This window comes from Afipia massiliensis, from assembly GCF_014203115.1.
Taxonomy (GTDB): Bacteria; Pseudomonadota; Alphaproteobacteria; order Rhizobiales; family Xanthobacteraceae; genus Afipia; species Afipia massiliensis.
Genome location: NZ_JACHIJ010000005.1, coordinates 172295 through 229406, shown reverse-complemented (window position 1 = coordinate 229406; position 57112 = coordinate 172295). Strand labels below are relative to the sequence as shown.

The following is a 57112-nucleotide window of genomic DNA, read 5'->3' as shown; positions in this document are numbered from 1 at the left end:
CTTCTTCAGGATACCGTCGGCCTTGATCCCGATCAGGTTGACGGTCATCGTATTCAGGTCATGTGCTTCGCGTGGATACGAGCCGGCGGCCTTGCGCGACAGGGCCATCACTTCCTGGGTGCCCTTCCGGTAGCTGTCCCACACCTGAACCCACTCGTTGTACAGCGCGCGTTCCTCCGGCGAGGTGATCATCTTCTCGTAGGCCTGACGGAGCTTGGTGTTGCTCTCGACAACCAGCTCCAGCGTCTTTTCCTGCGCAAGCTTCTCTTCGATCAGCTCCGACAGCATGTGTTCGCGGATCACGTTGCGATAGGTGATGACACCTGCGCGCAGTTCACCGAGCACGCGAACGCTGGGCAGCCAGCTGTTCTGGATTTCGGAGGCGCTGGTGTAGATTCCCTGCATCTGACGGACGGCGAGCAGTCCCATGACCGACATGGCCACAAGCAGGAATGCGATAACGGCAGTGAGCTTGGCGCGAATGGACATCCTGGAGAGCATGGTGGGATCCTGAGTCTTTCTGACCAGTTTGATCGATGGATGAGTCGGCAGAGTGGGCGGTGTGCCGGAACGGCGATGGCTGATCGAATACCGGCCCGCTTTCAGCGGCTCGGATTCGCTCATTCTCAATTTCGTTGCGTGAAGTGAAATGTTCGTAAAGGTGTTTCGCCGCCGGCGGCGGAAAGCGCGTTTCGCTTGCGGCGTTTGCGCCGATGCCGGATGCGCTGAGCGCATGAGTCGCTGCTCGCGTCCATCATGCAAAAAGCCGGCGGTGCTTTCGCGCCGCCGGCCTCAGAATGTTCGCCAGGCGAATCGCGTCAGGCGGCGCGGATCGTCGAGAGGAAGTTGCGGACTTCCATTTGCAGGTGGTTGCTTTCCTTCGACAGCGACTGTGCGGCGGAAAGCACCTGCGCCGAAGCTGCACCGGTCTCGCCGTTGCTGCGGTCCACGTCGGTGATGTTGGTCGCGACGCGCATGCTGAGTTCGGCGGCCTGCTGCACATTGCGCGCGATTTCCTGCGTCGCGGCACCCTGTTCTTCCACCGCAGCGGCGATGGTCGAGGAGATTTCCGACATCAGGTTGATGGTGCTGCTGATCTCCTTGATCGTGACCACGGAATCGCCGGTGGCGATCTGCATGTCGGAGATCTGCGCGGTGATCTCGTCGGTCGCCTTCGCGGTCTGCGCGGCGAGCGCCTTGACCTCGGAGGCGACCACGGCGAAGCCACGGCCGGCTTCGCCGGCGCGTGCGGCCTCGATGGTGGCATTGAGCGCGAGCAGGTTGGTCTGGTCGGCGATGGCGGTGATGAGCTTCACCACGTCGCCGATGCGGTTGGCGGCCTGCGACAGTGCTGCGATGCTGGTGTCGGTCTTCTCGGCCTGCTGGACGGCAACCTGGGCAACGCGGCTGGATTCGAGCACCTGACGGCCGATTTCCTGAACCGAAGAGGTGATCTCCTCGGTGGCGGTGGCGGTGGACTGGATGCTTTCCGACACGTCGTGCGACGCGTTCGCAGCCGCGCTGGAGAGCTGCCGGGTGTTGTCGGCGGCGCTGGTCAGCGTGCTGGCGGTGGCTTCCATTTCGGTGGAGGCCGACGACAGTGAACTGATCAGTTCGCCGATCATGCCCTCGAAGCTGCCGGTGGCCTTGTCCAGCATTTCGGCGCGGCGCATCTTGATGGCGGCCTCAGCCGCGGCGGCCTCGTCGGCAGCCTTCTTGGCGATCATGGCGTCCTTGAACACCTGGACAGTGTCGGCGATCTGGCCGATCTCGGTGCTCTCGCCCTGATGAGGAACCTGCGTGGTGAGATCGCCGGTGGCCAATGCGCGCATCGGGGTCAGGACCGAGCCGATGCCGCGGGCGACATCGCGCACGATCAGGACAGCGGCGCAAAGCCCCGCCAGCACCATGGCGATCAGGGCCGCCAGCACGATGCGGAACGCCATCTCGTAGTCGTTTTCAGCCTTCAAGCCGGAGGCCGCAGCACCATTGTCGTTCAACTCGACAAGCTTTGTCAGCACCGCGTCCATGCTGCGGCCAGCGACGGTGGCGCGCTGCGCATTGACGGCCCGTGCCTGCGCTGTCTCGCGCTTGCGGGCATGGGCGATGACTTCGTCGGCGGCTTCGCGGAAGGTCTTCCAGGTCGCTGACAGTTCCTTGTATAGGGCGGCTTCCTGCGGCGAGGAAATCATCGGCTCATAAGCCTTGTTCGCGGTGTCGTAATCCTTGGCGCGGGCATCGAGATTGCGCTGGATATCCGCCATGAACTTCTCGTCCGGCTCGGTGAGATAGTCGCGCAGCACTGCCCGGTAGCGCGCAGACTGGGTGCGCAATTCGCCGACCAGGCGGACGCTCGGCAGCCAGCTTGTCTTGATGACCTGCGCGGAGGCGTTGATCGCCCGCATTTCCACGATGGCGAAGACACCCATGGCGGTGAGGGCAACGAGCAGGATGGAAACGAGGGCGATGAGCTTGGTTCGAATGGAGAGCCGGGAAAGCATGAATGGTCCTCTTAGGGTCTTTCTGACCCGTTCAAGAAAATACGAATCCAAACGCTGCCGCTTGGCTGTCGAAACAAGTTCGACGCCTGGGAAGGCTTGGCGGTGTTGGCAATTTCCAGTCGGCGGCCCGTCATCAATGAGGGCATCCGCGATCCGAAACGTAAACAAATTCCGTGAAATGTTGGTAAATGCCTCCGGATCGGGCAACCGGCCCGAAAAAGGGCGTGAATGGGGGTTGCTGTGTACAGGAAGGGGGCGGCCCGGGTTTTAGCTTTCCGGTTCGGACGGACCGTGCCACCATCCAGATCTGAACGATGGGAGGTCCGCCATGCGCTGGTGTGTCTCGATCGGAGCGGTGCTTGTTGCGGGAGCTATCGCCGGCGGGGATGTTGCTGGCCTCGCGGCACCGGCTGCGCCGCCTTCGTCCACGCAGGCTACCGACGAAGCCAAGCGGGTCGATGTCGAACTGATCCTGGCGGTCGACGTCTCCTATTCCATGGACATGGATGAACTGGCGCTCCAGCGCGAAGGCTATGCGCTCGCGGTCACCTCGAAAGAGTTTTTGCAGGCGCTGAAGACCGGGCCGACCGGCAAGGTCGCGGTGACCTACTTCGAATGGGCGGCGGCAAGCGACCAGAAGATCGTCGTGCCGTGGCGGGTGATCGACGGCCCGGAATCGGCCGGCGCGCTGGCCGAGGAAATCCTGAAAGCGCCACTGCGCCGCGCCTCGCGGACCTCGATCTCGGGCGCGATCAATTTCGCCATGCCGCTATTCGAGGCCAACAACTATCAGGGGCTGCGCCGGGTGATCGATATTTCGGGCGACGGGCCGAACAACAACGGCGAGCCGGTGACGGTGGCGCGCGACGCCGCGCTGGCCAAGGGCGTCACCATCAACGGCCTGCCGATCATGTCCAAGGAAACCAACTACGCGACGATGGATATCGAGAATCTCGACATTTACTACGAGGACTGCGTGATCGGCGGGGCGGGATCGTTCGTGGTGCCGATCAAGACAAAGGAGAAGTTCAAGGAGGCGATCCGGACCAAGCTGGTGATGGAGGTCGCGCATCGGGTGCCGGAGCCGCGCATCGTGCCGGCCGCGACCCGCGAGCCGCGCATCTCATGCCTGATCGGCGAGAAGATCTGGCAGGAGCGCTGGGGACGATAGCTATCGCTTGAACCGCGCCACCAGTTCCACATGCGGGGTGTGGCGGAACTGATCGACCGGCGTAACGCTGTCGATCTTGAATCCACCGTCGATCAGGATGCGGGCGTCGCGCGCGAACGTCGCGGGATTGCATGACACCGCGACGGCGAGGCCGATCTTGCTCGCGGCCAGTTGCTGCGCCTGCGCCTGCGCGCCCTGACGCGGCGGATCGAACACCACGCCATCGTAGTCGCGCAGCTCCTGCGGCATCAGCGGACGGCGGAACAGGTCGCGCGCCTCGGCCTTGATCGGCTTGAGGCCCTGCGTCAGCTTCACGGCGTTCTGCAGCGCCGCCACCGCGACCGCATCGCTGTCGAACGCCGACACCTTGAATTTCTCCGCAAGGCGAAACGCGAACGGACCGAACCCGCAAAACAGATCGGCGATATGCTTCGCGCCCTTGGCCCGCGCGAAGGCGAGTTCAGCCAACGTTGCTTCGCCCAAAGCGGTCGGCTGCATGAACGAACCCGGCGGCAGCGTGACCTGCGCCTTGCCGACGCGCACCACCGGCGGGTTGCGCATGATGACCAGTTCGCCGTGGCGCGTCAGCCGCGCGAGATTGTGTCTTTCGGCGAGCTTCGACAGCGACGTCAGCAGCGCGGTGCCGAGCGGGCCGGAGCCGCGCACATCGACGTCGAGGCCGTTGTCCGCCGCGGTGACTTGAATATCGAGCGGCTTGCTCACCGGCCTGAGCAACTCCGCGATCTCGTTCGCCGCCTCGATTGCGCCGTCCATTGCGGGATCGAGGATCGGGCAGTGATCGATGGCGATGATCTCGTGGCGTCCGGCGGCGGCGAAGCCGACGCGCAGAATGCCCTGCTGGCTCTGCCGCGCGTGCAGCGTCATGCGGCGGCGGCCCGTGCCGTGCGCGTCGATCAGCTCACCGACCTCGCAGTCGATCCCAGCATGATGCAGCGTGTCGATCACAAGCTGCCGCTTCCATGTCCGATAGGCGTCCGGCTGCCAGTGCTGGATCGCGCAGCCGCCGCAGGTGCCGAAATGCGGACAGAACGGATCGATCCGCTGCGGGCTCGCAGTCACCACATGCGCGAGCACGCGGCGATCCGGATGGCCGGGTGAGGGCAGCACGTCGACGGTTTCGCCGCCGAGTGCATAGGGCACGTAGATGTTTGCGTTGTCAGCAAGCGCGACGCCGTCGCCGAAATGGCCGACATGATCGATGGTGAGGCGTTCAGTCATGATGCCTAGCCGCGCCGCGCGCCGATGAAGAACTCGGCGTTGCCGTCGCCGCCCGTGATCGAGGACGGAAACACCTTGATGTCGGTGCAGCCCAGCGATTCCGCGAAAGCGGCGATATCGTCGCAGACAGCCTTGTGAACGGCTCCGTCGCGGATGATACCCTTCTTGGAGTGTTTCCGCTCGGCCTCGAACTGCGGCTTGATCAGCGCGAGCAGATGGGTCGGCGCAGCCGCAATCGGCAGCACCGCAGGCAAGACAAGCTTCAGCGAAATGAAGCTGACATCGATCACCACGACATCGGGCCGAATCTCGAGGCGTCTGCCGGCGAGCGAGCGGATGTCGGTTTCCTCCATCGAAACGATTTTCGGGTTTCCGTGCAGGCTCGGATGCAACTGCCCGCGACCGACATCGATGGCGTAGACGAGACTCGCTCCGTTGGCGAGCAGGACCTCGGTAAAACCGCCGGTCGATGCACCGACATCGACGCAGACGTGATCCTCGAGGTCGATCGGGTATTGCTCCAGCGCGCCGGTGAGCTTGACGCCGCCGCGCGACACCCAGGGATGCGCGGGCTCGGCCGCGATCTCGGCGTCCGTTGCGATGGTTTCCGACGGTTTCAGAACCAGCTTGCCGTTGGCGATGACGCGGCCCGCCTCGATGGCAGCCTGAGCGCGAGCGCGGCTTTCGCACAGGCCGCGTTCAACCAGCAGAAGGTCCGCGCGCTTGCGTTCGGCCATGTCCTGCCTTTGTCAGACGTGCCTTGCCTGTAATCGTCAGGCCAGCTTCACCGTTTCGGACTTCATATCCTTGCCGAGCGCCTCGAACACCTTGGCGACGATGCCCTTGGCGTCGAGACCGGCCTGCGCATACATCGCCGCCGGCGAGTCATGATCGATGAAGGTATCCGGCAGCACGAGGTTACGCACGCGCACATGGCCGTCGAGCGCGCCATGATCGGCCAGCGTCTGCAGCACATGGGTGCCGAATCCGCCGATCGAGCCTTCCTCGATGGTGATGAGCACGTCATGCTCGCGCGCCAGCTTGAGGATCATGTCGAGATCGAGCGGCTTCATGAAGCGCGCATCGGCGACGGTGGTGGACAAGCCGAGCGTGTCGAGTTCATCGGCAGCCTTGAGACATTCGCCGAGCCGCGCGCCGAACGACAGCAGCGCGACCTTCGAGCCCTTCTTATCGGCTTGGCGCATGATGCGGCCCTTGCCGATCGGCAGTGGCACGCCGACTTCCGGCATATCGACGCCGCGGCCTTCGCCGCGCGGATAGCGCAGGGCGCTCGGCGCGTCATCGATCGCAACCTGCGTGGCGACCATGTGCACCAGATCGGCTTCATCCGCCGCCGCCATGATGACGAAGCCGGGGAGGCAGCCGAGATAGGCGTTGTCGAACGAACCGGCATGGGTCGGGCCGTCGGCGCCGACGAGGCCGGCACGGTCGATGGCGAAGCGCACCGGAAGGTGCTGGATCGCCACGTCATGGACGACCTGATCGTAGCCGCGCTGCAGGAACGTCGAATAGATCGCGCAGAACGGCTTGAAGCCCTCGGTGGCGAGGCCGGCTGCGAACGTCACCGCATGCTGCTCGGCAATGCCGACATCGAAGGTGCGCTTCGGGAAGGCCTTGGCGAACATGTCGACGCCGGTGCCGCCCGGCATCGCCGCGGTGATGGCGACGATCTTGTCGTCCTTCTGAGCTTCCTTGATCAGGCTCTGGCCGAACACGTTGGTGTAGGCCGGTGCATTGGACTTCGCCTTGACCTGCGCGCCGGTGGCGACATCGAACTTCGCGACGGCGTGATACTTGTCGGCGGCGGCTTCTGCCGGCCCGTAGCCTTTGCCTTTTTGAGTCACGACATGAACGAGGATCGGCCCCTTTTCCGCATCGCGCACATTCTGCAGCACAGGAAGCAGGTGATCGAGATTGTGGCCGTCGATCGGGCCGACATAGAAGAAGCCGAGTTCTTCGAACAGCGTGCCGCCGGTCACCATGCCGCGCGCGTATTCTTCGGCGCGCAACGCGCGGTCCTCGAAGAACTTCGGCAGCTTGTGCGCAAGATTCTTCAGCGCTTCGCGGGCGGAGGCGTAGGTCTTTCCCGACAGCAGGCGCGCGAGATAGGCCGACATCGCGCCGACCGGCGGTGCGATCGACATGTCGTTGTCGTTGAGGATGACGATCAGGCGCGAATGCATCGCGCCGGCATTGTTCATCGCTTCATAGGCCATGCCGGCGGACATCGAGCCGTCGCCGATCACGGCGATGACGTTGTTCTTGCCGCCGGTGAGATCGCGCGCCACGGCCATGCCGAGGCCGGCCGAAATCGATGTCGAGGAATGCGCGGCGCCGAACGGATCGTATTCGCTTTCGGCGCGCTTGGTGAAGCCGGACAGGCCGCCTCCGGTGCGCAGCGTGCGGATGCGGTCGCGGCGGCCGGTGAGAATTTTGTGCGGATAGGCCTGATGGCCAACGTCCCAGATGATGCGGTCGGCGGGCGTGTTGAACACATAATGAAGCGCGGTGGTCAGTTCGACAACGCCGAGGCCCGCGCCGAAATGACCGCCGGTCACCGATACTGCGTCGATGGTCTCGATCCGCAGTTCGTCGGCGAACTGGCGCAGTTGCTCGGGCTTGAGCTTGCGCAGCAGGTCGGGCGTCGGCGCCGCGTCGAGGAGAGGAGTCTTGCTCGAATTTGACACTTCAATTTATCCGCAATGATTTTGAGGGCGCCCGGCCCGGCACGCAAAATGCTCAGAAAGGTCCGAAACGGACCCGTGACTTATACCAATTCCAAAACAATGCCAATCCGTTAGGCAGGCGCGAAAAGTCTCACTTTTCGGGCATAAGGGGCCGGGAAATGACTGTTTAGAGCTCGAAATTGAGCTGCCGATGGTTCCCGCTTCGCGGGGGAGAGAGTGAGATTGCGCGAAACAGCGACAGCTTGGTGCTGTGCGAACTTACTGAACGTCGAGCGGTTCGGTGCCGGCAGCCTGACCGGACGCATCGGTGGTGATCTTGTCGACGCGCGCTTCGGCCTGACGCAACAGTTCCTCGCAGCGGCGCTTGAGGCTTTCGCCGCGCTCATAGATCGCGACCGATTCCTCGAGCGGCACCTTGCCGTCCTCGAGGCGCTTCACGATCGTTTCCAATTCCTCGATTGCGCGTTCGAAGCTGAGCTTCTTGACGTCCGCATGGGGAGTGTCGGTCATGATGCGAGTCCTGAATCGGTGATAGCGCTGCGGAATCTAGAAGCGATTTGCGGGCGCAATGTGGCGGCAATCTAGCGCGATTTGCGGCGGTGGGGGAAGAGGGCCGCCTCTCGTCATTGCGAGCCAAGCGAAGCAATCCAGAGCAACAGCAAGACTGGATTGCTTCGTCGCAAGCGCTCCTCGCAATGATGAAATCAATGCTAGTTGTTCATCAGCGCGGCGACGTGAACGGCGACCGAATCCCGCAAGCCCTGCAGGTCGTAGCCGCCTTCCAGCACGGAGACGATCCGCCCCTCGGCCGACTTGTCGGCGATTTCCATCAGCTTGCGCGTGACCCAGGCGAAATCTTCTTCGCGCAATTCGAGACTGCCGAGCGGATCGCGCCAGTGCGCATCGAAGCCCGCCGAAATCACAATCAGTTCGGGCTCGAAGGCTTCCAGTCGGGGGAGAATAGCAAGATCGAAGGCTTCGCGAAATTCGCGGCTGCCGTTGCCGGCGCGCAGCGGCGCGTTGACGATGGTGTCCTGATCGCCGCGCTCCTGCATGCTGCCGGTGCCTGGAAACAGCGGCATCTGATGGGTGGAGGCGTACATCACGGTCGGATCGGCCCAGAAGATTTCCTGGCTGCCGTTGCCGTGATGGACATCGAAGTCGACCACGCAGGCGCGCGTGATGCCGTACTTGCGCTGCGCGTAGCGCGCGGCAATCGCAGCGCTGTCGAAGAAGCAGAAGCCCATCGGCCGCGACGTTTCGGCGTGATGCCCCGGCGGACGGGTGCCGACAAACGCATTGGTGCGCTTGTTCTTCATCACCGCATCGACGGCGGCAACCGCACCGCCGGTGGCGCGCAGTGCGGCTTCCAATGTGCCCGGCGACATCGACGTATCGCCGTCGAGATAAACGATGCCGTCCTTCGGCGCGATGTGGCGCAACTCGTCGATATATTCGTTGCTATGGCAGAGTGCGACCACATCGAGATCCGCTTCCGGCGCGTCCACGCGGACCAGTGTCTTGAAGTGATCCGCCGACAAGCCTTCCTCGATCGCACGCAGCCGATCCGGCCGCTCGGGGTGGCCGGGCGCGGTCACATGGTTCAGGCCTGCTTTGTGGTGATAGTACAGTGTCGGCATGGACCGTTGTCTTTCTTCTGGTGCCGAAGGGATTCCTTGCAAGTGGCCTATATTAACGCGTCATGCCCGGGCTTGTCCCGGGCATCTGCGCCTTGACTTCGATATTAGCTGAGGATGCGGGCGGCCGATAAACCGCGCTCAGGCCTTCTTCTTGCGCGCAAAAAAGGCGCTGAAGGCGTTGCGCGCCTCGTCGGATTTCAGCCGCTCGCCGAAATGGTGCGATTCCTCGTCCATCCTGCGCTGCACATCTTCCCGCGCCGGCTTGAGCAGCTTGCGGGTCAGCGCCACCGCGTCCTTCGGCAGCGAGCCGATTTCACGCGCGACCTTGCGCGCCTCGGCTTCGGTATGCCCGGGCGCGACCACCGCGTTGACGAAACCGGCCTCGCGGGCTTCCTCCGCCGTGACGGTGCGGCCCATCACCAGCATGGAAAAGGCGCGCTGATATCCCATCACGCGCGGCGCGAGCAGGCTGGAGGCGGCTTCGGGAACCAGACCGAGATGGATGAACGGCGTCGAGAATGTCGCGGTGGAGCCCGCGACAACGTAGTCGCAATGAAACAGCATGGTGGTGCCGACGCCGACGGCGATGCCGTCGACCGCGCCGATCAGCGGCTTCTCGTTATCGGCGAGCGCCCTGAGAAACAGGGTCGCCGCCATCGGCCGCGAACTGTCGTCGTTCGACGTATTGGCTTTGGCGAAATCCTCAAGGTCATTGCCCGCGGTGAACACGCCAGCGCCACCGGAGATCACAATGCTGCGGATGTCCGGATCGGACTGCGCGGAATTGATCGCGTCGGCCATCGTTGTGTACATGCCCTGCGTCAACGCGTTCTTCTTGTCGGGCCGCCGCATGGTGATGATGCGCGCGCTATCCTCGTCGGTGACAGTTACGTGGTCGGTCATGGTCGTTCCCCGGAAATTGTGAAGGCGCTGCAGCATGGAGATGGCTGGCGCTGCCAGATTGTTCATCCTACATCATGGCCAGAACGGCAATCTTGGCCAGCCGATTTCCGGCCCAATTTCATAAAGGGACGCTGCCATGCAACTGACCGGCATCCATCATCTGACGGCGATTTCGGCGCACGCCAAGGGCAATGTGGCGTTTTATACCGGCGTGCTGGGCATGCGGTTGGTCAAAAAGACCGTCAATCAGGACGATGTCAGCGCCTACCATCTATTTTATGCGGACGGGAAGGCCAACCCGGGCACCGACCTGACGTTTTTCGACTGGCCTGCGGCGCGGGAACATCGCGGCACCCGCAGCATCTCGCGCACCGGGTTGCGGGTCAACGGCGAAAAGGCGCTGGGCTTCTGGCAGGACCGGCTGATCAAGCTCGGCGCGCATGTCGGCAAGGTCACCGAGGTCGACGGCCGCCTGACGCTGCCGTTCGAGGACCCCGAAGGCCAGCGGCTGGTGCTGGTCGATGACGGCGGCCGCGGCGAAGCGCATCCGTGGGAGAAAAGTCCGGTCCCAGCGGAGCATCAGATCCGCGGTCTCGGCCCGATCGTGCTGAACGTGCCGGATCTCGCGCGCACCGCGCGGGTGCTGAGCGACGTCATGAACATGATACGCGTGCGCGATTACGCCTCGCCCGACGGCGAACATCGCATCGAGGTGTTTTCGATGGGCGAGGGCGGGCCTGCGGCCGAACTGCATGTGCTTGAGCAGAAGGATCTGCCGGCGTCGCGTCAGGGCGCGGGCGGGGTGCATCACGTCGCATTCCGCACGCCGGATGAAGAGCAGTATCACGCCTGGACGGCGCGGCTTTCCGAGTTCGGCGTTCATTCCAGCGGCGAGATCGACCGCTTCTATTTCCGCAGTCTCTATTTCCGCGAGCCCAACGGCATCCTGTTCGAGATCGCGACCGACGGGCCGGGCTTTGCCACCGATGAGCCGATGGAGACTCTCGGCGAGAAACTGGCGCTGCCGCCGTTCCTCGAGTCGCGCCGCAAGGAAATCGAGGCGGGGTTGAAGCCGATCACGTGATCGAGGATGAGGCCCTTTAGGCCGCGCGTGCCCCGCGCCGCTTGTTTGCTCCGCTAATCGCGGTCGTACCCTTGGCGGTGCGCGTTTTCAGCTTGTGCCCAATTGTGACGATTGCGTTGATCGCGGGCACAAGCTCGCGGCCCAGCGGCGTCAGCGCATACTCGACCGACGGCGGCGAGGTCGGCATCACCTTGCGCGTGACGACGCCCTTGGTTTCGAGCTCGCGCAGTCGCGCGGTCAACACCTTTGCCGACACCGGCGGAATATCGGTTCGCAATTCTCCGAACCGCCGCGGCCCGGCGCTCAAATACCAGATGATGTTCGGCGTCCACGCGCCGCCAATAAGCGCCATGCATTCCGTCAGCGGGCAGGACGGCAGGGGCGGCGGAGCCTTGCTCTTTCGGACTTTGAGCGACATGGCGACTTTCTCCGGTTACCAGCGGGATACCTGAGAATCTCGGTAACCACAAGTTACAGGGTTTCCTTTGGTAACTTCCTTGGCTACCTCTGGCGCGAAGTCCTGCGCGCTCGCGCAACGTTTCACGCATGTGGTTTGCAAGGGAGAAAAACATGGACTCGCGTTACGCTGCACTCAGTGCCGTGCTTTCGGACTATTTCGATGGGCTTTATCGAAGCGACGTATCGATGTTGTCGAACGTCTTTCATCCCGAGGCGCGCTATTCGTGTGCGACCGAAGGAGCATTGACTTGCCTCGGCATGGATCAATACCTTCCGATGGTGAAGCAGCGTCAGTCTCCGGCGAGCAGAAACGAGCCGCGATCGGACCGTGTCATTTCGATTGAGTTTGCCGGACCGGTGACCGCTTTCGTTCGTGCGGAGTGTGCCATCGGTCCAAAACACTTTACCGATTTTCTGTCTTTCGTGTTGCTCGATGGCCGCTGGCAGATCATTGCGAAAGTCTTCCATTTCGATCTCCGCAAATAGCATTGCGCAATAAATCAGGAAATCTCCGATGCCTTACGTTAATATCAAGATCACGCGCGAGGGGGTGACCCCGCAGCAGAAGGCCGCCCTGATAAAAGGCGTGACCGATCTCCTCGTGAGCGTTCTCGACAAGAGTCCGGCGACGACCTTCGTGGTGATCGACGAGGTCGCGATGGAAGATTGGGGAATCGGCGGAATGCCCGTTGAGGATTATCGGCGTCAGCAACGCGATTCCGTTTCCAGATAGGATTGCATATGGCTATCGAGACGGAACTGACAAAGAAACTCGGAATTTCCGCGCCGGTGCTGCTGGCGCCGATGGCGGGCGTGAGTGGTGGCAAACTCGCTGCTGCGGTGACCAACGCCGGAGGGCTTGGCTTCATTGGCGGCGGCTACTGCGATCCGGACTGGATCGCGAAAGAGATGAAGGAGGCTGGCAATACACAGGTGGGCGTCGGGTTCATCACCTGGGCGCTGGAGCGAAATCCGGACGTTCTGAACAGGGTGATCGATCAGCAGCCGAAGGCGATCTTTCTGTCATTCGGCGAGCTCGGAGGTTTCGCCGCGCCGGTGAAGCGCGCCAACCTGCCGCTGATCGCGCAGGTGCAGTCGGTCGAGCAGGCGCGCCGCGCCGCCGGCGAGGGCGCCGATGTGATCATTGCGCAGGGAACGGAAGCCGGCGGTCACGGCAGCATGCGCGCGACCATGCCATTGGTCCCGGCAGTGGTCGATGCGGTCGGTGATATTCCTGTCGTCGCGGCCGGCGGGATCGCCGACGGTCGGGGCCTTGCGGCAGCGTTGATGCTGGGCGCGGCGGGCGTGCTTTGCGGTACGGCCTTTGTGGTCGCCGATGAATCGCTGGCGCACCCCAACATCAAGAAGGACGCCGTTGCGGGCAACGGCGACGCCACCACGCGAGGTTCGTTGTTCGATATCGCGCGCGGGATCGATTGGCCCGAGCAATGGACGATCCGCACGCTGACCAACGATTTTACGCGGCAATGGGCCGACGATCTCGATGGGCTTGGCCGCAATCTGACGCAGGAGCAGGCCCGCTACGCCAAGGCGCGCGACGCCGGCGATACCAGTATCTCCGCAGTCATCGTCGGCGAGGGGATCGATCTGGTGCGGGCGCAACAGCCTGCCGACGCAATCATGAATGCGATGATTGCGCAGGCAGAAGACCTGTTGCGGCGCGGACCGGCTTTCTCGACGTCAGGCCGATAGCGCGGATCACGCCACCAGCACGGCATCCGCGCCGGTGATCGCACCGGCGCTGTCCACCACTGTGCGTTCCAGCGCACCGGACTGCACGGTGACATTCTCCGCGAAGAACCGGGCCAGCGTGACGTAACGCTGCGCATCGTTCTGCAGCGCTTCGTCGGTGCGTGCCGCCAGCGCCTCGCTCGCCAGCATGCAGCCGCCAAGCGTGGTGGAGAACATCCGCAGATAGGGTGTCGCGCCCGCCAGCGCTTCCGCAGGCGAGCTTGCGATCTTTTCCAGCAGCCATTTGCTGGTGCGCTCCACCGAAGCGACCGCATCGCGCAACTTTTCGCCGGTGGTCCCGAAGGCCGGATCGTTGGAGGCTTCGACCTTCTTGACGATCGCGGTCAGTTCGCCAAGCAGATCCCATACCGCTTCGCCGCCGGACATCGCGAGCTTGCGCATCACGAGGTCGTTGGCCTGCACGCCATTGGTGCCTTCATAGATGGTGAGGATGCGCGCATCGCGAACGTATTGTGCGGCGCCGGTTTCTTCCATGAAGCCCATGCCGCCGTGCACCTGCACGCCGATAGCGGCAACTTCATTGCCGATGTCGGAGGAGAACGCCTTCGCCATCGGCGTCAGCAGTGCGCCGCGGGCCGCGGCCTTCGCCTTCACCTTCGGATCGGTGGCGCGATGCGACACATCGATGGCCACTGCAGTCGCGTAGCAGATGGTGCGCGCTGCCGCTGTCATGCCGCGCATCAGCATCAGGTTACGCTTCACGTCCGGATACATGATGATCGGGTCGGAGCCGTCGCCCTTGCTGCCCAGCGCCTTGCCCTGCTTGCGCTCCTGCGCATAGGCCAGCGCGCGCTGATAGGCGCGGTCGGCGAGGCCGACGCCCTGCAGGCCGACGCCGAGGCGGGCCTGATTCATCATGGTGAACATCGCGGCCATGCCGCCATTTTCCTTGCCGACGAGCCAGGCGATGGTGCCGCCCTTGTCGCCCATGGTCATGGTGCAGGTCGGCGAAGCATGGATGCCGAGCTTGTGCTCGATGCCGCTGGCGTAAATGTCGTTGCGCGCGCCGAGCGAGCCGTCGGCATTGACGAGATACTTCGGCGCCAGGAACAGCGTGATGCCCTTCGAGCCGGGAGGCGAACCGGGCAGGCGCCCCAGAATGAAATGAACGATGTTGTCGCTCATGTCGTGGTCGCCGTAGGTGATGAAGATTTTCGTGCCGAACAGGCGATACGTGCCGTCGGGCTGTTTTTCCGCGCGGGTGCGAAGCGCGCCGACGTCGGTGCCGGCCTGCGGTTCGGTGAGTTGCATCGAGCCCGGCCATTCGCCGGAGATCAGTTTCGCGAGATAGATTTTCTTCAGCTCTTCCGAGCCGTGCGCATCGAGCGCATCGATTGCGCTCAGTGTCAGCAGCGGGCAAAGGCCGAAAGCGAGATTCGCCGCGCTCCAGATTTCGTTGACGGCGGAATGCACGGCGAGCGGCAGGCCCTGTCCGCCGAATTCCTCCGAGCCGGACACCGCGTTCCAGCCGCCATCGCACCAGCGCTTGTAGGCATCGGGCCAGCCGGTCGCGGTGACGACGCCCTTGTCGGTGAGCTTGATGCCTTCGCGATCACCGGTCTGATTCAGCGGATCGAGTACATCGGTGGCGAACTTGCCAGCTTCCTCGATCACTGCGGCCGAGAACTCCGGATCGTAGCCATTATAATGTCCTGCTTCCACGGCGGCCAAAAGGCCGGCACCGTGATTGAGGGAGAGGAGCATGTCGTTGATCGGCGCGCGGTAGGTCATGGCATGATCTCGCTGTTCGGGCAGGGCCTCGGGCGGCGCTCGTTCCGCGTCATGGCCATTGGCCGGGGCGGGATGAACGCCTGCAACTCGTTGTTAGGTGGTCAGTTTTCCTCGCGCCGGCGGGTCTTGTCCGTCCCGCCTGGCGCCCCCTGTCTTCCCATGAAAACGGCCGGCTCTCAACTGCGGCACAAGCCGATTTTCGCTAGCCCTTGGCGGCTTTCGCCTGGGGAAATGTCGCTCTCTGTCAGACTAGCGGCCGGAGGCTTTACTGTTCGGGCTCGGAGATCGCTACCAGCGGGGCGGCGGCCGGTTGTGGCGAAAAACGGCTGTGTTTGGCTGCATTTTGCCACTGAAAACCGGGTTTCCACTTTGACGGAAAATGCTCTAAGACCTGCGCTGCCACGGTGAATCGGTGCGGCGCATGACTTCCGTCAAGGACATCCGCTCGCCACCTCCGGACACGAACGGCGCGAAACGGCTCAGGCCGGCCTCGCCGTAAACCGTTCAGCGCTATTGGGGCGTCGCCAAGTGGTAAGGCAGGGGATTTTGATTCCCCCATGCGGAGGTTCGAATCCTCCCGCCCCAGCCAACCAGTCCGGCTTTCATAGAAAATTATTTTTTCAGTGCAGAAAGGCCCGCCAATGGCGGGCTTTTTACGCATGCCGAGTCTCCACAGAGACCGGATTCGAACCACTATCTTCCGAAATTGCGGTCCAGTCTCCACTCAACCATTGAAGAATTCCCGTTTTTGGGAGACTCGCCTAAGAGACCGGAGAATAAAACCACTGCTTGGTAGGGGGTGGCAGTGCAAGGATAAATTTAGACGGCTACAGCGCGTAAGCAGAGACCATTTTATACGATTCGTAGCGCCACTATTTCGGACATTTGGAATCGAAAAGATCACGCAGGATCCGCGTGGATTCGTCACTTGCCGCGGTGAAAAATATCAAGCCGAACCAAAGGTATATTTTAAATTCGCGTTCCGTATTCATTACGATGTTTTCGAAGTGCGCTTCTGGTTCGCTTCGATGTTAAGGATGCTCAGCCAGGCCGATCTTGGTTTGGCCTTCGCCGCCGATGCGCAAGCTGGCGGCACAGACCAAGATCACAGTCGTCCAACTTCTTTAAATCAACGCCGTCACCCCGCTGATCTCATTTTGAATGCGGTCGCGATAAGCGTTTCCAGGCGAAGTTCCCCTCAGCCAGCCGTGACTCAATTAGTTGTTTTTCTGACGGGGCAAGATTTGGCGAAGCAAGTGTTTATAATGGCCAATCACTTTTTGATGGCCTCGACTAAGGAAATCATCGACGCGACCAGCCATCGCTTTCCTCGATCAGATCGATGTTACCCATGCATTGTGGGCTCTTGGTCCAAGGTGGAAAGGAAACGTCTCTTCGGTTAGTTCGGTCAGAGCCGTCTCCTCTTCGCACAGCCGCTTTAAGATGAAGTTGCGTTCCAAATCGGTAAGCTCTGTCTTTAGCAAACGCCGATATCGCCTAATATTGCCGGCACGCGCGCGGATTCCGGCGAGCTTTTCGTCAATCGCCATAGTGGACACGATATCCTTCATAGGTTTTTCCTTGTAGAAAACGGAGCCTAGACGAGCGCAGGCTCCGCTTCGACCTAAATGCCAACAGCTGCCGCTGGCTCCTCAAGCATCGGCATACGAAGCGCGGCGCCTCCATGCAGGGGAGGAGGGCCGCTGTCATCACCATCATCAAGCTGACGCAAGGCGGCCAGGATGTCCTTCACAGGCACGGGATTGGCAGAACCTGGAAGTTCGCGAAGCCAAGGATTGTTTCTGACTGCGAACGCGTCTGATGCCCATGCAGCGAGCACGCATCGCTTTTCCATCAGCGAAAGGTTCCTGTTCATCAGCACCTCGGAGGGCTGGCTAAACGTTGCGGCCAAAAGCGAGCTAGCATGAATATCCATGTTCAAGTTGCGATCAACTGAACTCATGGTCGTCTCTCCTTTTTACTCCTTCCTGTTTCGTAATTGACGCACGGCTTCCGCCGACATCTAAGCCGACGGAAGCTATGCGGTCCGCCAGCGCGGCGGTCTTAGGCAGCCTTGCTATCGATACGTTGGACGTTGCTTTGTCCATCAATCGCGATTCGACGAGGCTTCATCGCTTCCGGGATTTCCCTGACCAATTCGATACGCAACAGGCCATTATCAAAGGTCGCGTTCCTTACCTGTACGTAATCGGCGAGGTTGAACTGCCGGCGGAAGTGCCGCTCGGAAATCCCCTGATAGAGATACTCGCGCTTCTCGTCAGTCTTGCGTCCTTCGACCGTCAGCACATTTTGCTCGGCCGTGACGTTGATCTCGTCCGGCCGAAATCCTGCCAGCGCGAGCGATACTTGGTATCGATCTTCTCCCAATTTTTCGATGTTGTAGTGCGGATAATGAGCCTCCGACTGCTGCTGCGCAGCATCCAAGAGGTCAAAGAGACGATCGAACCCGACCGAAGACCGCCAGAGCGGGGTGACGTCAAATGCAGTTCTCATAGCCAAATCCTCCATTGAGCAAGATGGTTACAAGCGGGCCGCCGAACACGATCGGAGCCCGTCTCCGCCGGAACCCAAAGGGCTTCCGGGCCGTATCGGCAGGATAAAAATTAGAAAAGCGGCTGCGGGTTTCAAGCTTCGGTCAAAAAAAATTGGAGTAAACGGGCTGGTTAACGGGAGAAGGTCTGCTCGCATCCACCACCGGCGATCTAGACAGTAACGCCGTCGCGCAGACAGGCGGCGGCACATGCCGCTAAAGCGGGGTGCATAGTTTCGGTTCAGCATCCGCTGGGTGCAAAAGTCTCTGGGCCCAAAACTCGCAAAAAAATGCAAAATTCTCTTGATAAATCAAAGGGGGGTTTGCCATTGGGAATGTGGCAGTTCGAATCCTCCCAGGACAGCCAGCCAGTCTCGTTTTCGGAGAATTTCCTTTTTTGCGTGAGAAAGGCCTGCCAATAGCGGGCTTTTCGTGCATGCTGAGTCTCTACAGAGACGGAAGTCGAACCATCACCTTCCGAAATTGGCCCTTAGTCTCCACCTAACCATTGAAGAATTCCCGTTTTCTGGAGACTCGCCTCAGAGACCGGAGAATAAAACCACTGCGCGGTAGGGATGGCAGTGGATGGAGGCAGAAATGGCTTAGTCATACGGCGTGATTCAGCGCCCTTCGGAGGACGATCTCACTGCAAGTTGCTTTCCGCTCCGTCCTTGCGCCGTGAAGACTGCTCACTTCGCGCGAATTTGAGTGTGGTTGTCGCTATTGCGGCGATCGTTTGCTCTGTTACTTTTCCGCGATAATCTGAACATTTCTTAGGCGGTGTTTTGAACGCCAGTCCGCCACCCCGGTCGTGCATAGGACATGGATTTTTCTTTGCTGTCTGGCACCAGATTTCGGGGGAAACCGATCATTCTCTCAGCACTGAGTACAATGACAGTCTTCGGTAGCCGATAGAGCAATGTATGTTGGACGGAGATCTCATCGATTTGATCTACGAAGCGGCTGTCATTCCACAGGGCTGGCTACGCGTCCTCGAAATACTGACAAAAAAAAGGCGACGCAGCTTTCGCGAGTTTATTGGTCGAAAAGAACGGCGATCTCAGTTGGGTGGGTACTTCAGCAGCGAATGAGCTAATTGGCGCCTATGTGAAGTTAGGGCAACCCAACCTCAACACCCGAATTGAGAGGCGAGCGCGGCTTGCCAACCCCGGCTTTTGCACCGACTCGGACATGTTCACTAGCGAGGAAATGGATCACGACCCATTCTATCGCGATTTTATGCGCCCCCGAGGTTATGGATGGGTTTCTGGTACTTGCGTTCGTCCGCCGAGCGGTGAAACTCTTATCGTGGCTATCGAGCGGAATTACACTCGTGGTCCATTTGAAATGGACATGATCCACCGTCTCGATGTCTTTGGGCCGCATCTGTCCCGCGCAGCGCTTCTGTCGGCCCGACTCGGCCTTGAACGCGCACGGGCGATGGCCGATGCATTGGCCGTCATTGGCTTGCCTGCCGCCGTTCTGAGAGGAAGAGGTCGACTCTACGCCGCAAATTTGTTGCTGGAGCGCATGATTCCGGACATCTTTCAAGACAGTCACGCTCGTCTGAAGCTGTCTAATTCAGCGGCCGATGCGCTCTATGCGACAGCAGTTGAGAATTTAACTGCTGTTGATTTGAATGAGAATATTACACGTTCGATTCCCATTCCTGCAAATAATGGCACTCCTGCGATGATCGTGCATCTTCTTCCTGTGCGGCGCGCGGCTCAGGACGTGTTCTCACGTGGGTCCGGCCTTCTTGTCGTGACACCTGTCGATCGTGGCGTCGTACCAAATGCCGAGGTGTTGTCAGGATTATTTGACCTCACTCCTGCAGAGGCCCGTATTGCTCGAGGCATTGCAAGTGGCGAGACTATCAATACGATAGCTCAAACGCGAATGATATCGCGCGAAACCGTGCGTAATCAACTCAAGGGCATTCTAGCGAAGACTGGTCTCTCGCGGCAAAGTGACTTGGCGGCCTTGCTCAACGGGATTGCAGTGCCACGCTCGCTGCAATCTTGAGCCGCAAAGTTAGTTCCGTGATTTCTTTGTAGTCCGAGATCGCATCGCTCTCTCACTTAGCATTTAAAGACGTCAGAAACTTCGAGGCATGACCCGTCTGGGTCATGCGCTTGGTCGATTTCTCGCTAAGAGTCGGGAATGATGACCTGCGCAGCGTTTATATCGGTCTGATCCTAACCGCCGTAACGCACTGACAACGGAGATGAAAAATGACAAGGTCGATATCGATCTGTACTGTAATGCTTCTTATCGGCATCACGGCCGCAATGGCGGATCAGCCTAAGTTTTCGCCGTGGCAAGAATCTCCAGACCCGCCTCGTCCGTACTTCGGTCTTACGTTAACGAAGATGGCGCAAACCTGTGGACCAACAGGCTGTTGCAGCCAACGGCCTCAGTGCCAATGCGAGTGGGAAGGTGGCAGGGCGTCGCCTTGTGCAACTAGATAATTGCTTTGCCAAGTCATCAAGCTCGCTTTGATACTCCAATTTCTAACTTGCTAGAGACGCCGGCGACATTCCATCCCTTGAGGTTCGTCCGCTGAGAAAGGTCTTATGATGAAGATGTTATGCCACATCGTATTCGCTATGGCTTTTGGTCTTTTGGTTGCGGTGCCTCAGGCTGCATATGCACAAAGGCCACATGAACGTGCAGGTGCTGGGCCGGGACCAAGCGCCTGCAATCAATGCTCAGTTCAATACTCTGCCGCACAGCGCGACTGCTCTTCGCGCAGTACGGCTGATTCACGCGCGGCATGTATTCGTGAGGCCTCTGATGTTTCGCGAAATTGTTATAGAAACTGCAGCAATTGATATTGCGACGAATACAACTGTGATTGCCATTTGCGCTTAGTCATCTCAACAGAAGCGCTATGACGTACACAATTTTGTTCCTCGCATAAACTACGAATCGCCACATGTTGCCTTAGGTGTACGATATGCAATTCCGTAAACTTGTGTCGTGCGCGCTAATTCTTGATAGCTCGGTGATTAAGCAGGCATTTTTCTATTCAGCGATTCTATTTAGCTTCGGTTTTGTTGCGCCACCATCGAAAGCACAAACCGCCTCAGAAGCGGCGGCTTTTCTGACTGATTTTGTTAAATGCAATCCGCCGATCGATGTATTCGACAAACGGCCCCCAAACCCACAGCTTTCTGGTCTTTTGGCAAAAACAAATGCGTTTGTGGGAAATTCGGAAACATGGAGCGTCGTCGAGAAGGTGACTGTCAAATTTCGCAATGTATTCAACGATGTTAAATTTGATAACAGCTACGAGTACAAATCAGAGAGCGCATTTAAAGATCTCGACCCTAATATTGGTATATCGAAAGACTCTGTCAGAGGCTGGACAGAACTGCGACTGCAATGTCGGGTGGGCGCGTGTTTCAAAAGCCAGAAAGACTACAAGGACAAAGATCTAGGACAGAGGAAAAAGAATACAACGCATGAAATCTATGATTTTTGCGACGAGCAAACAGCGCGCCGAATCGCTAATGCAATCTCGTTTCTGATAAAGGAGAATGGCGGAACTTCAGCGCCGTTTTAGTGCATGTTTGATACTCTTGTAAGGTCACAGACACCGGCTTGTTCTGGAATGACCCAAATGGGCTAAAGGCGGGCACAGATAGAAAGCAGTTCTGGTGTCACGTATCTGAGCAGGATTGATCCGGCATCTATTTACCGGAAAGCAGGCGTGAAAGCATTGCCACCAGATCGGATTGCCGATGTGTTCCGGTTTTTGCAAAAATGGATTTTAGCTGGTTTCGAACCGTTTCCCGTGAAAGCTTGAGCCTCTCGGCTTCCGAATTCAGGTCACCACCGGAAACCAAGCCATCGGCCAATCGGGCTTCCGCTGGCGTCAGGCCAAACACAGCCTGCAAGGTCTCCGCGGCGGGGCGGGGCCGAGAATCGGGGTCGGCCAGAACCAGAATGGCGTTGAATCTTGAGAATGGAGTGTCCGTAAGGTCGGCCGTTCGCACTCCGTAAATAACGATGGGGCTGCGACCCACGCGAGGAAAAATAATGGGTCGAACCGACGTCGCCCTTCGTGTCCAAATTAACTGCTTTATTGCATCATCCAGCCGACGATTGGCTTCACGATCCCACGACACCAATTTTCGGTTTACGATCTGAAGGTCGGAAACAGTTAGTTTCTCGGCCGCGACGTTCAGCCGAACAACGTCTCCCTTGCGATCCAGCAACAGAGCTGCGGTACTCGCTATATCGAATGATGATAACGCAGCTTCTCCACGTGCGAATGCCAAGGCTTCAGCCGTTGCTGCAACACTGTCCAAGACAGAAGAGAGACGTTGCAGGCTGCGAAGTTCAGTACTTGAAAACAGGCCTTGCTCAAAAGAGCGTTGTATCGAAATACAGTATACGTTCTTGCCGCTACCGATCTTTATACCGGCGAACCCTTGCAAGCGGAGGGGAGCCAGGAATTCCTGATAATAAGGGTGCTTTTTCATCTCCTGCTCGGACATGAAATCGAAATCGGTATAGATGCCGTTGTGTATCAGCTTGTCGGCACCCCGGTATCGTTCATCTCTGTGAATCCAGCCGGCATCGATGTAAGCCTCGAATGAACGTTCGAGCGATCGGCTGGCCGGAACAAAGGGCAGTGGTCCAACGACTGGAAACATCGCAGCGCCGAAGGATCCGGTGGAAGTCGCTACAGTTTCCATAGCTTCGACCCAGCGCGATGAGTCCAGTGCCGCTGAAGCGAGGGCCGCAGACATCTTTTCCAGATCGAACGCCGGGCGCATCTCAAAACTCCCGCCAGATCAATTAAGTGGCAAGAATCTGAGCCTCCATCAAGCGAAATCGTTGCTCTTTTGCCTCTGAGAGAACGTCAAATGCATCGCTACCCGGGCCCCGAACTCTGCATCCGAAGTGACATGGGCCATATAGATTATTGCCCCGACTTAGCGACTTCGATGAGCCGTTACCCGGGTCAACAATCGAGCTTGCCGAAGATGCAACCAGTCTCGCCTGCAAAGTGGAAATCAAGCAACTATCCAACCTGTGGCAAGCTAACTCAGCACCACGGAAGACAAATCCGCTTTCCTCCCACCCTTCCGAACGTGACTGGTTTCGGCGCGAGTTGGCTGGCATTGTTGAAGATTGAATTGTGGCCGCCCCAGAACTGCGACGGGTTGCGAACGAAGGAATTTGAGCCGCCGAATACCTGACCCGGATTCCTGACGAAGGAGTTATCGCCACCCCAAATCTGGTTGGGGTTGTTAATGGTGGAGTTGGGGCCACCCGCGACCTGACGAAGATTCCTTGCGACCCAGCCGTTTCGGCCTACGAGTTCGTTATTGTCGCCGAAGCATCCCTTACCGCCGATGCCGTCCGACATACACTTCGTCAACTCCCGGATGACGAACCGCGTCGCCATGCAGCCGGCTGCGGCGTAGGGCTGACCGCCCGTTGAAACGACGCATTGGATAGCGATCTGCTGGTCCTGGTTTAGTTGCATGTTGAAAAGGTTGGCGCCGGCGCAAGTCGCAGCGGTGGCATAGTCGCCTCCGGATTCCACCGCGCACCGGATCGCAATCTGCTGTTCCTTGCTGGCTTTCGATCCGAGAAGGCGACCCGCCGCGCAGCCGGCAAAATTGCCCGCGTCTCCGCTGGAGGTCGCTGCGCATTGAAGGACGGCCCGCTGGTCCTGTGACAGGCTTGGCCCAATTAGGGAGGATCCAGCGCAGTTGAGGAAATTCGAACTATTGCCGCCGGACGTGGCGGCGCACTGGACGACCGCGCGCTGTCCATGCGTCAGATTCTTAGTGACCCATGGTGTGGCACACCCGAGGAAGCTTGCCGTGTCGCCTTTAGCGTTTGCAACGCACTGCACGGCCACCTGCTGCTCGGGGGTCAGATTGCTACTTGCCCAAGAGGTTCCGGCGCAGGTCAGAAAGTCCGCTGTGTTGCCTTTCGTGTCTGCCACGCACTGCACGATCGCCCGCTGATCCTCGGACAGGCTTCGGCGCGCCCAGGCCCCGCCGGCACATCGCAAAAACTGCGAGGCATTGCCGCCCGAGTTGGTGGCGCATTGGATCGCCGCCTGCTGATCCTGCGAAAGCTTGCCGCTCCAGGAACTTGCTGCGCACCTTGAGAATGCCGATGTGTCTCCGCCAGACTGCTGGGCGCACGCGGCGACGATACGCTGGTCGTCCGTCAGCTTGATGCCGAAGTTCGGGGCTGCGCACTCGGCAAACTTCGCCGTGGAGTTAGTATTTGTCAGCGCGCAGTCGAGGATCGCCTGCTTGTCGGGCGGCAGGATGACGTTCTGCCCGGCACAACTGGCAAACGCCATTATGTCTACCCCTGCTCTTGCGGCGCACTGGCGCGCGAGATCCTGGGCGTTGAGTCCGGTTGGCACTCCGAAGCTGCTGGCTGGAGGAATTGCTCCTGTCGACTGATCCAACATGTATTGCTGTACGAGGCTGCACGGTGCGGGGCCTTGGGGGCCATTGCAGATGGGACCATACGGGCCGGACGTGTTGAGGACCTGGAACTGGAGAGGCGCAAACGGCGGAGGTTCATCGGCGGCCATGCGCTGTCCGACCGTATAGATATGGATTGACGCGCACGGCGCAGGCCCGAACGGTCCCACGCAGATAGGTCCGACGCCGGGCTGGTTGCTGATCACGTGCGACGTCTGGCCGGATTGCTGTTGCATTAAGATGAAGCGACGAACTGCTTCGCACGGTCCGGGACCGAGCGGGCCGACGCAAATGGGGCCGATACCCTGTTGGAAGCCGATCGGCTGGAGTTGAATTTGCGCCAACTGCTGCTGCGTCTGCATCCACCGCTGAATGACTGCACAGGGGGCGGGACCGCGCGGCCCGTTGCAGATCGGTCCGACGTAGGGAAGATAGGAAGGCTGTGCTGAAGAAGACCGCCCGCCGGCAAACAGAAGCAATGCGATCACGATGGCAAAGACGAAGACCTTTTTCACAGTCGTCCTTCCCGCGAACTTCGTATCAACGTCGCCAGTTTGACAAAGGGGAAGGCGGATCACATGACCCAAACGGGTTAGGCTAGAACATCATCCGGAAGATGACCTAGTGTCCCGAACCAGAAGTTCGCGACATTATTGCCTCCGAGAAGGTCTATACGCGCGGCCAACTTAGCTCGAGTCCTGGCAATCAGGGCGATCGCCCGCCGATTGCTTTTTCAACTGCTTCGAGGAACGCGCCTTTAAGCGGAATGTGATAAGAGGCCCACTTTCCCTCGGCAAAAGCACGACTGGTTGGTACGCCCGTCCTTTCAGCTCGGTTGATCTGAGCAGCCGTTTCCTTGTTGCCGGCAGTAATGGCCATGAGAACGTCATGACGTTTTCGCTCTCTGAGCATGGATCCACCGGACGAGCCTTGAGATGAATCACAGTTTGAAGCGAACATGACTTGAAGTCCGTCTTCAAAGTACGGATATCTTCCCTGACATTCTTCGATCGATTTTGGCGGGGCTCTGCTATCTCTTCCAGCTACCCGATAGAAATCTGTGGAGGTTGCCGCGATCGAAATCACGGGGTCGTCTGGCCATATTTTTTCGTCCGAGTACGGAAGAGCGTATGGCTTGACGCCGATCGGAGTTTGAAGCTTCAGGACGGCCCAATCGTCCTTTCGTCGTCCCCCGGGGCATTTATATCCAATGTCCGCAAGTGAAGCGATCAGCGACGTCAGTTCCTTGCCTCCAACTTTAACCGTGAACGAGCATTTCTTGGGCTCGTTCCGCTTGGCGCATTCTTTCGACTTAAACATATGTGCAACGGTCGTTATTGTGTCATTAGCTCCGGTGATCTGCGCGCTGGTTGAATCATTGTCGCATTTCAGAACCCCCGTCGCGGCGAGCCGGTTCTGCACTTCTTCTACCGGCACGCCTTTCTTCTGCGCGTACTCTTCCTCGGTCATTCGACCGTCGTCGTCGATGACAGCGATCTTGTGGATCGGATGATGCGAAGTGTAGATATCTTCGGAACGGGCGTTTGAATCGAGAGCGTTGGTGCTACAGATTACCGCCACCACCCAAAGTGCGATGTATCGGCGACAAGACATTGTGACTTCCAAGGTTCTCGTATTGCTATGACACGGAGGGCCTATAGCGGCGGCCGTCCGCCGATTGCTGTTTCCAGCAATTGAAGAAATTCTCCACTAAGAGGCACCTGATACGTTGCCCACTTCCCTTCGACGTAAGGTCCATGATTTGGAGTTCCTCGCTTCGCTGCTTGAGCGATTTGAGTATCCGTTTCATTGTTGTTTGCCGTTATTCCCATCAGGACGTCGTATCGCTTTCGCGCCCTCAGGATGGAGCCGCCCGATGATCCAGGGGACGAATCACAATTGGACAAGAAGAGAACTTCGAAGCCATCTTCATAATAGGGCTGCCGCCCTTGGCATTCCTCGATGGACTTCGTAAAAACTTTCTTTCCCGTTCTTGGATCAGCGCGATCAAAATCACGTCCGGATGCCGCAACGGAAATCACATCATCCCGGTCTTTCACGTCCTCGTCGGGATAAGGCAACGTGTATGGCGTTATGCCCCTCATTGGGCTTTTCAGTTTGAGAACAGCCCAGTCGTTTTGTCGCTTTGGCCGGATCGGGCATTTGAATCCCATGCCGACCAGTTCAGAGATTTCGGAGGTTTGCTCTCTATCTCTGAACTTTGCGGTAAAGGAGCAATTGCGAGGTGTATTTTTCGCGTTGCATCCCATTCCCACAAAAATGTGCGCGACAGTGGTGATTGTATTATCTGAGCCCGTTAGTTGTCCGCTTGCCGAATGTTTGGCGCACTTCAGGACACCCGTTGCAGCGAATCGATTCTGCACTTCCGTCAACGGAATACCCTTCTTCCGCGCGTACTCTTCCTCGGTCATTCGTCCGTCTTCATCTATGACGGCAGTTTTTTGAAACTGGCTTTGAGTCTTGGCGTCGTCCTCGGGACGTAAGGCGGAGAATGCATGCGCCTCAGAGCCCGCAGACGCGAGCAACGATAGGGCGGCGAGCAAATGACTACTTCGCGCCGCCACTGATGGCTCTTTCAATTGCCTTCAGGAATTCGCCATCCACTGGCACATGATAGGAGGCGTATTCACCCGCTGAATATTTCTCTCGTCTCACAATACCATTGTCGCGTGCGTTTTCCCTCTCCTTCAGTGTTTCATTGTTTCCCTTGTTGATCCCCAAGAGAACCGTCCCTCGTTCTGACGCTCGCAAGATCGAGCCTCCCGAAGCACCGCCGGAGAAGTCACACGTCGTATCGAAAGTGCTGAATTTTCCCAGCGGATAATAAACCGTTCCAACTTGGCAGTCCTCAATCGACTTTGGAAAAGACTTGCTGCCGGTCGTTGGGTGGCGCCTGTGAAAGTCGATGCTCATACCGGCGACACTTACTATTTTGTCCCCAGTTTTGATATAGAAGTCGCTCAGCGAGGGAAGAAGGTACGGTTCGACCCGTTCGATCGGCCTTTGAAGTTTTAAGACCGCCCAATCATTACCCGTTTTTTGCTTGCCAGGGCATTTGAACCCATTTCCCACAACCTTCGAAATCCTTCGGGTCTGAGTGTCATTTCCCTTCTTGGTCGTGAAGGTGCAGGATTCGGGAGGCGTGCCCGGATCACAATCTCTGGCCCCGGTGAACATATGAGCTGAGGTTGTGATTGTGTCATTGTTGCCAGTTAATTGTGCCGAACCCCGATATTTGCCACACGTGATGATTCCCGTTGCTGCAAATCGGGTCTGGACGTCCGGCACTGACAGCCCGCGTTTGATCGCATACTCGTTCTCGGTGTATCGACCTTCCTCGTCGTATTCATCGACGATCGCGACACTTTCGAAAATATGGGTTGAACGTCTTTCGGAGATATCGCGCCCTAACGGACCGGCGAGAGGAACGTCCATTGAACCGGGATGCATCAGGAGCGCCAGGGCGGAAAGAGAGATGAGTGGAAATCTCATCATGGAAAGTCACCTCCAGACGCACCATCCCTGAGACGGATTCAACCTGCCGATGGCTCAGCGGATACAGGTCGCATATCTGTGCAGGCCAAGCGCGATAGATTGCCAGAGGTCATTACTCTTGGAATGACCCAAACGGGCTATTGACGCTCCTGACATTGCGGAAAAGGCTTTGCTTAAATTGGAGGAGTGATGAACACGCTAATCGTTATCCTGGCAATTGCCGTCTTGCTGGGAAATAGTGCGCTGGCTTTTGACAAATCGTCGGTTCAGCAAATCGCGGTCATCGGTGAAGCGGGTCGCTATACTTTTCAGCAATACGCTGCGCGCAAGGGCTTAAGTGCGTCGGTGATTGCGAATCGTTATGCGTCGACCGGGATCATTGTTTGCGGAAACATGCAGGCATCGGCGCAACTAACCGGAGCGAGCAATATTATCACGACCTCGGCTCATGTTTTTGAAGATGAGAAAACGTGTACGGTCGTGGCGACGCCTTCAGAATGCGTTTTCAAAATTTCTGTAGGCACGAAGTTATTGAACTACAAGGTCGCCGCTCGCGCGGCTACCGGTTTTACGTGCCCGAACAATGCCGAAATTAAAGCCGGTGATGACTGGGCAATTGTTCGCCTCGAAAAAAGCGTCCAAGGTGTTACTCCTTATAAACTGCCTTCCGAAGGGAGCGTCCTTGAGCCGGACGAGAAAGTGGTCGCGGTTGCAGGGGCGTCCTACGATTTTTTCGTTACGGATCGCAGCCGCAACAAAATATTTCCGCGCACGATCGAAGATTGCAGGGTGAGCGACATTCGTTGGGTGAGCGGAAATGGCGCCTTCGTAAAGACCGATTGCGATGGATCGCTGTATAGTTCTGGCGGATCGCTCCTTCGCCCACTCCATGACGGTGATGTACTTATTGGCATCTTTAAGGGAACCCCCGAGTCTCGTGAGATGGCGGACGAGGCTTTGAAAGAGAACCGCTTCAATCAGAGGATTTACAATGTGCGCGATTGGTACTCAATCTATGTGTCCGTCGCCGGAAGGTTTCTGAAGTCGTTAGAATCTGCCGTCCGTTACTAGGTTCGTCGGCCCAGTGTTTCGCGCAGGTCTTGTCCATGCAAGGCTACAACTTGGCAGAGATTAGTCCAGAGGTAGAGCCGGCCGGTGGCGCTAGAGAGTGCGTTGTCCCGCACGGATTTGAAGGGCTCGTTGTTATCAACGGTCACACGATGCGGCAGGTGGCGCGGAGTACAATCAGCTGTCGCGGCGCCATGTCGTGTAGCAAGCAACCGCCGAGCTGATCTCAGAACGTCATTGTATCAAGTTGCCCCGTGCAAAGATGCTGCTTTAAATTCACGCGAATGAGTGTGTTGCCAGGTCACTATTCATCAGAAAGCAAGAGAACGCAGATATCGTCGTTGGGCGATAGAATAGTTGTACGCGTTTTTGCCCGAGTGATGCTGACCCGAAAGTTCTGTCTCGCTTGGCTCGATCGATTTACCTGTGAGTTTGATTGAACTATACGATCAGGATTAGCGACAATCTCTCGTTTTGCTCTGCGCGGCCAACCTTCGAAGATGATTACTTCGTCGAACTGTTTACCTTTCGCCTTGTGCATGTTCATAACAACGACACCGCGCTCCGGCTTATGGCCCGTCGCAAAATGCTCTTGCACAAACGACTGACGGGTAACTGCCAAGGCGTTCTGATAGGCGGCATTTTCGCGCCAGTCCTGCGCCAGTGCCTGGCGTAATTGGGTTCCTCGCTCCAGGAGTCTGACATTTCGTACTTCGACGGCGATCTCCTTCAAGCGCGAACAACCTCCTTGCTCCAGAATCGATCGAATGGCTATCCAGTCCACATCTGGATCGCCAATCAACACCGCAGCGCATGCTTGAGAATAGACCGCTTGAACGGCAATAAGGACGCTCCTGCCGGGAATGGGCTTCCCTGCGGTCAGACATAGCGTCCACTTCTGAAATGCGATCCGAAGTCTATTGGCCTCATCCATATTGCTTTTAGAGGGTGCGTTGCCGCCTTTTCCATGAAAGAAACTGCACAGTAGATCGACGAATTCGCCAAAATGACGCTCGCCACGGCGAGGCTGTAACAAGAACGCGACGACCTCGGCGGCTAGGATAGGGCCTTCCATGTCGACCGCGGCGGAGTGCGATATGGCGGGCAGCGTGCCATGCGGCTCTCGAAGCGCGTCTGACACGAGTCGAGTCATTTTCTTCGTCGGCACGAGGATCGCTAGGGACCAATTCTTCTTGCCAGTTTTGATTAGGCGCGCACGCGCCTGCAAGATTTGTGTGGTGAGTGTACTAAACGCTTGGTTGGGGTTCGACTCAAAGCCCTGAAAATCAATGCCTAGGTATGTGTCCTGCCGAAATTTCCCCGTCAGGATGTCGTTACCAAAGGCCGCGATGTCGGTCCCCTTGCTCCGATGATTGTCGGTGCTGAGATCGTGCGTCGTCGGTGCGAAGGCTATCTTGAAATGATCGAGACGTGCGGGGTCGGCACCGATGAAATCGAAGATCCGCTGTTCCGGGTCCGCAAGCGCGATCAGGGTGCTATTCTGCCCCAAAGCCTTCACGACACGCCACTGGTCCGCGCTCGTGTCCTGAAATTCATCTAGGATGATGAACGGGTACTTGGTTGAAACAAGTTTACGTATCTTTGCGGATCTGTGGAGAAGAGTGCCGACCTGGGCTGCGAAGAGGTCGAAGCAAATCTTTCCCTCGTCCCGGGCTAGGCGAAGTCTCTCGTCGTCCTCCCGCTGACGTTTCACCGCTTTCTCTATGTCTGTAAGCTTTGCATTCGCCTTGAACCCGCTGCGGACGGCGGAAAGCGCGATTGCTTCGTTTGGCGGAGTGAGAATGGTCATCTTTCGTGGAAAGCCGACGAGGTATCCGTGGGCCTTCAGGATTCGCCAAAAGAATGAATGATAAGTATCGACTTCGATCCGTCGCTTCTCCTCGGACGCGATCTGACGCTCCTCGTCAATGGCTTCCAGGACGCGAGAGACGGTAGCTCGCGCGAAACTCAGGAAGAGAATTGTTTGACCTAGCCGCAGATGTTCGCGGGCGATCTTGGCAGCCTTCAAGATCGAAACCGTTGTCTTGCCCGAACCGGGACCGCCCGTGACCAGCAAGTGGCCATTCGTATCGAGGATCTGTTGCTGTACTTTGGTAAGGTCAACCAATGTTGCTGCCCCTATCCGAGCAACGCGGCGACATCGTCAGGAAGTTTCTTCGCAGTCGTTGGCAGATCCTCTGCGGCGACAGGCGGTGGATCGCATAGCGCCTTAAGCTTCGCGCAAGACTCGCGGAGCCATTGCGGGATTTCGGCCTCGCTGCACTGCGCGAGGAAATCAGCGACACCCCAATTTCCCTTCGACCACGCGAAATATTCGCCGATTGCTGCGATGGCCTTGGTCTTCGGATTCGGATATTTTACCAATAGATGGGGAGGCCAACTGAGCACATCCGCAAAGCGCTCCAGTGCGGCTTGAGTGGTGTTTTTTAGCACCAATCCCTCAAAGCCTTTTTCATCATGCATGAAGAGGTGTTCGACTTGCGCCTCAATCGCGGCTTTGCTTGTGATTGATTGCTTGTCGCATGCGCCAAAGGTTCGCTTTCCCAAGCTGCGATACAGTCCCGCTAAATCAGCAATCTGGGTTTCCGTCCCCGCATCGATCGTGCAAATACCTAAGGCTTCCAGCGAGTCGTACTTGTCGGGATTGAGTTCGGCTAAGCGTCTTGCCACTACCGGAAAGGAAGCGGCCTCTGTCGCGCCTTCCGCGATCAGCACCCTGCGCGAAAGCAGGCCTTCGCAGAAACGGGTTCGGAACTCTTGCCGATAGCGTTTATGCTTCACGCTATCTGGGAGCACGATTGAAGCTTGGGTCAGTTGGCCTGTCGATGACCTGGAGAGAATGACCGTCTCTGCAAGGCTAAACTCTTCCAGCACATAAGGTGAGTGTGACGTGAAGATCGACTGTGAGGACAGCTTGCGAAGCTCATGAACGATGCGCTTCTGCGCGTAAGGCGGAATCGCCGTTTCTGCCTCCTCCATAGCAAAGATCACATTCTGCTTGTCTTCGGCGATCTGCGAAAGCATAGCCAAAACGAGCATGTTGATCGTGCCCGTTCCCTGGCGAAAAAAGGGCGCAGCGTGATCTCCGTCGCCAGTCGCGATGAAGGCGGTAATGACCTTGCGCAAATTTTCGCGGGTCAGAGTCGAAACCTTTAAGTGCGGTTTCACACCCCACTCGCGAGGCACATATTTCTTAAGGGACCTGTTGATGGTTTCCAGCACTCCCGAAATGCCAAGTTCCGGGTCGTTGGCGACATTAAAAGACGAGAGACCTGAGATAGTGTCTTCCCACATCTGGGGTCTGATCTCTTTCAGCCTCAGAATTATGTCTAGAAGGCTTCCGTGCTCTAGGCTGAGCGCTCTGGATCCCGTCCGCAAGGACCGCAGATAGAGAAAGCCGCATTTCTGCTTGTCTTTCTTTGTGAAGGGCTGCGGCGTATCACTCTCCGTAAGGCTTCTAGAGAAGTAGGTATTCCCGCCAAAATCGTCCTCGTCTTGATCGTATTGGCCGATGAAGGTGACGCGCAGCGCCGCGACGATTGCTGCAGCATCAACACCAGCCGGATCCGGTACGTCATAAAGCAGGCCGCTTGTGATGTTCAGCCATTCGATATAATCCCCAAATCGCGCCTGCTGCTCTTCCGATAAATCGGAGATGGTCACCTCAATTACAATCCTGGGTGCGGACTCTACCTCGTCAGGGCTTCCAACGTCGGCCTGCGCGAGGCTGTCCACTATACTTGAGGCGCCTGGCTCAGATTTCGCCGCTGGCTTGGCGAGGTACTTGCCGAGAAAGAAGTCATGTTCATCGACTGGCGGGCGGCGATTGAGGCGATCAGGTCCCAAGACCAAGTCGATTGCTTCAAGAACGCTCGACTTTCCCGTGTTGTTGTCTCCGATAAGCACCGCATGATCAGGAAGTGTGAGAGTGGCGAGTAGTATTCCTCTGAAATTCTGGATCGATATCTTGCTTATTCTCACGTCGCCCCCCGGCCGTTTATTTGACTGATCATGGCATCAACTGTCTGTTGAAATAACTAGGACACAGCGACGTGTTCTTCACAAGTACGAGCAGGCCACGTTCGTTTGGCGGTCTGCTTGCTCGATAGCCGTTTTTCCGCACGTGCCCCGCAATTTGGGCTGTCGGGTGTAGGTTCAAAGGCACGGCGGCGGGGCTGTGGGCGCCTCATGCTAACCAGCTACCAGTCGCGGAATTCCACAACGCTGGGTATGCGACGACAACTTCGCTCAGGTAAATTCCACAACATTCGGTATCCGAACGTCTCTTGCTGACCGAAAGAAAACCTTAAGAAATCATCTACACCGAACTTCATTCGTGTCGCAAAAGCGCGCTATCGTTCCCTCAACGCCGCTCAAGATAAAATCTATGAGGTTTTGCGGCTTTTTGACCTCTCGCTGCGCTCGATTTTGAATGTTGCTACTCTCTAGTCTCCTAAATTAAGCATTGGCTTTATGGAATTTCGTTCGATCAAGCGCGAAAAGCGTTTGTAATTTTGGTGGTCTCGCTGCCAACGGCCGGCAACAACTGAAATATGCACGCGTGCCCGAGACGAAAGCGTATGTAGTTCATCAAGACTTGTGTTTTCATTCCAGTCAGTTTCTGAATGAATTTGCGGAGGAATAAGAGTGTCTCTCGCAAGGGCGTCAGCTTCCCTTTCGAATTCGTCCTCACCACGTATGTCCATGTCATCGATGAACGCTTCGTGCGTCTGAATCATTTCGTTGAAATGAAGCGCTATGTGCGCGCATTCGTGCAAGAGCGTGTACCAGAAGTTATCGATGCGGTCGTGACGCAAGGTAAGGCCGATTACAGGAGCGCCTTTTTGATTGACCATGGCGGCGCCATCCAAAAATGTGCCGGGAAGAGCAGGTAAAATCACAACAGAAATTCCGAATGTGATGAGCCTGTCGATCGCCTGTCTCGGGCCGTCTGCTCTCACACTTAGCTTGGCAAGCTGTCTCAAGCTGTCTTTCGTAAATGCGGAGGGCTTGAATAGGCTCCTGAGAGGTGATTGTTCTGAGCGCTGAAGTATTGCTGCCTGCCATAAAAGAAGAGCGTTTTGATCGGTCTTGGACACGGCGCGCTGAGTACGCGTCTTCCTCAAGAGGGTAAGTGAAGGATTGCTCATAGACGCTGAAATGAAGGCGCCAACGTCATTTGCTTTGATGTTGAAGCCGAGCTCATTCAACTTATCGACAGCTGGAGTAGATACATTTCCAGAATCGTGAGTTGGGCTACGTCCGCTTATGAGAGACTCGTATGGTATGTTCAAGCCTTCATGGAGGGACCTAATCATATCAATTGAGAGTTGCCTCTTTCCGGAAAAAACTTCGGAGATGCGTGCGCGCGTTCCTATGAACGGCTCCAGCTCACGCGCAGAAAGTCCTTTCTCGTCCATGCGGAATTTTATCGCCGCGACAGGCGTCGGCGCATCAATCGGCGTGTGCTTCTGTTCGTACTGTTCAATCAACGTAGTCAGAACTTCGATTTCATCATCGTGCTGATCCGTATTCGGCGCCGTCATTAGCAAAGCCAATCGGGCTTTCGATGTCCTCAGGTCGGCGGGCGTGCGAATGGGCTTGATGGTCATTATTTTATAGTCCGGTAAGGCGTTGGGGCAGCTAGCGCGGTGAGGAGGACAGTGCGCCTCCTAAAGTCGATGAGAGTGTCGATTCGCAGGGCGGTAGGCTGAAGGTAAAAAACTACTGCGGGTAGAGCCGAAATATCGACGAGGCCGAAATCGGCCTTTAGCGCGCTGGCGCAGTCCCAGTCGCGGTGCCTCATTTCCGATACCCAGGCCCGCACCAGCAGGCTGTAGTCTGGTCGTTCGCTTAGAAAGGCCGAAACTTCACTTTGCCCTAAGAATCGCACATTGCACTCCGCGCTCCCATATTGGGACCATTTTTCATTGACGGCAAGTTTAAAATCATGCATGATCCCAATATGGGACCAATCAATCGAAGTGTATCGCTCAGTAACTGCAACGTATGGTAGGAGGCCTTTATGCGCCGATTACGGATTTTTACGAAGCATCTGACGTCCGAGGAAATCGCCGCCCTTTCGGCGCTAGCGGCCGCTAGCGGATTTGCCGCCGACGAAATCGAGACGGTTTTAGAGATCGGCGCGCCCCTGGTTGATTGCGACGACGAGGTGATCTTGATCCCGATATCCGCAGCGGCGTGTGCGGCGCCCGACCTCGAAGACGATGTGAAGCAGGTCTCCAACGGGGCGCGCCGCGCAATATGTGTGTGGCCCGAAGACGCTGAGGCCGAGGTCGAGGTGCCAGCATCGGCACGCAAATATGCCTATTCCATTGTGCCGTGGAACGCCGAGAAGTTACAGGCAGCCGCGGCCGACGATGATGTGTTGATCTTTGAGATGCCGTCCGGAGACGTAATGCCCAAGGTCTACACCGAGCGCAATCTGTGCGTTGACGAGGAGGCCCAGCCGAAATGAACGTCTTCTTCTATGTCATCGAGCATGATCTCGGGTTCGCGCCGAATCCCTTTCACGGCGTGTGCAGCCTAGGATGCTGCAAGCCCGATATTCGTAAGGTAGCGAAGGTCGGCGATTATGTGCTGGGCACCGGCGCCGTGAAGCCGAAGTTGCGCGGCCATCTGACCTATTGGATGAAGATCGACGAAGTGCTGACGTTCGATCAGTATTGGGAAGACCGGCGCTTTCGCCATAAGAAGGCGGTAATGCACGGCACGACGCACCTGCGCTACGGCGACAATATCTATCACCGCGACGACAACGGCACGTACCATCAGGAGGACTCCTTCCATAGTAATGACGACGGCAGCGTGTCGCTCGGCGATCTGAAGCGGGATACCGGCAAGACCGACAAGGTTCTTCTAGGGCGGACATTCGCATTCTGGGGGCGCGCTGGCATTCCGATCCCGCCGGATATTGCGTGCTTCCTCAAGACCGGCCCCGGTCACCGATACAGATTTACCGAGCCGCAGAAACAGGAGATTGTGGATTGGATTAAAGGCATGCCCGCGCGCGGCAATATCGACGAGCCCGCGCATTGGCAGTTCCTCGAAAAGAAGAAGCGCAAGCCGAACACGCGGCAGAGGAAGGTATGATGCAGGTCGCTCATTACCAACAGTTCGTTCGGCACACCAATCAGTTTATTACTAAGCCACGCGATGAGGCGCTCTCGATCGCAATGTACGGCCTCGTCGGTGAAATAGGCCAGCTGGTGGCCGCCGTTAAGAAGAAAGTGCTTGGCGAAGGTGGCGAGACGAACTGGGATCAGCCTAACGACGAGATTCGCGAGGAGTTAGGCGATGCCTTCTGGTATCTGTTCGCCGCCGCGCAGCTCGCCAATGACGGTCCCTTCGACGTTCTGACTGGTGACATCGAGAATCTCCGCGCCGAAATCGGCGGGACGGATGAGCGCGCGCGTACAATCGCGGCAGCACTCGATCCTCAGGCGCGTACGGACTTTATGAAAGAAGCTGTGCGCTTTCCTGAATCGCCCGACTTCCTATTCGACGATTATCAGAAGCTCGCCTTCAAAACGGCGCGCACCGACGGCAAAGTGCTTATCGAGGTTTGCCAGGCGGTCCTGTGGCAACTCGGTGCCGAACTTCTTCGCCCGTCGTTGCCCGCCATCGAGATCGACTTAAACCAGAATGTCGCCGACCGACCGACCAACGTCGTTCTCGGCGAAATCGCATGGCATCTGTCGGCAATGGCGAGTCTCTACCACCTTTCGCTCGACAATGTCATTGCGTTCAATTGCACGAAGGTCAGCTTCCGTTCTGAGCGCGGCACGCCGACTGTCCTGCATGACGAGGCCCGCGATCCAAAAGAACAATTTCCGCGCTGCTTCGATGTATCTTTCGTTCGCGTCGGGCCAGGGCAATCACGCATGTATTTCGGCGGCAGGCCGCTCGGCGACGATCTCACCGACAACTTCTATGACGACGACGGCTACCGTTTTCACGACGTGATCCACCTCGCTTTCATCGCTCATCTTGGCTGGTCGCCGGTCATCCGCGGCCTCATGAAGCGTAAGCGCAAGAGCGGTAACAACCGGGTCGATGAAGTCGAGGACGGAGGACGCGCGAAGGTCGTCGAAGAGCTCGTGATTAAGGCCATCCATTCCGAAGGTGACCGGCAAGCAAGAGCGTCAGGCCGTTGTATCGTCGGCCAACCGACGCGGTTGTTTCCGCGTCGCTCGCTGATCAACTTCCGTCTTCTGAAAACGCTGCGCATGTATGTCGAAGGCTTGGAGGTTTGGCATAACACCTATTGGGAATGGGAAGATGCGATCTTCGCCGGTTGCGAAATGTTTCATCAGTTATGCCAAGAGATGCAGGGGACCGTGCACGTCGATCTTGCGAACCGCCGTCTTACTTTCGAGCCCATCGTGTCGCCCAACGTTCAGGGGATCACCGTCGGCCTCGGCATGGGAGCGGCGGTTCTTGCTCCGTCCGACTGCGAGGTGAAGAAGATGTTATCGACGCAGGAGCGGGCGGCGACAGCGCAGTCGCGTCTAGCTTACGTGCTTGCCGCAAAGCGGGCGCTGTTGGGCGCTCTCGGACTGGAGGCGGCCAGTGAGGCTTATTGGTCGCAGATCGAAGTCCGCCTCGACGACATGAATACGCTCTATGTGAAGGCCAGGGATAAGGCCCTCGACCGGGCGTGGGCATTACGGGCCGTTGATTACAAGGCCGCGTTTATCGAGTCGGCTGGCAGTGTTCTCTGTACCGCCACGGCGATCGCCGATGTTGCCGACGTGGCCGATATATCAAAATAGACAGTCGGGAATCCGCGCGTTGAGGTCCCATTTCGGCGGATACCAGGGTGCCGGCGCCGTCTTGCCGGGCTGAAATTTTTGCTTGATCCGCGTACGGCCGGCGACCCCGGAATATTCCGGGAACGCGACGCGCGCGTATTTAGAGATTTCGCAAAACAAGTTCTGGCAATCGATCAGTTGCAGCGGCCGTCCCCATAGCGACTTGAAGTCGATACCGTAGGCGGCGAAATGCTCTTGCTGGGTTTCCCACATATAACGGATGATATCTTCGGCGCTAATACCATCTACGCCGACGAAACATTTATGAATGCCATCGAGTGCGCCGGGCCCCGCGACGACGAAGTCGTCCTCCGAGAAGCTGGTCAGCCGACTGTAGTTGAGATCAATTGCATACTGGTACGCAAGAAAAGGGCCTACCGAAGGTATCGAGCGAAGAAGGGCGAACGCATCCGCCATTTTCTCTGTTGCGACATACCGTGCAGGGAATTCTTCCTTCACAAGATATGTTAACATCTTGAGATGGTTTTGGTGCTTGGCAGTGTGTCCGAAAAAGCTACCAGCTGACGGCATGATATAAGCAGCCGAATAGATACGCTTACCCGCCTTCATGCATTGCGCGAGAACGCGGTTGTAGCGCTCGTAACTGAACGTCTCCCAAACGATGGGGCCGACCGTCCTTTCAAGCATTTCCCAAGTCTCGATCTTATTAAATAACTTGAAAAGTAGCGTGCGAAAGAAGACGTTTGTTGTGTCGTTGGGTAAATCGTCACGGTAGATGACGCTACGGATCAGGTATTGGCTAACTCGGTCCGAGGCCCGGTACGCATTCGTGAATTTGTAAACGCTAAGCACCGGATCGCTCGTCGTTTGCGTAAGCGAACCCTGCAGGCGTCGAAAGAAGATGCGTTGCCGCTCAGCAGCGAAATACCAGTACGCAGCGAAGACTGGGGTCGTCGTGATGGCTTTGCCGCGGATCTTCACCGACAACCGGGGCCGCGATGACGCCGCTTCGCGGCTATCCGCGAAAGGAAAGGAAGGGAAGGAGTCGGCATATGTCATCGGATTTCTCCAGTAGCGTAAATGTTTTTGCACAGCTTGGCTGATTTGACTACCGCGCTTCAAGGTCGTGTCTGGGATACATCCACCCTGTGTCAAAAAAGACTCACGAAAGGACCGGCGAGTTTCGGTCAGGGCTTCGTTGGCATCCATTTGAAAGTCGTCGTCCGCTCTTAGCGAAAAGCGGACTTACAGATTTCATGGCCGGATTTATGATTTCGAGCCCTCAGAAACCGAGGGCGCGACACTGCTCCAACCATGTAAGCGGCAAAGTCTTCGGTATCCGTGCGAGCGAGAGCGCCGACGGCTGGCCACCTGTCAAAATCGCCTTTGTAACGGCTGGTGCTAAAAACGCATGACGCAGCTCCTGCCGCACCAGCTTTGGATGCAGTTCGACCGAGGCGGCGAGCGCCTCGACCGTGTCAAACTTGTCGCTTTGCAGATCGCGCAGCCATGCATGGGCTCGAACAATAGCCTGGACCAATTTCGCACTGGGCTGACATTCGCTGTTTGCCTCAATGATAGTTGCCGAACTCGGTTGGCACACCTGCCAAGGGATCGAGAGTTGATTCGATCGAATCTTTGCCGCCGGGGTGGTCGAGATTTTGACGGCGCGACTGCTCAGGTCGGCACGTGCGACGTAGCTGCCGATAACATCGGCATCCATAACAGCCTGATCAATCTTCAGCCGTTGGCGCAGGGCATTGATCAGCCTCTGTTCGGTGTTGGTTGCCGAGACGCGTGCGACCGATCCGGCCTCAGCTTTTCGGCCCCGCAAGATTGCGGAGCTGACATAGAAACGATAGCGGGCGCCGTTCTTTGACGAAAAGCTCGGGCTCATCGCGTTGCCACGATCATCGAACAGTTTACCCATCAGGAGAGCGCCGCTTTCAGATCGTTTGATCATCCTTTTGTGGATACCGGACTTGAGCAATCCCTGGACCTTGTCGAAAGTCTTCTGGTCCACGATGGCCTTATGCTCGCCCGGATACCATTTGCCGCCGTGGCCGGTTTCACCAACGTAAATGCGGTTCTTCAGGAAATGAGCGAGGGGTCCATAGGTGAACGGGATCCCGCCATTGAACTTCTTGACCTTAGTGTTTCGCCGCTTGGTGACGATGCCACGCTTGTCGAGATCGGCAACAAGGCGGCCAAAGGATTGCAACTCAATGTAACGTCGGAAGATGGTCCGGACGGTTTCCGCTTCAGTAGGATTGATGACGAGTTTCTTGTCCCGGGCCTCATAACCGAGCGGCACCGTGCCGCCGGTCCATTTTCCCTTACGACGGGAGGCCGCCACCTTATCCCGGACGCGCTCGGAGGACAGCTCACGTTCGAACTGCGCAAAGGAGAGCAGGACGTTTAACGTCAGTCGTCCCATCGACGTTGTGGTATTGAATTGCTGCGTCACTGCCACAAACGAAATCGATCTTGCATCGAACGCTTCGACCAGTTTGGCGAAATCGGCCAGTGAACGGGTGAGACGGTCGATCTTGTAGACCACGACGACGTCAACCTTCCCGGCTTCAATATCTTTGAGCAGTTTCTTGAGGGCAGGGCGCTCAAGATTGCCGCCTGAGAATGCCGGGTCGTCGTATGGCTGCGGCAGCACCTTCCAACCGAGTGATGCCTGGCTCTTTATATATGCCTCGCAAGCCTCGCGCTGGGCGTCGAGCGAGTTGAATTCCAGCTCGAGACCATGCTCAGTCGATTTGCGGGTGTAGATGGCGCAGCGCAGCGCAGGGTTTTTTGGAGAGCTACTTGCCATCGGCGGATCCTTGAGACTTTGACCGTAGCCCGAAGAAACGCGGTCCATTCCAGTTGGTGCCAGCAATTAGGGAGGCGATCTCGGAAAGTCCCGCGTAAGTCTTGCCGTCGTAGGCAAAGCCGTCAGGGCGAACCACGACGCGGTAGGTTTTTCCCTTCCATGTCCGGACCAGTTCCGAGCCGGGCTTGATCCGGCGCGGCAAATCAAGCTTTCCGTTGGGCTTGTCGGCCATGGCTTTCACAAGTTGGTCGAGCAGGCGCTTGGTCGGACCGGGCAACCCGCCATAGGTCTTTTCCTGAATCCGATGGGCAATGCTCCGGCGCAGCAGGTCCGGACCGAAAGCTTTCGGCGGATCCGCTCGAAGTATTTCCCGGTAGCGCTTGCGCAGTTCGACGATGGGAGCGGTCGCCAGCCGATCCAGTTCGGCTTCCACCGCGGGATCGGCTGGCTTCGTGGAGGAGGACGCTCGGATCATTTCGCGGTGGCCGGTTTTGCGATCCGGTAGACACGCTGGTCGTCGATCTTTTTTGAGGTCAGGTTCAGCTTGAGCTTCTTGCGCACCGTGCCTGCAAAGAAGCCGCGCACCGAATGCTGCTGCCAGTCGGTGGCCTTCATGATGGCAGCGGTGGTGGTGCCGGACGGTGCGCGGAGCATCTCGAGGACTTTGTCCTGTTTCGACACGGCCACGTTCGGCGTCTTCGGCATGACCGGCTGCTTCGGCGCGACGGACGGCGGAACCTTCCCGGCGGATTTTGTCGGTCGCTTTGCTGCCCGTGTAGATTTACGCCCGGTCTTGCGAAGGGGCTTTCGACTGCTTTTCGGCATTTCGGTTCTCCTGCGTGCATGACAGCATCTTGTGCTGCCACTGCCGCAAGCCCGTCAGTTTCTGACGGGCCGAGAACCTTTCGGTTGAAGAGAACCCTTAGTCGCTCGACAGCCGGTTGAGCAGCGAGGCCGCATCCAGCAATCGGCTGGTCTCATAGAATATCTGTTCGAGATCCATAGAAACTCTTACGCCTTCGGCGACACTGCCGGCCAGCGCACAGGCCTCGGCAGCCTTGGCGATGCGCGCGGCTTCGCCAAGGCGAACACCGATCTCGGTCAAGATTAGGCCAATTGCCTGTTCTGTAATTTTGCGGTCCATCATTCTGCCTCCGATTTACGGCGACAGTGACGCTCCACGTGCTGGGGAAGTCGAGCGGAAACGCAGCAATCTAGTGGCTCTTATCAGCCGGTCCGGATCACAAAATGATCCGAAAGAGCCCAAGGCTGCACGACCTATTTGGCCGGACGCTTTGCGGCGGTCTTGGGTGCGCTCTTTCCGCCAACGTAGTCCTTAAACAGCTTGACGGGATCGGCGCCAAGAGCGCGCGCGATGGCCGTGAACTCGATGATATCCAGGCGACGCTCGCCGTTCTCATACTTTGCGACAAAAGATTGAGGGCGGCCGAGTTTCTTGGCCAAGGCCTGCTGGCGAACGTCCGCTGACTTCCGCACTGCGACAAGCAGGTCGATCAGCCGGGCATAATCCGCGGATTTGAGAGTCTTCTGCATATGCCGCCAAGGCCGTGAATCGGCGGCACACAATTTGATCCCAGAAACGGATTATCCCAAAATAGGATTTTATTAACTGAGGTTAGTGATAGTGCCTCCGACAGCCGAGGCATCGTGGACTTCTGCCCCATGGGAAGCGATGTGCTGATCCACCCACGCTGAGCCTTCGAGATGCGGCGGACGGGCACACCGAGCAAAAGTTTGGAGTTGTCGATGAACATTGCAATCAAGGCGGCCTTGGGCTGCGCGCTTGGATTTATCGCTGTTGGAGCCCTCGTCGGCGGGGGTCGAAGCGCGGCCCCGCCGGCTCCAAGCGTACCTGCTCCATCCGATCAGGTTCGCTTCATTGCGGCTATCACAAAGGCACGATCCGAATTTACATCGGCTCCCAACGAATTGGCCGCAGGCGGGATGCGCAATGTCAGGCAGCAGGCCATCTGCAGCGCTCTGCAAGGTCAGAGCGCATCCGGATGGATAGGAAAGGTCGCCTATCTCTCCACCAATGGCGATGGCAAAGGCGTGATTACGCTCGAACTTGCGCCCGGTTTGCAAGTCTCAACCTGGAATAACGCTATATCAGACTATTCTGATAAGACCCTGATTGATCCAGATACGCAGTTCTTTAAATCTCTCGCCGCGATGAAACGTGGTGACACCGTCCGGTTTTCAGGAGGGTTCTTCCCATCGAACCTCGATTGTATTGGCGAGCAAAGCGTGACCTTGGCTGGATCGATGAAAAGCCCGGTCTTCACGATCCGATTTTCTTCGATCCGAAAATTCTGATCGACGACAGCGGCACTTACATTTGCCCCAACCGATGCTATCTCTAAGTTCGTTCACCTCGAAGTCGGTTCGTTTGAGGTGGCCGCTGGAGCTTCGAAGGGTCGAAATCTGACAGGCGAGCCACGGAGCTGTTGATCACCTCACCGCGCTTTCATCCGACCCACGAAAGGGTCGTATCGTAGCCGCCTTTGTATGAGAGCGCTTGGCTGAGACTGTCAACCTGGTCGTCGTGCTTACCCTGCGGGAAAGTCAGAAGCTCGGTTTCGAGCTGTGCCAGGAATGGCGCCTTTCGCGGAAACAGGACCAAGCCCGCTTCAAACTTGGCTTGATGCACGAATAACCGACCCATCTTATCTCGCTCAACGGGTACAGGCTTGACCGTATAGATGCCGCTCTGCCGAAGTTCCTGCGCCAACGCGATGCCCGTCGAGGTATCCTCAATCAGAATCTTGAGCGGTTCGTCTCGCTGCGCAAGCGCAATAGCCTTGGCGCGGAGTTGGGGGTATTCATAGCGGCCTCGGATGAGGTCTATGAGATAGAAGCGATTGTCCACCAACAGCCAGGTGGTGCAGACAGACCAATCGTTCTGAGCGCCAACCTTTGCCGCAGTGTCCCAGCTATGGATCAGTTTGGTGCGATAACCCCGTTCCGGCAACTGATCGTAGTAATGCAGCCAATCGCGCTTGATCATGCCGCCGCCGTCGGGAACGGGAGATTGCTGATATTGGGCACCGAAGATGCCCGAACCCATTTCATTGCGTAGCTTTTCCAGTGTGGAGATGGTCTCGTATTTGGGATGAAGCGCTTCACCGGCCCGGCGCATATGAAACTCATCATTGCCGATAGCAACCTTCTCATCGACCTCGGCAATGGCCGGCAAGCTGAGGACGGTCCAGTCCTTGGAGTTATCGACCAGAAATCCCGTCAGGTCGTGAAGATGAACTCGCTGCATGACCAGAATGATGACGCCCGTCGCTTTGTTGTCCAGCCGCGAAAGAAGCGTATTGGTAAACCATTGGTTCAGGGAATTACGGAGTGTGTCCGATTGCGCATCCACTGGCTTTTGCGGATCATCAAGAATGATCATATCGCCGCCGAGACCGGTGAGCGTTGCCGAAACGGAGGTCGATCGGCGGAAGCCACGTCTGGTGGTAAAGACGTCGGAATCCGCAATCCGATCGACGCGCATCGTCGGAAACGTTTTTCGATACCAGTCGGATTGAACAATCGCCCGAAAGTCAGCCGCGTGTTTCGCCGAAAGGTCGTTGCTGTAGCTCACGCCAAAGATCTTCATTCTAGGATCATGACCTAGCAAGAACGCTGGCAGTATCACCGAGACAGTCAGAGACTTTAGGTAACGCGGCGGCATGTTGAGGATGAGACGGTTGACCTTGCCCTCTCGAATGAGCTGAAGCTGATGCGAGATTGCCTTGATGTGCCAATTCGCAAGGTATACAGCCCCCGGATTGAGCATCAGGAAGCAACGATGGAGGAAGCTCTCGAAATCATTGCGTAGGACGGAGTGCAGCAGATCGTGATCCTTCACGGCGTTTTCTCCTTTTCACCAAGGGTGGATTGGAAATTCCGCAAGTAAGCGTCGAGCACGGCCTTATCGTCCGGATTGACCTCAGGCTCCGTGCTGGCTGTCGATGCGATTGCAGCCAAACGATTCAACACGAAAGCTGCGCTCTTGGTGTTGCCCTTGAGTGAATCCTCCGCGAGCTTATGAAGGATGCCCTCCAGGATGGTGATCTTACGAACCTTGCCGTTCTGGCGGATCTCGATTTTGCGATTTAATAGTTCTACCAACATGGTTGCCTCACTTCTGGCGCCCTTGGGGCGACCTTTCGGGTTTCCGCTTTTTCCGGGCTTGAATTGATTGGCCTTCGGCGGCTTGCCGTAACCGACATCTTCGTCGCTCGGCTTCAGCCGCACCCGTTTCCGGAAGACACGCTCAACTTTTGGGATCGATGCCATTGTGTTAGATCCTTACGCGTTTGAGAGCAGGGGAGGCGGACCGCTCGGCGGCCACCTCGTCGAAGGTCTGGCCGGTGGCCACGAGAACCGCGTCGAGCTTTGTGAATTCCTGCCAGCGGCGGATCGCTACGTCGACGTATAGGGGATCGATTTCGATGCCAAAGCCGCGCCGGCCGACCTTTTCCGCGGCCAAAATGGTGGTGCCGGACCCCATGAATAGATCCAGCACGATGTCGCCACGACGGGAGCAGTCACGCATCGCATCAGCAACGAGAGCGACGGGTTTGACAGTGGGATGAGCGGTCAGCTCGGCAAGGCGGTCTTTTCGAAATGTATTTACGCCAGCATACTGCCACACGTTCGACCGAGATCGCCCGTGCTTACCAAGCTGGATATTGTTCTGATGGCGCTCTTCGCCGCTTTTGAAGACAAAGACCAGTTCATGTTGCGATCGGTAAAGGCTGCCCTGTCCAGGATTTGATTTAACCCACACGACCATATTCTTGAGCTCGTCATAGATATTCTTGCCTGCGGCTAGGATTTCCGGCGTATGCCGCCAGTCCATGAAGAAGAAATGCATTGAGCCGTCTTCCGAGAAATCAACCGCGATTCCCATCGCAGTGGCGAGGAACTCTGTAAACTCTTCAGACGACATTTCCCCCGAAGCGACGGCGAATTCGCGATGCTTGATCTTGCCTCGCCCTTGCACCGAGCTTACGCGGACATTGTAGGGTGGATCCGTGATAACCATGAATGCGCGGTTCTTGCCCATCAGATGTTTCACATGATCCGTTCGTCTACAGTCTCCGCACAAAAGGCGATGCTCACCGAGCTTCCATAAGTCACTCGTGCGGCTTGTCGCGATACTTTCGAGCGACGGCACAAAATCGCTGGGATCGACTTCAGCGTCGCTGAAGTCGCCCATGAGACTGTCAATCTCAGCAGGCTCGAAGCCTGTGATCTCCAGATCTAGATTGAGCTCCGGGAAGAGCGTAGCGAGCTCGCCAAGCTCGGTTGCCAACACCGCTCTATCCCACCCCGCGTTCGCAGCTATTTTGTTATCTGCTATTGCAAGGGCGCGCTTTTGGACTTCGGTCAGCTCGGTGCAATATATGACAGGTACCGTTTTGAGCTTAAGCTCTAAAGCGGCAGCCAACCGTCCGTGTCCGGCGATTACATTATCTTTATCATCCGCCAATATAGGCTGGGTCCATCCGAACGCGCGGATGCTATCTGCGATTTGTAAGATCTGCTTTTTCGAATGGGTTCGCGCGTTGCGCGCGTTCCGCTTAAGGGCGGAAACGAGGGCTGTTTCGATTTTAGGCGTTTGCATTGAAGCCTCATCCCAAATGAATGAAGCTCCTAATGTTCACATCTCCGGTGCCGCGTCACCATCTCAGATCCAACTGAGAACGTGGCTAAAAAGTGGCTAGCTATAATTCTACGATTTTGGTCTGCGTTTTGGCTTCCAAAAGCCTGCCGAAGCTAGCGTATCAGAAACCTTCTGTTCCGACGGAATTTCGGCCGTGGGGAAAAGGTTTATGAATTCGCGCTGTATATGTTTTAGCCTGAGGGGTCGCTTTTCAACTTGAGCCAACTTACCAAAGTCGATGAATTTGAAGTCCTCAATGAATTCACCGAACTCAATAAACTCAAAGAATTCATCTCCCACGACCATAGTTCGCTTCGCATCTTCCTCAGATAGTCCTTGCCGGAAAGACCGATAGACAGCGCCTTCAATCTTCGCGGCCGCAATGCCGGCATGAATGATCTTTTCATCCATCGGGGTAAATTCATATGGAAGTCTAACGGGTAGGATTTCCACCGCGCGTAACGTGGTGCCATCTTGCAGCGTAACAACCGCATTATGTGACACCATACCTCCGTTTAATAACTCAACAGCATACTCGTCGCGCTGCCCGGTTAAATTATCAATCGCACGAAACGTATTGCCTGATTGCAGGGGGATGAAAATGCTCTCGTCGAAAAGTGATGGCTTATAATCCAGCACGACGAGGTGAAGATGCTTGCCTGCATTCATATTCATCCGCCCAACATGCACCACGATTTGGGCGCCCTCTGAAAGACCGTGGCTTTGCTCGACAACATGGATTGCCTCAGCGAAGGTTGTCGGTTTTCGTAGTGGATCTTTTGGGGGCATGGAGGATACTTCGAATGAGCAATGCAACCGAAGTATAGTATGTTCGAAGTACTTTTGGCTGCCCTTCATTTCTGGGCGAGCGATCAGATTCGCATAATGGCCGTTATGGAATATTGGTGTGCATACAGGGGGCAGTCAGTCGTATGCAGAAGCTGTGGCCGCTGCGCTTATCTGCGCGACGGCATCGCGCCACACACCCGAATTTCATGATGAAAAGTGGCTAGCCAGTTCGGCTAACCACGATAATGCGTTAGAAAAGCTGAATGCCGAAGCGACCGCACCCTATGCAGCCTGAGCGCGAGGCTGATAGATCGCGGTGTGCTGGCAATGGGCGATAGGAGTGCGGCCATTGGCGACGATAAGAGCGTCCAGTTCTACAAACAAATGGCTCTTCTTCTCGTAGTTGCCCGTGACGCGTGCGCGAGCGGTGAGTTCATCGGTGTCGGCAACGGCTGACAACAGTTGCATGCGGCTGCCGATATGAATCCATGGCCCGAGAAGAGCATTTTCCATGAGGACTCGGTTCATGATCCGCTGCAGCACGCCTGGATGGACGAGGCCTTCGCGCGCATAGATTGGATCGGCCTCGCGCACCTCGGCGCGATATTCGGCACCTGCCTCGCCTTGCCAGGAGCGCGGGGCAGTGCCGAGCCATTTTCCGAGCCGATAAGATTCAGCGTCGATGGGCGTCCGTGTCACAACCGGTGCGGTGTCGGGATAATCGGCGAGCGAGAATGCCGGCGCAGTGTCTGCAAGCGAGGCCCGTCCCGTGGCTTTTGGCTCGCCGCGCTCGACGGTCAGTGCCAGCCCATCGCTGCACTCCTCGGCCTGAACCAGTACGGCCTCGCCGTCATAGACCGGCTTGACGAACCGCGCTTCGATCAATCCTCGCTCGAGGAACGTCCGGCCCCATTTCGCGACCGGAACGTGGATCATGTAGGCGAGAACATCGACTCCCGGCACCAGTCCGCCTCTGAAGCCGTATTTCAGGGCTACGGAATCATCATGCATCTTGTTTTCGGACAGTTTGGCGGTGTTGTAAGCTTCCACACGATACGGTTCCAGTCGTTCAGTCATGGTTCAACCTTATGATTGCGGAGACGATGGTATTGCAACGCGTGGATTACCGCAGCCTGAAGTGATATATCCGACGCATCACGGGGGCACTAGTCCATCGATGAAATGGGTCACTCAGCGGTTTCGAGATGCTCGGAGCGTCAAGCCGACTGCTTTTTCGGGGCGGCACCTGACTGTCTGGTCTCGTTGCTGCCTGCAATCAGCTCTGCGGCCTTTTCCGCCATGGCCATGATCGGCAGATTGGTATTTCCGCTGATGACGGTAGGCATGATCGAGCCATCGATGACTCTGAGGTTGTCAATCCCCCTGACCCGCAACTGACCGTCGACAACCGCGTTGCTGTCTTCGCCCATGCGGCAGGTGCCGACCGGATGATAGATCGTTTCGGCGCGCGCCCGTATCCATTCTTTGCGCGAGTTCACACTGGTAAATGCATCGACATCGATTTTTCGTTTCACGAATTTACGCAGACCCGGTTGATCGATAATTTCGCAAAGCTGCCTGACACCCTCCTGCATGCTGACGAAATCGGACTCGTCAGAGAGAAAGCGCGGATCAATAGCGGGAGTGTCGGATGGGTCTGCCGATCGCAATCGCAGCGTGCCACGGCTCTTGGGCCGAAGCTGGCAAACGCGAATCGCGAAACCATGATCGATACGTTCGTTGGGCGGCGGATTTCGGAGCGCAACGATGAGATGGGCTTGCCATTCCGGCAACGACGAATTTTTGTCAGGTCCCCAGAAGGCGCCGGCTTCGACACCTTGAGACGTTGCGGGGCCCGTGCCCCGAAGAATGTATTGCGCCCCCGCCAAGCCGCCCTTGATCAGGCCGAGATACGGCGTCAGCGTAACCGGCTGAGACGCTTCCAGGCGAATTGCGCAGTCCAGATGGTCTTGCAGATTACTTCCAACGCCGGAATCGAGGACCGGCTTGATGCCGAGCGATTGCAGGTGATCTGCCGGTCCGATGCCCGACAGCATCAGCAGTTGCGGTGAGCCGATGGCTCCGGATGTCAGCAATACCTCGCGCTCTGCCGAGATGGTTATCTCGCGTCCACCCTTCTCTATGACCACGCCGCGCGCTCGCGTTCCCTCCATCGCGATCCGGCGAACTCTGCAGTTAGCCATGAGGGTGAGATTGCTTCGTCCCTTCGCGCGATCGAGATATTTGAAGGCTCCGGATCGCTTTCCTTCGGCGATGGTGAGTTCGTAAAAGCCCGCGCCGATCTGGGATGGGCCGTTGAAGCCATTGTTCTCCGGCAAGCCGGCCGACACTGCGCTTTCAATGAACGCCTTTGAAATGGGATGTTGCAGGGTGCCGTAGGACAGCCGAATAGGACCGGAATATCCTCTGTCCTGATCGCGCTCCCGTGTCACCAGGGTAGCATCCTCGATTTTCCTGAGGTAGGGGCGCAGGTTTTCGTAGCTCCATGATGGCAGGCCCTGGGCCGCCCATGAGTCGTAGTCCCAGGCGTTGCCGCGAATCGCAATCATTGAGTTGATGGAGGACGATCCACCCACAACCCGGCCGCGCGGAATGTAAATCTTTCGGTTGTTGAGATGAGCCTGGGGTTCGGTCCAGAATTGCCAATTGTATTTCGGACTTGTGTAGAGGACGCGAATGCCGGCTGGCATATGAACGAAGATGGACGCGGACGGAGCACCGGCCTCAATCAGCAGGACATTGACGTTCGGGTCTTCGCTCAGTCGCGAAGCCAGCACGCATCCCGCCGATCCCGCGCCAACGATGATGTAGTCATATCCAGATAATTTCATTTCGAATCCCCCTGGGAACGCCCGCGGCTGGGTAACGTGGCTGGTGTGCTTGAAGAGCTCGCCGGATGCTTTTCCGATACGAGTGACGAATTTTTGCCGTTGTTTTTTGATCGTCTTGGAGTACCATTTTGGTATGTCCAATTATAGTGGCCGGGGTTCGGGCGTCAACAGAGAGGTGTTTCGATGATCACTCGGGTGTTGACAGCTTCGCTTATCGCGTCGGCTATTGTCGTTCTTCTATGGGCGCCGAAGAGGATCGAGCATTGGGACAAGACCATGTCTCCCCAAGACAGAACGGCATTTCAAAAGGCGGTCTGGGCCCTCGGTCATTAGGTAGGTCGCATTCGTCCGAGTTTGTCCGAGCTTCGCTTGCCAGAGAAATAGCGCCGCCGATTTCGAGGCAGATGCAATAAGCGCGACCGCAGTGATGCGTCGGGGGTGCTGCGAGTAGCGCGCCCGCTTATTCGAGCCGGCCTGGTGAGGAGCGCTTAGGATGCGTGCCGGTATCGACGATTCTGCTCTCGTTCAGGCGCTGAATCTGTGCCTGATCAAGTTTGAGTACAGTCTTGAGGACATGTTCGGTGTCCTCGCCCCGCAACGGCGGGCTCTTCGAATATTCGATTTTCGTTTTAGAAAACTTGATCGGGTTGCCGACGAGAGGCGCGATGGCGCCGGAAGGATGAGGCAGATTGATCTGCAGTTCCCGATGGATCACCTGCGGATGAGCAAACACCTGGTCCAGGCGATTGATCGGCGCGCAAGGAACTCCGACTGGCTCAAATGCTGATATCCAGTGATGTGTCGTCTGTGTTGCCAGATGGACGTCCAGAAGTGGGATCAGCTGGTCGCGATTGTGAAGCCGATCGGTGTTGGTGAGGAAGCGGGTGTCGGTGGCTAGTTCCGTCAATCCCGCCGTTACACAGAATTTTCTGAATTGCTGATCGTTTCCTACAGCCAGCACAAACGAGCCATCCTTTGTCTTGAACACCTGATAAGGCACGATATTCGGATGTGCATTACCGGAGCGTTTAGGTGGAGTCCCAGTCGTGAGATAATTCATGTTCTGGTTGGCAAGTACCGAAACCTGAACATCGAGCAGAGCCATGTCGATGTGTTGACCCTCGCCGGTGCGCTCGCGGTGCAGCAACGCTGAAATTACACCCGTGGCGCTGTACATCCCGGTGAGAATATCGACGATGGGAACGCCGACTTTCTGTGGGCCTCCGCCCGGCATATCGTCGCTTTCACCCGTAATGCTCATCAGGCCGCCGATTGCCTGGATCGCCATGTCGTATCCCGCGACATCTTTCATTGGACCGGTTTGGCCATAGCCGGTGATAGAGCAGTAAATGATATCGGATTTAAGTTTTCGCAGCGACTCATAGTCCAGCCCGTACCGGGTCATGTCGCCGACCTTGTAGTTCTCGATCACGATGTCGGCACTTTGCGCCAGTGAGCGCACGATTGCGCTGCCTTCCTCGGTCGCGATGTCGACGCAGATCGAATACTTGCCGCGGTTAGCACTGAGAAAATAGGCGCTTTCTGTTGTGTCGTTGGAGTCACTGTCCTTCAGGAATGGCGGTCCCCATTGCCGTGTGTCGTCGCCGGTGCCGGGACGTTCGATTTTCCAGACTTCGGCACCGAGATCCGAAAGAAGCTGGCCTAACCACGGTCCTGCGAGAATTCTTGAGAGATCGAGTACTCGGTAGCCCACCAGAGGTCCAGCCATGTCGCTTCCTTGTCAGTTTATGTGACGCGATCTATTTCCGACAAACTCCGCGCCTTCCATTTAAACCATAATTGGATCGTCCAAATTGGTCAAACCAATATCGGCTGTAACAAGATTGGCAACGGGTTCCGGGTCCTCCAGGTTTCGGCGCAAGCGTCCGCTCAATGGTCGAGGTTCCGATGGGTACGGACCGCTGATTGCTTGACAGTTGACAAGCGGAGACGTATGGAAGACCAAAATGGTCTATCCAATTTGGAAGACAGCTGTGCAGTCAGAATTCTGCGCATGGTGATAAAAACTAGAGGCAACGCGAAGCGAGGTTTGCTGTATGGCGCGAGTCACTCTCCAGAATGTATCGAAATCCTTTGGCGGAGACCGAGGGCCATGGGCGGTGCAGGATTTTTCGTTGGATATTGCCGACGGAGAGCTGGTCGTTTTTGTCGGGCCGTCCGGCTGCGGGAAATCGACCACCTTGCGCATGCTTGCCGGCCTCGATGATGTGACATCTGGCAAGATCATGATCGGCGGGCGGGACGTGACCGCGCTTCCGCCGAAAGATCGCAATATTGCGATGGTATTCCAAAACTACGCGCTCTATCCGCAAAAGACCGTCTACGACAACATGGCGTTTGGTCTTCGCGTGCGCGGAGAACCGAAAGACGAGATCGATCGTCGTGTGCGCAGCGCGGCGTCGAGCCTCGGTCTTGATCCCTTGCTCGAGCGAAAACCGCGCCAGCTCTCGGGTGGCCAGATGCAGCGGGTTGCGCTTGGCCGCGCGCTCGTCCGAGACCCGGACGTCTTTCTGCTCGATGAACCCCTTTCCAATCTGGACGCCAAGCTGCGCGTGAAGACCCGCGAAGAAATCGCGACGCTGCATGCCCGGCTGGGAGCCACGATGATCTTCGTGACTCACGACCAAGTCGAAGCCATGACGCTCGGTGACCGGATTGTCATCATGCGCGATGGCTGGATCCAGCAAGCCGGGCGGCCGCTGGATCTCTACGACCGGCCGGAGAATGTCTTTGTGGCGGCCTTCATCGGTTCGCCCGAGATGAACCTGGTTGAGGGTGAATTGCTCCGCGACGGTGGCGGTCTGAAGGTTCGTTCCGGCGAGCTACAACTCGGATTGCAGAACGGCGAGTTTATCGAGACCGAGAAGAGCGTCACCGTTGGCATCAGACCAGAGCATATCGTTCGTGCCGAGACGGCATCGGACATCGAGATGATCGTCAGCTTGGTAGAGCAAATCGGTGCACAGACATATGTGCTGGGAACGATCTTCGGTCAGAAATTCCGCGCGGTATTTGCGCGCGACGACGTGCTCGCGGCCGGCGACAAAATCCCCGTCGTTCTGCCTGCGGAGCGGTTGCATTTGTTCTCGCGCGAAAACGGGAAGGCTTTGAGGCAATCAAAATCAATAAATGAAATTAACAAAGGGAGGGAAGATCATGACCAGGCGCAATTCAAACCAATGGAAGTCCAAGGGTAAGTCTTTCGGTTTTAGCCGGCGAGACTTTCTTAAAACATCCGCGGGAGCAGTCATTGGCGCGACGAGCTCTCTGGCGGCTCCGTACGTGAACGCCCAAGCCGGAGTGACCCTCCGATTCCTGAACAATGAGACCGCGGCCGATAGCCAGACCGTGCTGCGAAACGCGTGCAACGAGTATGAGAGCAAGTTCGGTGTCAAGATCATCGTCGATTCGACGCCGATCAGCGGCGCCTACGCGAAGACCATGGCAGCGATCAATTCGGGTACTCCGTATGATCTCGCCACCCAAGGCTATATCGCCCATATTCTTCAGTATGCCCGCGGTGGTCATCTTCTTCCGGTGACCGATCTTGTGAAGCAGCATTCCTGGGGGCAGATGGGCGCCTGGAAGTATCAGGGAGAAAACTGGTTCTATCCCTACGACTACAATCTGGTGACCTGTTACTATCGAAAGGATCTCTACGCCGAGAAGGGCCTCAAGATCCCTAATACATGGGCGGAATATCTCGAAAACTGCCGGGCGTTGACCGTTTCAAAGGATGGCAACATCGAGCGTGGCGGTTGCGTGATGCCGCTGGCGAGCGACAGTGCGACCAATTGGGCGAGCTTCGGCAACCTGTTCGCGGAGGCCCCGCAGTTCTACGACGACAAGTGGAACGTTGTTCTTGATGCTCCCGAGAATGCGGATCGGGCCGGGCGCTTCCTCGATCTTTACGGTGAACTCTACAAGACCATGCCACCGGGATTGAACACGGTCGGTTATGCCGAACTGATGAGCCTCTTCGTCACCGGAAAGGTCGCGCATACCCTTTACTCCGGTCGTGTGGTCGAGGCGCTTGAAGCACGAAATCCGGATCTTGCGGACAAGTATGGAATCTTTGCCGCACCAGATAGCACCGGCAAGCAAAAGGCGCTGCCATTTGCCTTCGACGGGTTCGTGGCATTCAAGACTAAACAAAGCGAGGAGACGCTCAAGTTCCTCAAATGGTTTATCGATGAGCATTACATCGACTGGCTGCATTCGGCCTGGATGAACTTCCAGCCGGTGCGCCTGGACATCTACGAGGATCCGCGCTGGAAGAAACACCCGATGATTCAGAAGCATTGGGCAACGATGATGCAGATGAAGTCGTTCATCGATCCGGACAGCAAGGTCAAGCTCTCGTCGGTCGACCTGATCGGTCCGTCGATCGATCTGCGGCCGTGCAAGGTATTCGATACGAATGTCATGCCCGAGATGCTGCAGAACAAGGTGCTCAAGAACATGTCGTCGGCCGATTGCGTGAAGACGGCGGCCAATCGCATCCGGAAACTCGGCTGAAATCGTTGACGAAAAGGTAGGTGCCTCATGAGGCAGGATTGGCGAATCATCGGCTTGTTCGTCGGGGGCGTTCTGATAGTCGGCGCGATCGTTGGCGGACCACTCCTGTACTCCATCAAGCTCTCGTTCTACGCGGCGGAGTCCTTTATTGCTCCGCCGCGGTGGGTTGGATTTGGAAATTATCTCTCTGTCCTGGAGGACAGTAATTTTTGGGACGCACTGTTAAACGGGATAACGATCTCAATTTCCGCAATCGTGTTGCAGGTTACGCTCGGCGTGGGCATTGCACTCGTTCTGAACCGTCAATTCGTGGGGCAAACAATCGTTCGAGCGCTGTCCATCGTTCCATACTTTCTTCCGACAGTCGTTGCGTGCCTCATCGCACAATGGATGCTCGATCCCAATTACGGATTGATCAAAAGTATCCTGGCGTCGTTCGGATCTAGCATGTTCGATTGGGGCGCCAACTCGGCAACTGCGAAGGGAACGATTGTTCTTGTCAGCGTATGGATATGGACTCCTTTTGTGGTGACCTGCGTGCTGGCCGGCCTTCAAACAATTCCGGTCCAGCTTTACGAAGCAGCTCGGGTCGACGGTGCCGGTGCCTGGAAGCAGTTCTGGCACATCACTCTGCCGGGTCTCAGATCTGTATTGATCGTGGTCATTCTGCTGAGAGGCATCTGGATGTTCAACAAGTTTGACGTGATCTGGCTGCTGACCAAGGGAGGCCCGCTGAATCAGACCGAGACGCTCCCGACCCTTGCCTATCGAAGAGCGTTTCTGGAATTCGATCTTGGAGGCGGGGCGGCGGTTGCGACAATCTCGTTTGCGCTTCTGGCGACCATTATCCTGATCTATCTGCGGTTCTTCCCGATCGACGAAGCAAAGCAAGGCCGATGACAGTGACACAACAAAATTCGCACCTCTCCGTCGTTGCTGCTGTTGCGGATCCGCGGCAGGAGCGGCTCCTTCGCAACACATCCCGGTTCGATCGCTTGCCGCAGAACGCGCCAACGCCGGCATCGGAACAAAAGTTGTTCGGGTTAGCGAGCAAGCCGATCAAGCAGATTGCCGGACGTGTCGGTCTCTATGCTGCTGTCGTTGTGATCTGCATCTATTCGTTTTTTCCGATTTACTGGATGATCATATCCAGCCTTCGGCCCCCGCAGCGGCTGTTTCTGGACACGTCGTTGGCGTTTTGGCCGCCAGATCTCTCTTCATATAAGTCGCTGCTGGAGCTGACGAACTACACGGCCAATTTCTTCAACAGCGCGCTGATGGCGATGGCAACGATCATCGTTGCCACAACGCTTTCGGCGTTCATTGCCTACGGCGCGACGCGGCTGCGGTTCCGCGGCAAGACGACACTGGTTGCCTCGATGTTGTTTGCTTATATGTTCCCGCCGTTGATGCTGGTTATCCCGATGTCAGCCTTGTTTCGCATGGTCGGGCTTTCCGACAGCCTGTGGGGTCTGCTGATTGCTCACCTCGCAATCTCGCTCCCGTTGGGCGTCTGGCTTTTGTGGGGCTTCTTCAAGTCGATGCCATTTGATCTGGAAGAAGCGGCAATGGTCGACGGGTGCTCGCAATTCGGCGCGTTCATTAAGGTGGTGTTGCCGCTTTCCGCACCCGGCCTAATTACGGTCGGTATCTTCTCGTTCCTGCTGTCCTGGGCCGACTATGTGTTCGCTCTCATCCTGATTATGAGTGATCAGAACAAGACGCTGCCTGTAGCATTGGCATCAATGCTGGGAGCGCAGGACCTGCGTTGGGGCGAAATTCTTGCCGGCGCATCCCTTATAGCGCTGCCGCTGTTTGTCATCTTTACGTTCTGCTACCGGTACTTCGTCGCAGGACTTACGGCAGGCGCCCTCAAAGGGTAGGGACGTTCCAGATCCCGTCCGGGCAAGAGATCAGTTCTGTGCGCCACCGTGCCGGAATCGACTTGAACGATTGCTCGGATGGATCTTTGACGAAAGTCTATCGTCTTGCAGGTATCTTTGGCTCTCCCAACAGCGTCTGCCAGGTTTCGATGGTCTGGGACAGGTGTTCGTTCATTTTCTGCTCTGCCTGGCCGACGCGCCGCCCTTCAATGGCGTCGAGGATTTCGCAGTGATGTTCATAGGAACGGCGACCGCGGCTGTGATCGGCGAAATAGACGCGGCGGCGCTGTCTGGATAGCTCATAGAATGATTTTACCACGCGCAACAGGATATCATTCTTGGTGGCAGCGAAGATGGCCAGATGAAATGCCTCATCTTCCCGCTCGATCGTCTGCTTCTTGGCAAGGCGCTTCTCGGTGTCGCTCAAAATTGCGCGAAGATCGCGGATGTTGTCAGGTGTTCGGCGTGTGCAGGCCAACCGGGCGGCCTGCACTTCGAGCATGCGTCGCACTTCGAAGACATCGGCAATTTCGTTGGCCTGGAACGGAAGACCGGATTCGGCGTGAAGAACGAGAGCTTCGATGCTGCTTTCGTCCGAGTTCCGCAGATATATGCCCGAGTTGGGCCGCCTCTCGATGACGCGCATGGCTTCGAGAGCAGCCAGCGCCTCGCGGACGGCGCCCCGACTTGTGTCGAACTTCTCCGCGAAGTCGCGCTCAGACGGCAGACGTTCCGAGGGTTGGTAGCGGCGCTCACGGATGAACGAAAGGATTTTTCCGATGGCGTTCGAGGGAGGCTCAGGCTTTTCGGTTCGATTTCGTTCGGTCATTTGTGTCTACTCTTTCCAGCCTGCGTTCCCGGGGGGAGCTTGTCTGCTAAGCCGTTGCGCGCCCGGGCACATGCCAATAG

51 protein-coding genes and 1 tRNA gene (1 of these 52 only partly in view) are annotated in these 57112 nt (G+C 57.2%); 17 read left to right on the top strand and 35 right to left on the bottom strand.

Translation table 11 applies throughout. The features are described 5' to 3' along the window. Both HNQ36_RS18000 and HNQ36_RS17995 read right to left on the bottom strand, forming a co-directional pair. On the bottom strand, window positions 1–501 hold the 5' portion of the coding sequence (locus tag HNQ36_RS18000) for a methyl-accepting chemotaxis protein (RefSeq protein ID WP_184087778.1). It extends 1191 nt beyond the left edge of the window; only the first 501 of its 1692 coding nucleotides appear in the window; it begins with the start codon at window positions 499–501; its stop codon lies off the left edge, out of view. A 317-nt stretch (window positions 502–818) separates the two neighbouring features. Then, window positions 819–2501 carry a methyl-accepting chemotaxis protein gene (locus tag HNQ36_RS17995; protein WP_184087227.1) on the bottom strand — a complete coding sequence of 561 codons (1683 nt, stop codon included), beginning with the start codon at window positions 2499–2501 and terminating at the stop codon, window positions 819–821. Window positions 2502–2829: 328 nt separating this feature from the next. Between HNQ36_RS17995 and HNQ36_RS17990 the strand changes: the two genes are divergently transcribed. Next, entirely contained in the window at window positions 2830–3672 is an 843-nt protein-coding gene (locus tag HNQ36_RS17990; RefSeq protein WP_184087225.1) for a DUF1194 domain-containing protein, read from the top strand. On the opposite strand, the gene HNQ36_RS17985 is transcribed toward HNQ36_RS17990, so the two are convergent. The 6 genes from HNQ36_RS17985 to HNQ36_RS17960 form a co-directional block, all read right to left on the bottom strand. Continuing rightward, complete coding sequence (locus HNQ36_RS17985; protein WP_184087223.1) at window positions 3673–4911, bottom strand: class I SAM-dependent RNA methyltransferase; 1239 nt, start codon at window positions 4909–4911, stop codon at window positions 3673–3675. Between the two features lie 5 nt (window positions 4912–4916). Continuing rightward, window positions 4917–5648, bottom strand: coding sequence for a TlyA family RNA methyltransferase (locus HNQ36_RS17980; RefSeq protein ID WP_184087221.1), 732 nt, complete (start codon window positions 5646–5648; stop codon window positions 4917–4919). A 36-nt stretch (window positions 5649–5684) separates the two neighbouring features. Beyond that, window positions 5685–7619: a 1-deoxy-D-xylulose-5-phosphate synthase gene (gene dxs / locus HNQ36_RS17975; protein ID WP_184087219.1), complete on the bottom strand. Its 1935-nt coding sequence runs from the start codon at window positions 7617–7619 to the stop codon at window positions 5685–5687. Between the two features lie 258 nt (window positions 7620–7877). After that, complete coding sequence (locus tag HNQ36_RS17970) at window positions 7878–8129, bottom strand: exodeoxyribonuclease VII small subunit (protein WP_184087217.1); 252 nt, start codon at window positions 8127–8129, stop codon at window positions 7878–7880. 200 nt (window positions 8130–8329) lie between these two features. After that, window positions 8330–9259, bottom strand: a complete 930-nt coding sequence (locus tag HNQ36_RS17965) for a histone deacetylase family protein (RefSeq protein WP_184087215.1) — start codon at window positions 9257–9259, stop codon at window positions 8330–8332. 138 nt (window positions 9260–9397) lie between these two features. Continuing rightward, a complete protein-coding gene (locus HNQ36_RS17960) occupies window positions 9398–10162 on the bottom strand; it encodes a crotonase/enoyl-CoA hydratase family protein (RefSeq protein WP_184087213.1) in 765 nt (254 codons plus the stop codon). Window positions 10163–10298: 136 nt separating this feature from the next. Between HNQ36_RS17960 and HNQ36_RS17955 the strand changes: the two genes are divergently transcribed. Continuing rightward, a complete protein-coding gene (locus HNQ36_RS17955) occupies window positions 10299–11246 on the top strand; it encodes a ring-cleaving dioxygenase (RefSeq protein WP_184087211.1) in 948 nt (315 codons plus the stop codon). A 16-nt stretch (window positions 11247–11262) separates the two neighbouring features. Here the strand turns inward: HNQ36_RS17955 and HNQ36_RS17950 are convergent, their stop codons facing one another. Then, the gene (locus HNQ36_RS17950; RefSeq protein ID WP_184087209.1) at window positions 11263–11664 is read right to left on the bottom strand and encodes a winged helix-turn-helix transcriptional regulator; all 402 of its coding nucleotides are present in this window, start codon (window positions 11662–11664) and stop codon (window positions 11263–11265) included. Window positions 11665–11816: 152 nt separating this feature from the next. On the opposite strand from HNQ36_RS17950, the gene HNQ36_RS17945 reads away from it, so the two are divergent. The 3 genes from HNQ36_RS17945 to HNQ36_RS17935 are packed head-to-tail and all read left to right on the top strand — an operon-like array spanning window position 11817 to window position 13418. After that, complete coding sequence (locus HNQ36_RS17945) at window positions 11817–12191, top strand: nuclear transport factor 2 family protein (protein ID WP_184087207.1); 375 nt, start codon at window positions 11817–11819, stop codon at window positions 12189–12191. A 28-nt stretch (window positions 12192–12219) separates the two neighbouring features. After that, the gene (locus HNQ36_RS17940) at window positions 12220–12438 is read left to right on the top strand and encodes a tautomerase family protein (protein WP_184087205.1); all 219 of its coding nucleotides are present in this window, start codon (window positions 12220–12222) and stop codon (window positions 12436–12438) included. Window positions 12439–12446: 8 nt separating this feature from the next. Next, a complete protein-coding gene (locus HNQ36_RS17935; protein WP_184087203.1) occupies window positions 12447–13418 on the top strand; it encodes an NAD(P)H-dependent flavin oxidoreductase in 972 nt (323 codons plus the stop codon). Between the two features lie 6 nt (window positions 13419–13424). Here the strand turns inward: HNQ36_RS17935 and HNQ36_RS17930 are convergent, their stop codons facing one another. Continuing rightward, window positions 13425–15209, bottom strand: coding sequence for an acyl-CoA dehydrogenase family protein (locus tag HNQ36_RS17930; protein ID WP_184087201.1), 1785 nt, complete (start codon window positions 15207–15209; stop codon window positions 13425–13427). Between the two features lie 514 nt (window positions 15210–15723). Between HNQ36_RS17930 and HNQ36_RS17925 the strand changes: the two genes are divergently transcribed. Further along, window positions 15724–15798 (top strand) — tRNA-Gln (locus HNQ36_RS17925). Between the two features lie 745 nt (window positions 15799–16543). On the opposite strand, the gene HNQ36_RS17920 is transcribed toward HNQ36_RS17925, so the two are convergent. The 3 genes from HNQ36_RS17920 to HNQ36_RS17910 all read right to left on the bottom strand — a co-directional run bounded on the left by HNQ36_RS17920 (window position 16544) and on the right by HNQ36_RS17910 (window position 17723). Continuing rightward, window positions 16544–16780 (bottom strand): hypothetical protein, encoded by a 237-nt coding sequence (locus HNQ36_RS17920; RefSeq protein WP_246395429.1) that lies wholly within the window; start codon window positions 16778–16780, stop codon window positions 16544–16546. Between the two features lie 53 nt (window positions 16781–16833). Further along, window positions 16834–17172 (bottom strand): hypothetical protein, encoded by a 339-nt coding sequence (locus HNQ36_RS17915; RefSeq protein ID WP_184087199.1) that lies wholly within the window; start codon window positions 17170–17172, stop codon window positions 16834–16836. Window positions 17173–17273: 101 nt separating this feature from the next. Continuing rightward, window positions 17274–17723: an Hsp20 family protein gene (locus HNQ36_RS17910; RefSeq protein WP_184087774.1), complete on the bottom strand. Its 450-nt coding sequence runs from the start codon at window positions 17721–17723 to the stop codon at window positions 17274–17276. Between the two features lie 1075 nt (window positions 17724–18798). On the opposite strand from HNQ36_RS17910, the gene HNQ36_RS17905 reads away from it, so the two are divergent. Together HNQ36_RS17905 and HNQ36_RS17900 are read left to right on the top strand one after the other, a co-directional pair. Then, entirely contained in the window at window positions 18799–19785 is a 987-nt protein-coding gene (locus HNQ36_RS17905) for a helix-turn-helix transcriptional regulator (RefSeq protein ID WP_156449426.1), read from the top strand. Between the two features lie 934 nt (window positions 19786–20719). Continuing rightward, window positions 20720–21328 (top strand): hypothetical protein, encoded by a 609-nt coding sequence (locus tag HNQ36_RS17900; RefSeq protein WP_062316951.1) that lies wholly within the window; start codon window positions 20720–20722, stop codon window positions 21326–21328. 127 nt (window positions 21329–21455) lie between these two features. Here the strand turns inward: HNQ36_RS17900 and HNQ36_RS17895 are convergent, their stop codons facing one another. The 5 genes from HNQ36_RS17895 to HNQ36_RS17875 form a co-directional block, all read right to left on the bottom strand. Beyond that, window positions 21456–22547 carry a helix-turn-helix transcriptional regulator gene (locus tag HNQ36_RS17895; protein ID WP_062316949.1) on the bottom strand — a complete coding sequence of 364 codons (1092 nt, stop codon included), beginning with the start codon at window positions 22545–22547 and terminating at the stop codon, window positions 21456–21458. A 272-nt stretch (window positions 22548–22819) separates the two neighbouring features. Continuing rightward, the gene (locus tag HNQ36_RS17890) at window positions 22820–24745 is read right to left on the bottom strand and encodes a hypothetical protein (protein ID WP_184087197.1); all 1926 of its coding nucleotides are present in this window, start codon (window positions 24743–24745) and stop codon (window positions 22820–22822) included. Between the two features lie 190 nt (window positions 24746–24935). Further along, window positions 24936–25844 (bottom strand): hypothetical protein, encoded by a 909-nt coding sequence (locus HNQ36_RS17885; protein ID WP_156449424.1) that lies wholly within the window; start codon window positions 25842–25844, stop codon window positions 24936–24938. 41 nt (window positions 25845–25885) lie between these two features. Next, complete coding sequence (locus HNQ36_RS17880) at window positions 25886–26662, bottom strand: trypsin-like serine protease (protein ID WP_184087195.1); 777 nt, start codon at window positions 26660–26662, stop codon at window positions 25886–25888. Window positions 26663–26798: 136 nt separating this feature from the next. Further along, on the bottom strand, window positions 26799–27746 hold the full coding sequence (locus tag HNQ36_RS17875) for a trypsin-like serine peptidase (RefSeq protein WP_062316941.1): 948 nt from the start codon (window positions 27744–27746) through the stop codon (window positions 26799–26801). 189 nt (window positions 27747–27935) lie between these two features. On the opposite strand from HNQ36_RS17875, the gene HNQ36_RS17870 reads away from it, so the two are divergent. After that, window positions 27936–28817 carry a hypothetical protein gene (locus HNQ36_RS17870; protein ID WP_062316939.1) on the top strand — a complete coding sequence of 294 codons (882 nt, stop codon included), beginning with the start codon at window positions 27936–27938 and terminating at the stop codon, window positions 28815–28817. Between the two features lie 301 nt (window positions 28818–29118). Here the strand turns inward: HNQ36_RS17870 and HNQ36_RS17865 are convergent, their stop codons facing one another. The 3 genes from HNQ36_RS17865 to HNQ36_RS17855 all read right to left on the bottom strand — a co-directional run bounded on the left by HNQ36_RS17865 (window position 29119) and on the right by HNQ36_RS17855 (window position 34447). Further along, window positions 29119–30942, bottom strand: coding sequence for a UvrD-helicase domain-containing protein (locus tag HNQ36_RS17865; protein WP_062316936.1), 1824 nt, complete (start codon window positions 30940–30942; stop codon window positions 29119–29121). 11 nt (window positions 30943–30953) lie between these two features. Beyond that, entirely contained in the window at window positions 30954–32816 is a 1863-nt protein-coding gene (locus HNQ36_RS17860; protein WP_062316934.1) for an ATP-dependent nuclease, read from the bottom strand. Between the two features lie 464 nt (window positions 32817–33280). Beyond that, window positions 33281–34447, bottom strand: a complete 1167-nt coding sequence (locus HNQ36_RS17855) for an ImmA/IrrE family metallo-endopeptidase (protein WP_062316932.1) — start codon at window positions 34445–34447, stop codon at window positions 33281–33283. A gap of 413 nt (window positions 34448–34860) precedes the next feature. Between HNQ36_RS17855 and HNQ36_RS17845 the strand changes: the two genes are divergently transcribed. The 3 genes from HNQ36_RS17845 to HNQ36_RS17835 are packed head-to-tail and all read left to right on the top strand — an operon-like array spanning window position 34861 to window position 37630. Further along, window positions 34861–35313, top strand: a complete 453-nt coding sequence (locus HNQ36_RS17845) for a hypothetical protein (protein WP_062316926.1) — start codon at window positions 34861–34863, stop codon at window positions 35311–35313. After that, window positions 35310–35948, top strand: a complete 639-nt coding sequence (locus HNQ36_RS17840; protein ID WP_062316924.1) for an Nmad2 family putative nucleotide modification protein — start codon at window positions 35310–35312, stop codon at window positions 35946–35948. The genes HNQ36_RS17845 and HNQ36_RS17840 overlap by 4 nt, the downstream gene beginning before the upstream one ends. Continuing rightward, entirely contained in the window at window positions 35891–37630 is a 1740-nt protein-coding gene (locus HNQ36_RS17835; protein WP_210312097.1) for a MazG nucleotide pyrophosphohydrolase domain-containing protein, read from the top strand. Before HNQ36_RS17840 ends, HNQ36_RS17835 begins: the two co-directional genes overlap by 58 nt. Here the strand turns inward: HNQ36_RS17835 and HNQ36_RS17830 are convergent. The 6 genes from HNQ36_RS17830 to HNQ36_RS17805 form a co-directional block, all read right to left on the bottom strand. Then, a complete protein-coding gene (locus HNQ36_RS17830; RefSeq protein WP_246395428.1) occupies window positions 37622–38839 on the bottom strand; it encodes a nucleotide kinase domain-containing protein in 1218 nt (405 codons plus the stop codon). The two genes, HNQ36_RS17835 and HNQ36_RS17830, sit on opposite strands and share 9 nt — an antisense overlap. A gap of 73 nt (window positions 38840–38912) precedes the next feature. Further along, a complete protein-coding gene (locus tag HNQ36_RS17825; RefSeq protein WP_062316921.1) occupies window positions 38913–40454 on the bottom strand; it encodes a recombinase family protein in 1542 nt (513 codons plus the stop codon). Beyond that, the gene (locus HNQ36_RS17820; RefSeq protein WP_062316920.1) at window positions 40444–40929 is read right to left on the bottom strand and encodes a DUF2924 domain-containing protein; all 486 of its coding nucleotides are present in this window, start codon (window positions 40927–40929) and stop codon (window positions 40444–40446) included. The genes HNQ36_RS17825 and HNQ36_RS17820 overlap by 11 nt, the downstream gene beginning before the upstream one ends. Further along, window positions 40926–41279: a DUF3489 domain-containing protein gene (locus HNQ36_RS17815; RefSeq protein ID WP_062316919.1), complete on the bottom strand. Its 354-nt coding sequence runs from the start codon at window positions 41277–41279 to the stop codon at window positions 40926–40928. Before HNQ36_RS17815 ends, HNQ36_RS17820 begins: the two co-directional genes overlap by 4 nt. 97 nt (window positions 41280–41376) lie before the next feature. Then, window positions 41377–41598 (bottom strand): hypothetical protein, encoded by a 222-nt coding sequence (locus HNQ36_RS17810; protein ID WP_062316918.1) that lies wholly within the window; start codon window positions 41596–41598, stop codon window positions 41377–41379. Window positions 41599–41732: 134 nt separating this feature from the next. Continuing rightward, a complete protein-coding gene (locus tag HNQ36_RS17805; protein ID WP_062316917.1) occupies window positions 41733–42008 on the bottom strand; it encodes a helix-turn-helix domain-containing protein in 276 nt (91 codons plus the stop codon). Window positions 42009–42221: 213 nt separating this feature from the next. On the opposite strand from HNQ36_RS17805, the gene HNQ36_RS17800 reads away from it, so the two are divergent. After that, complete coding sequence (locus HNQ36_RS17800; RefSeq protein ID WP_062316915.1) at window positions 42222–42791, top strand: hypothetical protein; 570 nt, start codon at window positions 42222–42224, stop codon at window positions 42789–42791. Between the two features lie 151 nt (window positions 42792–42942). On the opposite strand, the gene terL is transcribed toward HNQ36_RS17800, so the two are convergent. From terL to HNQ36_RS17765, 7 genes are all read right to left on the bottom strand, one after another. Continuing rightward, window positions 42943–44337 carry a phage terminase large subunit gene (gene terL / locus HNQ36_RS17795; RefSeq protein ID WP_062316913.1) on the bottom strand — a complete coding sequence of 465 codons (1395 nt, stop codon included), beginning with the start codon at window positions 44335–44337 and terminating at the stop codon, window positions 42943–42945. After that, a complete protein-coding gene (locus HNQ36_RS17790; protein WP_062316912.1) occupies window positions 44334–44768 on the bottom strand; it encodes a DUF5681 domain-containing protein in 435 nt (144 codons plus the stop codon). Before HNQ36_RS17790 ends, terL begins: the two co-directional genes overlap by 4 nt. A 4-nt stretch (window positions 44769–44772) precedes the next feature. After that, complete coding sequence (locus HNQ36_RS17785; protein WP_184087191.1) at window positions 44773–46101, bottom strand: site-specific DNA-methyltransferase; 1329 nt, start codon at window positions 46099–46101, stop codon at window positions 44773–44775. A 108-nt stretch (window positions 46102–46209) separates the two neighbouring features. Beyond that, entirely contained in the window at window positions 46210–46929 is a 720-nt protein-coding gene (locus HNQ36_RS17780) for a hypothetical protein (protein WP_156449422.1), read from the bottom strand. A 282-nt stretch (window positions 46930–47211) separates the two neighbouring features. Then, complete coding sequence (locus HNQ36_RS17775) at window positions 47212–48006, bottom strand: hypothetical protein (RefSeq protein WP_062316907.1); 795 nt, start codon at window positions 48004–48006, stop codon at window positions 47212–47214. A gap of 140 nt (window positions 48007–48146) precedes the next feature. Then, entirely contained in the window at window positions 48147–49781 is a 1635-nt protein-coding gene (locus HNQ36_RS17770; RefSeq protein WP_062316905.1) for a GMC family oxidoreductase, read from the bottom strand. Window positions 49782–50241: 460 nt separating this feature from the next. Beyond that, complete coding sequence (locus HNQ36_RS17765) at window positions 50242–51510, bottom strand: CaiB/BaiF CoA transferase family protein (protein WP_062316902.1); 1269 nt, start codon at window positions 51508–51510, stop codon at window positions 50242–50244. Window positions 51511–51838: 328 nt separating this feature from the next. On the opposite strand from HNQ36_RS17765, the gene HNQ36_RS17760 reads away from it, so the two are divergent. Genes HNQ36_RS17760 through HNQ36_RS17745 form a run of 4 tightly spaced genes read left to right on the top strand, consistent with a single transcriptional unit; the run spans window position 51839 to window position 56203 of the window. Next, the gene (locus HNQ36_RS17760) at window positions 51839–52999 is read left to right on the top strand and encodes an ABC transporter ATP-binding protein (RefSeq protein WP_062316900.1); all 1161 of its coding nucleotides are present in this window, start codon (window positions 51839–51841) and stop codon (window positions 52997–52999) included. After that, window positions 52959–54320 carry an ABC transporter substrate-binding protein gene (locus HNQ36_RS17755; RefSeq protein ID WP_062316898.1) on the top strand — a complete coding sequence of 454 codons (1362 nt, stop codon included), beginning with the start codon at window positions 52959–52961 and terminating at the stop codon, window positions 54318–54320. Before HNQ36_RS17760 ends, HNQ36_RS17755 begins: the two co-directional genes overlap by 41 nt. Window positions 54321–54347: 27 nt before the next feature. Beyond that, window positions 54348–55220 carry a carbohydrate ABC transporter permease gene (locus HNQ36_RS17750; RefSeq protein WP_062316896.1) on the top strand — a complete coding sequence of 291 codons (873 nt, stop codon included), beginning with the start codon at window positions 54348–54350 and terminating at the stop codon, window positions 55218–55220. After that, window positions 55217–56203 carry a carbohydrate ABC transporter permease gene (locus tag HNQ36_RS17745; RefSeq protein ID WP_062316894.1) on the top strand — a complete coding sequence of 329 codons (987 nt, stop codon included), beginning with the start codon at window positions 55217–55219 and terminating at the stop codon, window positions 56201–56203. Before HNQ36_RS17750 ends, HNQ36_RS17745 begins: the two co-directional genes overlap by 4 nt. Window positions 56204–56300: 97 nt before the next feature. Here HNQ36_RS17745 and HNQ36_RS17740 read toward each other — a convergent pair whose 3' ends face one another. Further along, entirely contained in the window at window positions 56301–57032 is a 732-nt protein-coding gene (locus tag HNQ36_RS17740) for a FadR/GntR family transcriptional regulator (protein ID WP_062316892.1), read from the bottom strand. Window positions 57033–57112: the final 80 nt, after the last annotated feature.

Excerpts from the sequence above, each read along its gene's own strand:
- HNQ36_RS17995 (WP_184087227.1), bottom strand. The coding sequence starts at position 2,501 with ATGCTTTCCCGGCTCTCCATTCGAACCAAGCTCATCGCCCTCGTTTCC.
- HNQ36_RS17990 (WP_184087225.1), top strand. The coding sequence starts at position 2,830 with ATGCGCTGGTGTGTCTCGATCGGAGCGGTGCTTGTTGCGGGAGCTATC.
- HNQ36_RS17985 (WP_184087223.1), bottom strand. The coding sequence starts at position 4,911 with ATGACTGAACGCCTCACCATCGATCATGTCGGCCATTTCGGCGACGGC.
- HNQ36_RS17980 (WP_184087221.1), bottom strand. The coding sequence starts at position 5,648 with ATGGCCGAACGCAAGCGCGCGGACCTTCTGCTGGTTGAACGCGGCCTG.
- HNQ36_RS17970 (WP_184087217.1), bottom strand. The coding sequence starts at position 8,129 with ATGACCGACACTCCCCATGCGGACGTCAAGAAGCTCAGCTTCGAACGC.
- HNQ36_RS17965 (WP_184087215.1), bottom strand. The coding sequence starts at position 9,259 with ATGCCGACACTGTACTATCACCACAAAGCAGGCCTGAACCATGTGACC.
- HNQ36_RS17960 (WP_184087213.1), bottom strand. The coding sequence starts at position 10,162 with ATGACCGACCACGTAACTGTCACCGACGAGGATAGCGCGCGCATCATC.
- HNQ36_RS17955 (WP_184087211.1), top strand. The coding sequence starts at position 10,299 with ATGCAACTGACCGGCATCCATCATCTGACGGCGATTTCGGCGCACGCC.
- HNQ36_RS17950 (WP_184087209.1), bottom strand. The coding sequence starts at position 11,664 with ATGTCGCTCAAAGTCCGAAAGAGCAAGGCTCCGCCGCCCCTGCCGTCC.
- HNQ36_RS17945 (WP_184087207.1), top strand. The coding sequence starts at position 11,817 with ATGGACTCGCGTTACGCTGCACTCAGTGCCGTGCTTTCGGACTATTTC.
- HNQ36_RS17940 (WP_184087205.1), top strand. The coding sequence starts at position 12,220 with ATGCCTTACGTTAATATCAAGATCACGCGCGAGGGGGTGACCCCGCAG.
- HNQ36_RS17935 (WP_184087203.1), top strand. The coding sequence starts at position 12,447 with ATGGCTATCGAGACGGAACTGACAAAGAAACTCGGAATTTCCGCGCCG.
- HNQ36_RS17930 (WP_184087201.1), bottom strand. The coding sequence starts at position 15,209 with ATGACCTACCGCGCGCCGATCAACGACATGCTCCTCTCCCTCAATCAC.
- HNQ36_RS17920 (WP_246395429.1), bottom strand. The coding sequence starts at position 16,780 with ATGAAGGATATCGTGTCCACTATGGCGATTGACGAAAAGCTCGCCGGA.
- HNQ36_RS17915 (WP_184087199.1), bottom strand. The coding sequence starts at position 17,172 with ATGAGTTCAGTTGATCGCAACTTGAACATGGATATTCATGCTAGCTCG.
- HNQ36_RS17910 (WP_184087774.1), bottom strand. The coding sequence starts at position 17,723 with ATGAGAACTGCATTTGACGTCACCCCGCTCTGGCGGTCTTCGGTCGGG.
- HNQ36_RS17900 (WP_062316951.1), top strand. The coding sequence starts at position 20,720 with ATGCAATTCCGTAAACTTGTGTCGTGCGCGCTAATTCTTGATAGCTCG.
- HNQ36_RS17895 (WP_062316949.1), bottom strand. The coding sequence starts at position 22,547 with ATGCGCCCGGCGTTCGATCTGGAAAAGATGTCTGCGGCCCTCGCTTCA.
- HNQ36_RS17885 (WP_156449424.1), bottom strand. The coding sequence starts at position 25,844 with ATGTCTTGTCGCCGATACATCGCACTTTGGGTGGTGGCGGTAATCTGT.
- HNQ36_RS17880 (WP_184087195.1), bottom strand. The coding sequence starts at position 26,662 with ATGACCGAGGAAGAGTACGCGCGGAAGAAGGGTATTCCGTTGACGGAA.
- HNQ36_RS17875 (WP_062316941.1), bottom strand. The coding sequence starts at position 27,746 with ATGATGAGATTTCCACTCATCTCTCTTTCCGCCCTGGCGCTCCTGATG.
- HNQ36_RS17870 (WP_062316939.1), top strand. The coding sequence starts at position 27,936 with ATGAACACGCTAATCGTTATCCTGGCAATTGCCGTCTTGCTGGGAAAT.
- HNQ36_RS17855 (WP_062316932.1), bottom strand. The coding sequence starts at position 34,447 with ATGACCATCAAGCCCATTCGCACGCCCGCCGACCTGAGGACATCGAAA.
- HNQ36_RS17845 (WP_062316926.1), top strand. The coding sequence starts at position 34,861 with ATGCGCCGATTACGGATTTTTACGAAGCATCTGACGTCCGAGGAAATC.
- HNQ36_RS17840 (WP_062316924.1), top strand. The coding sequence starts at position 35,310 with ATGAACGTCTTCTTCTATGTCATCGAGCATGATCTCGGGTTCGCGCCG.
- HNQ36_RS17830 (WP_246395428.1), bottom strand. The coding sequence starts at position 38,839 with ATGGATGCCAACGAAGCCCTGACCGAAACTCGCCGGTCCTTTCGTGAG.
- HNQ36_RS17825 (WP_062316921.1), bottom strand. The coding sequence starts at position 40,454 with ATGGCAAGTAGCTCTCCAAAAAACCCTGCGCTGCGCTGCGCCATCTAC.
- HNQ36_RS17820 (WP_062316920.1), bottom strand. The coding sequence starts at position 40,929 with ATGATCCGAGCGTCCTCCTCCACGAAGCCAGCCGATCCCGCGGTGGAA.
- HNQ36_RS17815 (WP_062316919.1), bottom strand. The coding sequence starts at position 41,279 with ATGCCGAAAAGCAGTCGAAAGCCCCTTCGCAAGACCGGGCGTAAATCT.
- HNQ36_RS17810 (WP_062316918.1), bottom strand. The coding sequence starts at position 41,598 with ATGGACCGCAAAATTACAGAACAGGCAATTGGCCTAATCTTGACCGAG.
- HNQ36_RS17805 (WP_062316917.1), bottom strand. The coding sequence starts at position 42,008 with ATGCAGAAGACTCTCAAATCCGCGGATTATGCCCGGCTGATCGACCTG.
- HNQ36_RS17800 (WP_062316915.1), top strand. The coding sequence starts at position 42,222 with ATGAACATTGCAATCAAGGCGGCCTTGGGCTGCGCGCTTGGATTTATC.
- HNQ36_RS17790 (WP_062316912.1), bottom strand. The coding sequence starts at position 44,768 with ATGGCATCGATCCCAAAAGTTGAGCGTGTCTTCCGGAAACGGGTGCGG.
- HNQ36_RS17785 (WP_184087191.1), bottom strand. The coding sequence starts at position 46,101 with ATGCAAACGCCTAAAATCGAAACAGCCCTCGTTTCCGCCCTTAAGCGG.
- HNQ36_RS17780 (WP_156449422.1), bottom strand. The coding sequence starts at position 46,929 with ATGCCCCCAAAAGATCCACTACGAAAACCGACAACCTTCGCTGAGGCA.
- HNQ36_RS17775 (WP_062316907.1), bottom strand. The coding sequence starts at position 48,006 with ATGACTGAACGACTGGAACCGTATCGTGTGGAAGCTTACAACACCGCC.
- HNQ36_RS17770 (WP_062316905.1), bottom strand. The coding sequence starts at position 49,781 with ATGAAATTATCTGGATATGACTACATCATCGTTGGCGCGGGATCGGCG.
- HNQ36_RS17765 (WP_062316902.1), bottom strand. The coding sequence starts at position 51,510 with ATGGCTGGACCTCTGGTGGGCTACCGAGTACTCGATCTCTCAAGAATT.
- HNQ36_RS17760 (WP_062316900.1), top strand. The coding sequence starts at position 51,839 with ATGGCGCGAGTCACTCTCCAGAATGTATCGAAATCCTTTGGCGGAGAC.
- HNQ36_RS17755 (WP_062316898.1), top strand. The coding sequence starts at position 52,959 with ATGACCAGGCGCAATTCAAACCAATGGAAGTCCAAGGGTAAGTCTTTC.
- HNQ36_RS17750 (WP_062316896.1), top strand. The coding sequence starts at position 54,348 with ATGAGGCAGGATTGGCGAATCATCGGCTTGTTCGTCGGGGGCGTTCTG.
- HNQ36_RS17745 (WP_062316894.1), top strand. The coding sequence starts at position 55,217 with ATGACAGTGACACAACAAAATTCGCACCTCTCCGTCGTTGCTGCTGTT.
- HNQ36_RS17740 (WP_062316892.1), bottom strand. The coding sequence starts at position 57,032 with ATGACCGAACGAAATCGAACCGAAAAGCCTGAGCCTCCCTCGAACGCC.